Below are 57671 nucleotides of genomic sequence, written 5' to 3'. Positions count from 1 at the left end.
ACCATAAAAAAGTACGCCCCTCAAATTGAAGAGGTGATTAATGTTGCTTAATTAGTTTTATAAAAATATAAAGTACAATTCCCTTAGTCTTGAAAATGACTACGGGAATTTTTAATAGGATATAACCATGGCCGATATAAAAATAAAAATCACAGACCGAGAAGGAGTTACGCATGAGGTAGATGCGCCAACAGATATGAATATGAATGTTATGGAATTGGTTCGTGCATATGAATTAGCTCCAGAAGGTACTATTGGTGTGTGTGGTGGTATGGCAATGTGTGCTTCTTGTCAATGTTACGTTTTAAATGATGTAGCATTGCCTGAAAAGTCTGATGATGAGGATGCTATGTTAGCAGAAGCATTTTATGTAAAAGATAACAGCCGTTTAGGATGTCAAATACACCTTTCTGAAGATTTAGAAGGGCTAGAATTAGAATTGGCTCCTGAGAGTTAAGCGCTAACAAAAAAATTTAAAAGGCTAGTTTAAGATGATCTTATCGTTTTAAACTAGCCTTTTTTATGCCCTTATATCCTAGCTTGGTAGGTAAATAAATTGTAGTAACGCCCTTCTTTAGCAATTAAGTCATCATGCGTCCCTTGCTCGGCAATTCGGCCATTTTCAATGACTAATATTTGATTTGCTTTTCGGATGGTACTTAACCTGTGGGCAATTACAAAAGTGGTTCTTCCTTCGGTTAAACTAGCCAAACTTTTTTGAATTAAAGCCTCACTTTCTGTATCTAGATTAGAAGTAGCTTCATCTAAAATTAAAATTTTAGGATTAGCTAAAACAGCTCTTGCAATGGCGATTCTTTGGCGCTGACCCCCAGATAATTTTACACCACGTTCGCCTATTAAGGTGTCTAATCCTTTTTCGAATCGCTCTGTGAATTCATTTACATAGGCAGCTTCAACAGCAGCTTGCAATTCTTCCTCAGAAGCATTTGGTCTAGGGAATAAGATATTCTCACGAATGGTGCCTTCAAACAAGAATTCGTCTTGTAAAACAACACCAAGATTCTGTCGGTAGCTATTTAAATTTACTTTAGAAACATCATGGCCATCAATGGTAATTTTACCTGATGCCGGATTTAGAAAGGTAGCAGCTAAGCCTGCAATCGTAGATTTTCCAGAGCCAGAACTACCCACTAAGGCAACAACATTTCCAGACTTGACTTCAAAATTTATATTATGCAATACATCTTTGTCTTCTTCATAAGCAAAAGATACATCATCAAATATAATATCTCCGTCTATATTTTCTAAAACGATAGTTCTATTCTCTTCATCAGATTCTGGTGTCATATTCATTAACTCTTCCGTACGGTCTAGCCCAGCTAAAGCTTCGGTTAGTTGACTCCCAACATTACTCATCTGTACAATCGGAGCTACCATCAATCCTAATAAAAAAGTAAAAGTTAAAAATTCACCAATGGTGAGTTGGTCCATCATAATTTTATAGCCGCCAATACCCATAATTCCAGTAGTGGCAATACCTAATAAGAAGGTGCTGGAACTAGTCATGAATGCGGTAGCTGTTAAACTCTTTTTTACATTTTGAAATAATTTATCTACCCCTTCTTCAAAAACCTTGCTCTCTTGTTCTTCAGCATTGAACCCTTTAATGACGCGTACACCGCCTAAGGTTTCTGTTAATCTGCCTTTTACTTCGGCATTGATCTTTCCTCTATTTCTAAATATAGGTCTGATCACTTTAAAAGCTTTTAAGGCTATTATTGCAAATATGGCTAAGGGTACTAATGTAAATAAGGTCATGGAAACACTAGTTTTTAACAATAAAATTAAGGCAACTATCGCGGTTATAGATCCGCCTACCAATTGTACTAAACCTGTGCCTATTAGATTTCGTACCCCCTCAACATCAGACATAATTCTAGAAACTAATGCACCAGATTTTGCATTATCAAAAAAGCGAATGGGTAAGGAAAGCACCTTTTTTTGTACTTGAGCTCTTAATTCTGAGATTAAATATTGCGCTTGTACACTTAATATTTTTGTTAATAGAAAAGAAGTTATGGCTTGTACTAGTATAGCTAGCGCTACAACGCCAACTAATATTTTTAATAGGTGAATATCCTTATTAGGAATAATATCATCCATTAAATACTTAAGAGACATAGGGGCAACAAAACTTGCAGCTTTGCTAATTACAATTAATAAAAGTCCTATAAATACAAGATTTCTTCTAGGCCAAATAATTGTTTTGAATGCGGTAAGAATGCTAACTTTTTTTTCTGCCATGCTTGAGAATTATGATAAATAAATGAAATGCAAAGTTACTTTAAATTGATTGGAAATAGGCTTAGAAGAAGCTGCTAGGTTTTTTTTAGTTGAAAATTAGTATTTAATCACCAAGACCTTTATTTTCATTTCATCAACCTTAAACCTTTTCCAATGAAAAATTGTCTTTTGCTAATTTTTGTAATGACTTTGCTAAGTTGTTCTTCCGAATCAAAAAATAATGCTGTAGCAGATCAATATAAAAACTATGTTACCCATGTAGAAATTATTAGAGATGATTTTGGAGTGCCTCATATTTATGGGAAAACGGATGCCGATGCGGTATTCGGACTTTTGTACGCACAATGTGAAGATGATTTTAATAGGGTGGAACAAAATTATATCTGGGCCACAGGTAGGTTGGCAGAAGTAGAAGGAGAAGATGCTTTGTATAGTGATTTGCGGGCTAAACTATTCATGACAGAAGACGAGGCGAAAGCAAATTATGAGAATAGCCCAGAATGGTTAAAGAAATTATGTGATGCATTTGCTGATGGTATTAATTATTATTTAGAAACACACCCAGAAGTAAAACCAAAATTGCTTACCCATTTTGAACCTTGGATGCCAATGTATTTTAGTGAAGGCTCTATTGGTGGCGATATTGAACGGATATCTAGTAGTAAGATAAAGGCTTTTTATGAAAGCGGAATGGAATTTCCAAAACTTAAACAACTAGAACTAAAAAAGGTTGAAGAAATGGCAGAACCACAAGGCTCTAACGGAATCGCCATTTCAGGTAAACTAACCCAATCAGGAAATCCGTTGTTGTTAATCAACCCACATACCTCATTTTTCTTTAGAGGCGAAGTGCATGTGGTAAGTGAAGAAGGCTTAAATGCCTATGGAGCGGTAACTTGGGGTCAGTTTTTTGTGTATCAAGGCTTTAACGAAAAAACTGGATGGATGCATACTTCCACGTATACTGATGTGATGGATGAGTTTAAAGAAACTATTCTAGAGGTTGACGATCAATTGGTGTATCAATACGGTGAAGAATTACGACCAGTAACGGTTGGAGAAGTCATTCTCAAATATAAAGTAGGAGATAGTATTAAAGAAAAGAACGTGCCAACCTATAGAACACACCACGGGCCAATTACGCATATGGTAGATGGCCAGTGGACGGCTTCTGCAATGATGTGGGAACCTGTAAAAGCTTTAGAGCAATCTTATATCCGTACAAAACAGACGGGTTATAAAGGTTTTAGAGAAATGATGGATATAAGAACCAACTCCTCTAATAATACCGTCTATGCAGATGCGGAAGGGAATATTGCGTATTTCCATGGAAATTTTGTCCCGAAACGCGATACAATATATGATTATACGCAGCCTGTTGATGGGAGTAACCCTAAAACAGATTGGCAAGGTTTGCATACTGTTGATGAAAATATTCTGATTTTAAATCCTGAGAACGGATGGTTTCAGAATTGTAATTCCACTCCTTTTACAGCAGCCTTAGAATTTAGCCCTAAAAAGGAAGAGTATCCAAAATATATGTCTAGAGATCAAGAGAATTTCAGAGGGGTTCATGCCATTAATTTACTGACTGATAGAAGTGGGTATACCATAGATAGTTTAATACAATTAGCACACGATCCCTATTTGCCCGCATTTGAAAAATTAATTCCAGGCTTGGTAGAGGCATATGATAAGGCAGATAAAACCAAAGAATTAGGAGCTCCAATAGAAGTACTTAGATCTTGGAATTTAAAAACGGCTAAAGAATCTGTAGCCATGACTTTAGCACATTATTATGGCACTATGTATGGCAAAATAGCAATAGCACCCAAGGGTTTTAGTGATATGGAGCGCTTAAATTATTTTGGTACAGATACACCATTTGAAGAGCGATTAAGGGTTTTCAAAGCAGTACTAGAAAAATTAGAGGAAGATTTTGGCACCTGGAATACGCCTTGGGGAGAAGTAAACAGGTATCAACGCTTAAACGGAGATATTCGTCAGGCTTTTAACGATAGTTTGCCAAGTATTCCTATAGGGTTTGCTTCGGGTAGGTGGGGTGCATTGGCAGCATATGGAGTAAGTTATACCAATGATACTAAAAAAATCTACGGGACTAGAGGTAATAGTTTTGTGGCTGTTGTAGAGTTTGGAGCTAAGGTAAAAGCAAAAAGTATGCTGGCAGGCGGTCAAAGTGGAGATCCAAAATCGCCCCATTTTGATGATCAAATAGCACGCTATGCTGCGATGCAATTTAAAGACGTCGCTTTTTATAAAGATGATGTGTTGAAAAGAGCAAAGGAAACCTATAAGCCGGGAGAGCGAAAGTAATTTTAAATACTAAAAAGAATTGAACATTTCAAACAGTGTAGCCTCAAAGCTGGGAGACTTTGCCGATCGGGGAAATAACTGATCAAAATATTATCCAATTGGTAAACGGAAATTTTAATAAAATTTTTAAGTAAATGTTATCTCTAAAAAAAAACAATTAAAAATATTTCACCAGATTTTTATATTAATAAAAATTTCATTTTTTATAAAGTTGATTACATTATAAAAATTATAACTTCCTCAACTTTAGAAGACACAAAATTTGAGATCTCGAATAAGTTTGTTTTATCTGTAATCAATGGATATAATATAATTTGGAACATTGAATTTGCAATCGTGTACAACGATTTATTTCAAGAAAAGATTAAAATATTATTTAATAAAAATTATTTACGGCAAATTGTTGATTTTATTTTGGATGTTGGAATTCTTATTAAAGAGATTAGAGGCGAAACTGAATATCTTTATTTATACAAAGCACTAACTAACAAAGTTGTCTTTGAAAATTACAATCATGATTTGGCAAAGTTACTTTCAAATGGTTCTTTATTATTATTAAAAGGCACAACTTTTACCTGTATTTCATTATCATCACAACAAGTTCTATGGGAAACTAACATAGCTGAATATTCTTTTAAGGAAATTACATCTATTAATAAACTCCTCATAGGTGTGAATTATCTCTACATATATGCAAATGATAAAAACTGGAACAGCTATGGCTTTCGAGTGGTGGATATAAATTCAGGAGAATGTGTTTTTGCAACGAACGCCTTTGGTCCAAATATTTTCGATCACGAAAGCAAGATATATTCGGTTGGCCGTGCCAGTCAAATAGTACAGGTTATGAATAAAGATTCTTTTGAAATAGAACGTATAGATTTATCTGATGAATTAGGCGATTTTGTTTTTGAAACTCAATGCACTCCATATTTTCATAAAAATGAATTATATGTGGCCTTAGTTAAAAAGGGAGAGGATATATATAGCTCTTGGGGTATTATTGATTTAGAAACAAATAAACTAAAATTCAAAACAGAAATGTTGCGAGATTTTAACAAGAAACCAACTAAGACTAATAAGGATTTTGTTTCACAAATAAAAGCGAATGATACTATGGTAGGAGTTAAAGTACCTGGAAATATACTTCATATTTATGAAAAACAATAGTCCCCAATGAACCATACTATACACATAAAAATAATAAATAGTTTACCTTTTTACAAAGCTATAAATGATCGAGACCAATGGTTTCCAAGGATAACAGCTGAAAAAGTGAACATTCAAGAAGAAATTAAATATCCAGATGGCGGTTCCTGGCCAATAATCCAAATACAATGTATTAATGATAATAGTGTTTTAGAATTAGATACCGTACATACAAGAAAGGACACCCAAAAAAAAAGGCTTGTCAATTACGACATAGATAATACATATCTATCCGAATTTAAGGAAATATTTAATCTAACAATAAGATTTAAAGAAACTTTCGCATTAGGCATTACCTTAAATAAAAATTCTGAATCAGCAACCTGCGATGTTAGTTTCAAAAATTGTATAAAATGCAATGCAACTTATATGGCGATGTATGCAAAACGAAGTGAATCAGGAAGAGATGATGACAACGTGCTATATATTCATGGCATATGGCAAGTAAAATTATCAGAAGAATTTGAGGAACATTTAGGCTTAAAATAAATATCCCCGCTAGCGCGAAAATTGCACTCGCACCGCAAATTTTCTGACCTAGCGGGAGGTTGTAAGTAAACCAAAGGTAAATTCTCGCTTGTGAGCAAACCTGGAGTCTCAATTGTAATGAATTTGAAATTTAAAAACAGACAGTAGTAAATATACTTATTGATAGCAATAGTTGGTGTTCATCGAAAATAAATACTAAATGGGGTTGGTTTGCGTTCGCTTAGAAGCAACCAAACCCAATAAACCTTTAGTATGATAGTATTCGGACATAATAATTTTAAAATAAAAAGTTTTTCACCAAGAGAACTAGGGATTCCAGAAAACCCAGGAGATCAAAAAATAACCTTAGAAGTACGTCAGCGTTATTTTCATTTATTTTGGATTCCTTTCTTTCCTATAGGTAAAGCCTATGTTGTTAGAAAAGAAGGTGATAGTAATATGTACGAAATGCCACTTGAATTGCAGCATGTACTATCACAAAGAGATGATATAAAAACGCCTTGGTATTCATTTGCTCTTATCTTTTTGGCGCTATTTATTGGAGTGTCTTTTTTCGGAAATGAAAAGATGAAAGATATCAAATGGGAAAATAGATTCTATGCAGAGCAGGCAAATCAGAAAATGCGCGTTAAATACCCAACGACTGGAGATTATTATAAATTTAAAGCCTTTGAATGCTCAGACACCAATAGCCGTCCTGCAGAAATCATAGTGAAAGTTATAGCTTATGACGAGGATAGTATTGAGTTCTCAAGTGCGTATATGAATATTTTAGATAGTAATCAATATTCCTATTCAATTCAGTCAGAAATAAATAAAAATCTTGATTACCGCTATAATTCTTTTGAACTGAAGAAAGAAGACATTATGAATTCATTTCATAAAGAATACCGTGATTATGGTGATGATGTCGTCTTAAAGGATATGAATTGGTGCTATGTATTTAAAGGAATGGATAGAGAAAAACTTGATGTAGCGCAGAATTAAAATTTCAGGTATTTACTGGATAATAAGAAAGGACTAAATCTTATAAGATTTAGTCCTTTTTTTATGACTGTGTTTTTTAGTAATTGAGAACCTTGAAGTGTTTTTTGCATGCCGCTATTATAGCCTTTTTAATGTTGGTTCTGTAATCTTCATTAATTTTCTGAGATGGACTTTCATTCATGAAACCACCTTCGCGGTATTTAATTTGATCGCTGTTTGTTGCAGTAACATCAAACTTTAAAATAGGGTAATTCTTTTCAATGTCTATGGCAGTAATGGATGCAAAAAATAATCCAGAAGAGAAATTATCAGAATCATCTAATTTTGGATCCATGACACTATACCCTTCTATTACAAAGGCCAGGCTAATGTCTTTAAATTGCTCTAGTTCTTCTTCATTTAAGCTGGTACAGGTTATATCTAATGGGGTGTTGGTGCAGGAATATAAATCATCTAAGACGTCATTGATGTTTTGCTTTGCAAATTCATTATTCTCTTTAGCAATGAAAACTGCAGATTTAGAAGGTTCGGTGCTTTTTTGCTTTGCTTTAAATTCAAAACTAGAATAGTTTACGCTTTTGCTTTTATCGGTGACAATATAGTTTGGAAAATTTATAAAATTAATTGCAGAGCTTCTGTAAAAAATGGTAGAATCAGTAGAGGCTTCCTTAAACGTATTCGTAGAATCTGCTAATTTATGAAGGCTGTTTATTTTGGCGATAATAGCAGCGCTATTTTCCTTGAAATACAAACCTTTGCTCTTGGAAAGTGTTTCTTTTTTTTGTTCGTATTCTTTTTGTGCCGTTAAATATTTCTTTTCATCCACTTCTGGATTTTTATCGACACAAGAAAATAATAAACTACTTAATAATACGGTTGTTAATAGACTCTTCATTTGGCGGTTTTTGTTGGTGGTTGTCTCTTAGAAACGGCTCAAACTAAATATTATTTTAGAAATAAAGGGCTATTGTAGTTTTTTGTAAATTAATTTTTAGATGTCTAATTGGCAAAGTAAATGAATGTCTACCCTTTGCAATAGGTTCATTTGTTGCAATGTACAGTGCTTATGAAACGGAATGAAACTAATAAGTTCATTTTTAGTTAAGAGGAATAGTGCTCTTAATAAGGGGAAAAGTGTAATAGTATTAACCTGCTTCGCAAAAGTATTCCAATTTAATGGAGCAAGGAAAATGAGCTGTGTTATAAAAGAATAATACAAAATTCATTTTATCTAGGAGATTGGGTTTTATTTAGATAGGGTATCCTCTCAAGTTCAGATTTGAAAATAGTATCGTAGGTACCATCTTTTTGCCTCAGATTTAACCATTGATTTATGTAAGCTTGGAATACAACATCTCTTGGTAATAAGTAAGCCATTTCAAAAAAATTGAATGGACTATCTGGGTTAATTGCTTTTAGTTCTGGGTGAATTCGTTCCTGTACAAGAGTTTCTATAGCGTCAGTAACCATTACATCTACTTCGCCATTAGCAATTTTTTGAAAAATACTCAAATTGTCTTCATTCAAAATAAGTTGAGCTTTAGGGAAATTGTCTCTGGCAAAAGTTTCGTTTGTGCCTCCTGGATTAAAAATCACACGTACTTCTGGAGTATTAATAGCATCAATGGTAGTGTATTTTTCTTGGTCTTCAGTTCTTGCTATAGCTGCCTTGCCACTAGAGCGCATAGGGTTGCTGAAAAAAGCCTGTTGTTGTCGCTTTAAATTTATGGTAATACCGCTCATGCCAATATCATATGACCCATTTTCTAAATCAGCAAGTAATGTTGGCCAACTAGTTTTAACAATCAGAAGATTTACATTTAGTGATTTTGCTAGGTCTTTGGCAAGTTCGATATCTATGCCTTGGTAATTAGAAGTTTCAGGATTGGTATAAGTGAAAGGTAAAAAATCGGTCGTTGTCCCTACCTTGAGGGTATCTCTTTCTATTATTTTATCTAATAAAGAAGATTCTTTTGTTATTTCCTGTAATGGAGCAATTTTAGGAGCACAGCCATAGCTACATAAAATTATACACCAAATAATAATTAGCTTAAAATTTAAATTAATCGACTTCATTAATCATGCCTATAGTTTATTCTAATAAAAATAAGAATAATTCCATGGATAAGAGCATTTTCTAATTGAGGCAACCAATTAAGATTACGAATTTAAATTAACGCAAGAAATAAAGAAAAAGGGAAGCCATGCGTTATTTTGGGTTTTCAATAAGGTATAAGCGATTATTATTTTGGTATTTGCTGGCTCAAACAATGTAACGTGCCAAAACCCCAAATAAAATCAATACAACTAATCCCGATCACTTTTCGGTCTGGAAAACAGTCTGCTAAAATAGTAAGTGCAATGTGGTCTTTTGCGTCGTTAAAAGTTGGAACTAAAACCGTTTTATTTATAATTAAGAAGTTAGCATAACTTGCAGGTAATTGCAAACCATCAAATATAATGGGACTTGGCATGGGCAATTCAACCACATTCAATTTTGAACCATCCTCAAGTTTTGCGTGGTGCAAACGTTTTAAATTCTCTTGGAGTGGGTGATAGTTTTTGTCTTTTGGTTTGTCTTCTACGACGGTTACAACTGTATTTTTAGATACAAAGCGGCATAGATCATCAATATGACCATGTGTGTCATCACCAATAATACCATCTTTTAACCAAATGGTATTAGTCACGCCAAAATATTCTAGAAAAATAGCTTCGTAATCTTCTTTAGTAAAGCCAGCATTCCTAACTTGAATTTCCGGATCTAATAAACACTCTTCGGAAGTTATAAGGGTGCCAGAACCGTTTACCTCTAAAGCTCCGCCTTCTAAAACTACATTTTTTCCTTTATAAGTAACATTGTTCACTGGAATTTTTAAATGTGCCGCTACCGTATCCGGAACATGTTTGTCTAATTGCCAGTTTTTATATTTTGCCCAACCGTTAAAATTGAAATTAAGAGCTTCTCTTTTGCCGTTGTTTTCAACAATAATAGGTCCAGAGTCACGCATCCAACTGCGATTGGTTTTTTTTATAATAAATGAAATATTTTTAAGGTTTACCGTTGCCATTTCTAGCATTTCAGTCACCTTTATTTTTAAATCATCGGTAGCAACCACCAAAAAAACAGTTTCTTGTTCAGCTATTTTTTTAATATATTCTACAAAAGCCCACTGAATGGCAGCATATTTTCCTGGCCAGTCATTTCCGTTATGTGGAAAACATAATAAAATACCTTCTTGTTTCTCCCATTCTGCGGGAAATCTTCTTGCAGCCATAGTATTAATCTAAAGCGCGTTTAGTAATATCTCCAAAAGCATCAATACGTCTGTCACGGAAAAATGGCCAATTTTGGCGAACATTCTCTTGTAGCTCTAAATCTACTTCAGCTAATAAAATTTCTTCTTTGTCGGAAGATGCTTGTGCTAAAATTTCGCCTTGTGGGCCGCAAATGAAAGAATTACCCCAGAATTGAATACCATCAGTACCTGGTAAATATTGTTCTAAACCAATGCGATTAGCTGCAGCAACGTAAATACCATTTGCTACGGCATGACCTTTCATAACATTCATCCAAGCGCCATATTGGTTTTCACCATACTGTTCTTTTTCTGATGGGTGCCATCCAATTGCTGTTGGATAAAAAATTACATCTGCGCCTTTCAAAGCCGTAAGCCTTGCTGCTTCAGGGTACCACTGATCCCAACAAATTAATGTTCCTATATTTCCTTTTTTAGTAGGGGTTGATTTAAAACCTAAATCACCAGGGGTAAAATAGAATTTCTCATAAAAATGTGGATCGTCTGGAATATGCATTTTACGATACAATCCGGCTTGAGAACCATCTGTATCAATTATGTAAGCACTGTTATGATAGATGCCCGACATTCTTTTTTCGAAAAAAGGGATAATCAAAGCAACTTTAAGTTCCTTAGCCAACTCGCTGAAAGCTGTAAATGAAATAGCACCTAAAGGTTCTGCTAATTCAAAATTACTAACATCTTCACTCTGGCAGAAATAATGACTACTATATAATTCTGGAAGCGAAATAACTTCGGCTCCTTTTTCAGCAGCTTTACGAATCCAATCTAAGCATTTCTTTCTATTCTCTTCTGGAGTGTTGTTCAAATTTAATTGAAGAACAGCGATGGTGTATTTTTTATTAGCCATGAAAATTAGTATCTAATTTGAGACTGTAAATATATTAAATAATGAGATTAAAAATGAGGAGATAAAAGTTAGAAAAACCTAATCCTTAGTAACAATAAAAGTAGCAACGCTACCTGCAGATAAATTCCATTGATTGGCATAAAGTAGTTTGCCCTGATCATCGTAAACATTAATTTGAGCGGTATTTGGGCTGGAAGAACCTTCATTTAGCGCTTTAAATTCTATCCGGTTAAAACCTTGCTTAAGATCTACATTTACTCCTTTAAAAGCTCCTGTTAAAAATAACTTAGGGTCCACAACTTCTCCGTTTACAGAGATACTTACTAAATCGCCATCTACATATTCATGATCACGACAAACAATACCTATAAATTTTCCATTGTTTTTGATATCGCCTAAATACATATTAGGGAAATGCTTACCCTGACTTTGACCAGAGTTTTCTCCAAATTTCGGATTTAATTTTAAATCCTTACCCGCCTGTACCAAATCTTTAGTTGGAAGCATGGAAATTTTTGGCTCTAAAGAATCCTTAGTGTTGGAGTCTTCTTGCTTTCCTAATAGGTCTGGCATGTTCAGAGACAAGTTTGTTTTTTGCTCCGGAATCAATTTTAAATCAGTAGGGTTTTTACTTTCAATTTTTATAGGCTGTGCCTTGATAACTCCTTCTTGGGAGAACCCTGCTTGAAAAAGTAAACTACAACATGCAAAAAAGAATAACCGCTTCATAAATTAAAAATAGATGTTAGCTAATAGTAAATTTAGCAAATACCCTGCCAATGAATTTAAAATTGATGTTAAATTAGACCATCGGTACCTCTTAGTGCTCTTCTAACTCCGTAATTTTCTTTTCATAAAGCTTTTTGCTTTCTACGACAGCAACGTTTAGCTCTTGCATGATACCGTCAACACGACCCTCAATACTTTTCATTTGATCATTGATATTATCAAAAGAATTTAAAGCAGCAGCAACTTCTAATGCCTTTACGACCTCAACGGCATCACCATGCAATAAGCGCAACTTCTCAATAGCTTTAGAAGTGTTCGCAAGTGTACCGTTGTATTTTGTTCTAGCCCTATTGATAGCTTTTAATAAAGTTTTCTTGCTAGTTTCATCACTTAAACTATTGGTTTGAGTATCCATGGCGGTGAAAAGATTAGATGCTTTGGTTTTCAAATCTTCGTATTCTTTATTCAATTTCTCTACACGCTTGTTTACTTTTTCCCAATCCCCGTATACTTTGGCAAATTCTTTATCTTCATTTTTAGTGTCTTCTAAGGCGCTCTTTAAAGCGTTAAGAGATTCTAATCCAGAATTGACAATCTTATTTGCATTTTCTTTCTTGTTTTCAAAAGAGGATACCTGCGATTTGAATTTTTCTTTCAATCGTATTAAATCTTCCGGACTTTTATCTTTTCAACAAGAGCTTAATGAGAAACAGATAACGATAAGGGTAAGGGATTTCTTGAACATGGTTATGTTTTTAAATAGACTGCTAAATTAGTCAAAATCAGCTCCTATTTAAAACTTAAATGCATTTGTCTAAAAATCAAAGCCAAATTTAAACTGAACCATGTTGCCCTCAACAGAGTTAAAATAGCCCACATTTATAGTTAAAAAATTATAAGCACTTGCCCATACACCTAAACCTTGTGAGGTATGCCAAACGTTAGAACTTTCATTGCTATTCCAAACTCTACCGTAATCAAAACCACCATATGCACCAAGATTTATAGGAGCAACCGCCGTCATATACTTTTTAATTCTAACTCTTAAATCTGTTGTTTCGTAGAAGTAAGTTTTACCAGTGAAACGTTCGTCTCTAAATCCTCTAAGTCCATTATTACCGCCTATGCTTGGCATGTTATAGAAAAAGTAGGTATCTCCGAAAGTTGTATTTACTTCTGCTTTTGTGTTGAACACTAAATCACCAGAGGATATTAGTTTATGAGAAATACCAGCTTTAAATTTCAAGTATCCAAATTGATTATCATTTATTTGCAAGTTAGCTTTATATCCGGCATTTAGTCCAAACATAATAGATCTTGTAGGGAAATCTTTGGCATCATCATTATCATAATAAGCTTCTGTTTCTAGTCCTAAATATCTTTGGTTATCAAATAATTCTGGCGTAAAATTATTGGAATTAAAGAAGCGGTTGTTTTGCTCAATGACTTCAAAAGATTCATAAACACCTTTAATCTTTAACGTATGATATGCGATACCTGCATCAATTCTTGTTTTTTCGATCCTAGCTCTGTTAAAATCTTTACCCAAGTCATTATCTAAATTAGTAGTTTCATTTCCTACTCCAAAAAAGTTATTTGAAAACCGATCTGTGGAATGGTAGGCACTAATTTCTAGATTCCACTTAGGAAATATATTAGCAAATACTCCATAATAGCCTAATTCAATTGCTCTAAAACCAAAATAATAATTAGCAATAACCGTATGTTTCTGTCTAAAATCACCACGATTAAAGCCCTTGTTGGTATAGATGTTTGTAGCACCTAAATAAAGTCCGTCATCTGTTCTAAATCCCAAATTAGGAACAAGCATATTGGTATTTTCTTCAAAATAGCGCCAATGGTACATATTCGTATCATAAATGCGCGTCATTTGTTTCTTAGGGTTCTCACCTTCGAAAATGCTAGTTTCATGTTTCCAATCATAGACTTTTAAATGCTTTTTATTTTTGATTTTAAAGGTGTCATCTCCATAGCCCCCTATAAATCTTATAAAAATAGATTTGTTATCCTCTCCATTAACTTCAAAAACATCATCATCACCTAGGCCATATATCCAGAGTTCTTTGGTATCTTTTTTGTTAAACGTTCGCTCAAATATTACAGGATTTTCTTCATCAGAAAGTATTCTTTTAATAACAACCTTTGTTTCACCGTTTGGCAACCTTGTAATTTCAAATTTATCATCTTTTTCAGTACCGTGTAAGGAAACCATTTTGTCTAAATACTTACTATAAGCTTTAGCATCTTGCTTTAGGGTCATTAGACGCAATTTTAGGTTGTCTCTAATTTCTATAGCCGTAGAATCTTTAACTTCTTCCGGTAATTTGTTAAATGCTGCATCAATCGTAGACGCTGTTAAGTTGTCTTGAATAAATTGGGCTTCTTCTTCCCATATCTTAGCGTCATATTTAGTTAATATGGCTCTATCTAGACTGTTTCCATTGTTGTTTAACCATTTTATATCTTGAATGTCAGCATCATAGGATTGCCACATGCGGCTCTGAGGAGCAAAGAGCTTTACGACCTTCAAAGCTTTGCCGTCAAATTTAGGAAATGCATTATCTCTATCTCTAGGGACAGGTTGAAACTCTTTGTTGCCATCGGTAGTTTCGTATTCTACCCATCTCCATTGGTCCTGGTGGCGGTCCCAATCACCAATCAACATATCAAAAATACGAGCTCTTATATAAGATTTTTGGTCTACCGTGTATGATTCATCCTCTTTAATTTTTTCAAGCATATCTGTCGTACTCTCAAAATCTTTTATCGCTCCAGATTCATTAATTTCTCTTCGGTAGCCCTTATAATTCAATTGTTCGTCAGAAGGTCTTTCTTCTATAAAGTAAAGTTCATCTCCAAACTCATTATTTAAATCTCCTAAAGTTTCTTGTTTCGGAATGTAAAACAATTCAGGACTTGAGTGGTTTACTGCAATAGCTTTTGCTAAAGGGTTAATCACTAATTGCATATAGGGATGAGCCGTGGTAAAGAAATCTGAAATAGTTTCTTCGGTCAAGGTATTTTTATAATCTTCTTCATTATATGCAACGCCTTTGATCTTAAATTTCAAATATTTTAAGGCATTTTTCCGTAAGGAACGCATATTATATTCTTTGCCATTGCTATCTGCAAGCCTTAAGGAGAATGATTGATGTCCGCCCCCCTCTTTAAGTACTTTTAATCCGCCGTAAAGGGTATCTAGACGTGCAATTTTTGCGGTAACTGGCGTGGTAAAATAAGAACGATACCGTTGTCCCCATAAGAAAGTATAAAACGCTGTTTTATCATCGGCGTCCGGATTTTCTAGAATAGTAGTTTTTATAGTCTTTGCATTGTCTTCATGAAAGGCTAAGGAAATAGTATCCTTTTGTATTTTAGGTAATAGTGCCACATTTTTTTCTTCGTCATCTTCAGTGATGAACGTAACATCAGACGAGCCATCATCATAGTATACAAGTTTGGCAAATCCTCTTTTACCATATGTAAATTTACCCTCAAAATCTAAAGTGCCTCCAATAGAGCTTAAATTATCTTCACCTCGTTTTGTAGCAGATTTTTGACTCAATGATCCGCTAATTATTTGATGAATTCCACCTCCTGTTAGGTATTGTAGACTCTCTTCATGGCCAGAAACAACAGTTATTCTATCCGATGCTTTAGCTAATGAGCTAACCAGTATCCTTAAAAACTCATAAGGTCTTGAATTTAAACGATCTGATGAAAAAGCACCCAAATCTAAGACCGTATTTACTACGGTACCCACGATAGGAGCGGGAGTCATATGGGATTTAAATGATTTTTTACCCGCAAACTCCCCATTGCTAAAAATAGGCTGATGCATGGCAATCACAATATTTTTACCTTGTCCATCATTAATATAACCCTCTAATTCTTCTGCAAAACGCATACGCGTATTGATGTCAGTACATTTTTTATTTATATTTTCTAATCTAGACCAATTGCCAGTAAACCATTTAGAGTCAATTAAAATTAAATCTAAGTCATCGTTAATAACTACTTGCTCAATAGGGCAAGCATTTTTAGGAAAGAATTTTAAAGCATCAGAATCTATCGCATCTAAGTATTTTTCAACCTTTTCAACATCGCGTGTGTTGTAGCTTTTCCATTCATTTACACCAGGCATAAAAATAGTTTTGCCTTTAAAATTTTCCGTTAATGCAATTTGTTCTTCTACCAATTCTTGATCGGTATTCCAATTGTTTTTAGTGGCTGATATGTTATCGCCGGTAAAAAGAAGGGTGGTGTTTTCATCAGCAGTACTCAATTGTTTTTTTAATAGTATAGCCGCGGTTTTGTTTTCAGTAATGGTGTAGTCTCCATAACCACCTGCAAGATAAAAGGTGTGTACTGGTTTTTTATGGGTAGTAACATCAACTTTATTGTCATTGCTTTCTTGCATTTTAAAGGTAGCGCAACCATTTAAAAGCACTATAAAAATTACAAAAACCACTAACTGATACGGGTTAAAATAATAGGAGGTACTTTTTCTATTTGATACTGGCATAACTCGGCTGTTGGTTTTCTTTTATGTAATATGTTTTACTAGAAATAAATTAAACGTAGCATACTTTTTAATTTATTTCTAATACGAAGATATAGGACTAAAATGTATTTTTTTTACTGCTAGTGCTTTTGAGCTAGTAATCGTTTTTATAAAGTTAACTATTGAGGGTGCTAATAGGTTTCTTCGCAGCTTAGAATTTAAAAAAGAAAGCCATGAGAAGCTGTTTATTATTTTTGACTTTATTTGTTTCGGTAACGTATATGAGTTGTCAATATCAGGATGATGCTGTGCCAAAAGCGGTAAAAGAGAATTTTAAAGCAAAATATCCAAAAGAGAATGATCCTGATTGGGTCACTGATAAAAATGATAATTTTGAGGCTAGCTTTAAAAAGGATGGTGTTCATTATAGAGCAGATTTTAGCCCTAATGGAGATTGGATCGAAACCGAAAACAATATAGATAAGAAAGATTTACCAAAGGTTATTCAGGATATCATAGATACAAAATACGAAGCCTATAAGATTGTAGAGATAGAGGAGGTAACTCACTATCAAAAAGGATTCTTCTATGATGTTGAAATAACTAAAGACGGTGAGAAACAAGATGTAGAGTTTCTAAAAAATGGTACAATAATTAATTAGACTTTAGTTTTTATAATCACTTAATCTCTGAGGGCCTTCGAGCAAAACACGTACAACTCTTAAGGTGCCATCTTCGGTCGTAGAGATATGCCATTTTATTAAGGAAATACTTCCGTTTTCAATTTCTAAACCTGTTATGCTACGTGGGTGAACACAACTACCATCATTAAAAAACGGAATGTCTTTTGGTTCTGGAAAGCGTGGTCTGTGTGTATGTCCTACTATAGTAATAAGTAGCTTGTTTTTTACAATCCAACGTTTAATACGACGTTCAATTTTAATTAATTCCGTATAGTTTTTTGCGGGACTGGTAGGATCTGCAATACCCCAAACTTGTAAAGGTTTCCAGAGTACACGCACTAGAAATCTTCCACAACGCCAAAAGGTATAGTTCCACCAATCTGCTTGATGACCATGCGTTAAAAATACCTCCTGATTGGTTGTTTTATGTTTTAAAACAATAGCTTCATTGTAACTTATATCTTGAAAAAGTTCTTTTTCACAGCCTTCAATGGGTTCAAAGTAGCTATTTAAATTCTGCTTTACATAGGCATCACTCTTATACACCATATCATGATTACCCCATATCATATGCAATCTGCCTCGAATATGGAATTCTCTAAGTAATTTAAATACATTTTTATGGGCGTTAAAGATTGATTCAAAGTTTGAGTTCTCCCATAATTCATCTCCATCACCTAATTCAAAATACTCAAATCCCTCTTTGAAATAGTATTGTAGCGCATGGAAATAAATGTTTCTATTATTGGCAAAATCATCAGCAAAACTATTGTCTCCGCGATGACAATCACTAAATAATATAAATTTTGAATCATCATCAAAAGGCACCGTTTTGGCATTTTTATACGCTCGTGAAAGTCTGGTACTTGAAGACATAATAGTGTGTTTATATAAAGTTCTAAAAAACTAAGGTATCTAAACAAATCTAAATACTAAAGTTGTGGATTTTCTTTTGTAATTTTACAGGCTCGACAACGACCAATGAAGATATGATAGATAAGTTGCAATCACCACTTAGTCAGATGATTAGTTTTAATAAGATATTAGAACAATATGACCTTATGGCTAAAAGTGACGATAGTTATCTAGCTAATAAAGCTAATTATATATTAGCGGCCCAAGCACCCTATCCCGAGCTTCGTGCCGGTTTTACCGATGTTACTTTACTACAAAAGCATAAAGACGTTATAAAAATTATTCTTCAAGACACATTTTCAGAGGTGCTTACCAGCAATGAAATCAAGGCGGCATCATTGCCTTTTGATAATATTGTGTTCAATTCATCTGAACGATTTAAGCAAATTCTTGAAGATGCTGGTGGAAAAGAATTTTTACCACACATGCGCGATTTACCGGAGCACCATTTATATGTGTTGACGTGTACGGTAATATTAAGCACGTATTATGGGCAAACCATAGATTTTAAAAGGCCTTTTTTTTACGATATTCCAGATAAAAACGGGGTAATGCGTCATTATCGCATTTTGTATAATGCCGATTTCATGGAAATTCTTCCGACGGAATTATCAAAAGAATTAACTAGTGAAGATATTGATGAGCTTTTAGAGAACTTTGATAACCTTGCTTTATGGCAAGAAAAGATTCCGCCACAAAGCTTTATCGGTAAAGGTTTTGTGATTTCTTCTATGTTTGATGTAACTAATGAGCATGCCATCTCTGAAATAAAATCGAGCTTAATTGCTAATGATAAGAGAGGTAGTGAGAGCTTCATGTTTAATTTGCAAGAGACATTTAAGTCTTTCTTTAGTATTTCTGATATACGTGCAGGTTTTGTTACCTATAACCCAAAGAAAGATCAATTTGAAAAAGTATTTGGAGTAGGAATGGAAAGCTTTATACTTCAAGAAAAAGAAGTAGAGCCTTGCACAGAAGCACTATGCCAATCTTCTTATAATAAGCTTTTAAATGAAAACGGGTATTTCACAATTTCAGATGTAGATAAATATTTTGATATTTCTGGAGGAATAATGCCTTATAAGAGTTTAAAAGAACAAGGGATTAAGAGTGTGATTTTTGCACCGATTGCCTCAAAAGGAAACTTATTGGGGGTATTAGAATTGGTTTCTACACAGCGAAACGGGCTTAATAGTGTAAATGCTAATAAGCTAGAAGATATTATGCCTTTTATTGTAACGGGTGTTTTGCGTTCTATGTCTGAAGAAGAAAATAGGATAGATGCTATCATACAAAATGAATGTACTTCTGTACACTCTTCTGTCTATTGGAAATTTAAAGAAGAAGCTAAACGTTTTATTACCGACGGTTTAGAAGGTAGACAGCCTTCTTTTAAAGAAATTGTTTTTAAAGATGTTTACCCCTTATATGGTCAAATAGATATTAAAGATTCTTCAATAGCTAGAAATACAGCTATTCAGCGCGATATTATGATACAATTGTCAGATATCAATAAAGTGTTGGATGCTGCTTGGCAAAATGATAAGCTGCCTGTTTATGAGGAGTTAATGTTTAGAATTGACAACTATATAGATGAGGTTAAGGAAGTTTTAAATACAAATATTGAACAGGCTGTTTTTAATTTTGTTCAGAACGAAATTGCGCCAGTTTTTGAGCATTTAAAAAATAAAGATACAGCTTTACTCGGTATGATTACTTCGTATGAAGCAAGCATAGATATGGGTACAAAATCATATTACGATCACCGTAGAAACTACGATGAAAGTGTTATGATGATCAATAAAAAATTATCTTCTGTTATTGATAAAAAGCAGAAAGATGCTCAGGCTATGTTTCCGCATTATTTTGAGCGCTACAAGACTGACGGTGTAGAACACAATATGTATATAGGTGCTTCTATTGTAGATGACCAAAAATTTGATTCACTTTACTTAAGTAACTTAAGATTGTGGCAATTGCAGGTTATGTGCGAAATGGAAAATAAGCACTATAATTTAAAGCCAGAACTTTCTGTGCCCTTAGATGTAGCATCATTAATGTTAGTTTATAATACGTCTTTGGCTATTCGTTTTAGAATGGATGAAAAACGTTTTGATGTGGATGGTACCTATAATGCCCGATACGAAATTATTAAAAAGCGTATTGATAAATCCTACATAAAAGGAACAACGAAGCGGATAACAGAACCGGGTAAAATGGTTATTGTTTATGCTCAGAAAAGTGATGAGCTAGAATACTTACGTTATATAAAATTCTTAAAATCTAAAGGCTATTTTAGTGGTAAATTAGAAATTGTAGAATTAGAAGGATTGCAAGGTGTGGCAGGATTAAAGGCTATACGGGCAGATATCATGTATTCTGTAAAAGATGGTGTAGATGCACATCAAGATAAGATGTACACCTACGAAGATCTTATAGATGAGCTCAAAATATAAGCAGCTTAGGTAACTTTAAATTTGAGTAGACTATCATATATTTTAGTTTTTAAAGCATAAGATAATTTCATGTGCTCTAAATATGATACTCTATTTTTTTCATGATTATTCAAATAATATGCATCGCACTGCATGTTATCACATTCTTTCATTTTAGACATATTGCTTTCACAGCGATACAAAATGCCTAATTTTAGAGTGTTTCCTCTTTTTAAAGTTTGAATCAATTGATTAATAGTGTTGTCCTTGAGTATTTTGTGTTCAATCTCTGTAAAATACTCTAATTCAGTATTGATAAACTCTAGCTGTTCTATCCAGTTTTCAATCTCTGCCTTATCTTTTTTTAAGAAAATTAAATGGTCTGACTCTGTAGGGTTAAATGTCCTCATTATTTTTTTATAATAAAACATTAATATCAATTTGACTATTTTTCTGCTCTACCCTAGATACTGTTAATTGTTGTTCGCCAGTAGGAAATTCCCATAGAATGGTATCACCCTCTGCGTAACCAATGACAGCGGCTCCCATAGGGGTAAGAATAGAAACCTTATTGTTTTTTAGGTCGCTATCTTTTGGCGTAACCAATTGAAATTCTTTTGTCCACCCATTATTTGCTGTAATAGTTACCACAGAATTAAAGCGAATAACGTCTACCGGCATCTCTTCATGGTCACAAATCTTAGCAAAACTCAATTCTTCTGATAGTTTTTTGATTGATTTTTTAAACGTAATATCTCTATGGTAACCAGATAAGTGCAAGAACCGTTTTAGCATCACGTATTCTTTCTTTTCAATTGTTATAGTTCCGTATTTCATCTCAATGCATTTAAATTGTAAGTACCGTGCTATTAAGGGAAAATTCCTCGTTGCACGTACGCAAGTTCTAATCGTTCAATGGCAATTATAAAAGCTGCAGTTCTCATATCAACATCTTTCTTTCTTGATGTTTCGATCACCTTTCTAAACGATTCTTCAAGCTTTTTTTCTAGTTTTTCAAGAACTTCATTTAGTTGCCATATTTCTCCATTTCTATTCTGCAACCATTCAAAATAGCTACAAATTACCCCGCCAGAATTACACAAAATATCAGGAATAATATCAGTACCCTTTTTTAATAATATTTTTTCAGCGTTTACATCGGTAGGCCCATTGGCACCTTCCGCTATTAAATATGCTTTGATAAGTGGTGCGTTTTCTTCTGTAATTTGATTGCCTAACGCTGCAGGAATACAGATGTCACAATCAATACTAAAGAAATCTTTGCTAGCTATGGGTGTTGTATTTGTAAATCCAAGAATGCTGCCGTTGTTTGCTTTCGTATAGTCAAAAAGTTGCTCTACGGCTATTCCGTTTTCATTACTAATACACCCGAACTGGTCTTGAACAGCGACTAATTTAGCGCCTTCTTTTTCAAGAAAATGGGCGGTCCAGTATCCTACATTTCCAAAACCTTGAACAATAAATCGTTTGTCTTTTAATGTTATTTTTTTATCTGACGCCCAAAATTTTATGTTCAAAAATACCCCGTACCCTGTGGCGCGATCTCTTCCTTCAGAACCACCGGCACCTAACGGTTTGCCGGTTACCACGTGCATATTTTTTGAGCGTTCTGCAGGTGCCTTTGTAGACATATAAGTGTCAAGAATCCAAGCCATGGTTTGAGGGTTGGTATTTACATCTGGAGCAGGAATGTCTAATTCAGGTCCTATATTGTCTCCTAATGCATATGTAAACCGTCTTGTAATACGCTCCAATTCTGAGGAAGAGTACTTAGATGGGTCTAATTGAATGCCTCCTTTAGCGCCACCATAAGGTAGGCCTGCTAATGATGTTTTCCAGGTCATCCACATAGCAAGCGCTCTCGCAGCATCAATATCTACCGTAGGATGATAGCGTAAACCACCTTTATATGGGCCTAGCGCATTATTATGCTGCACGCGATATCCTGTGAAAACTTTTACTTCGCCGTTATCCATTTTTACAGGAAAATGTACCACTAATTCATTATTGGTAATTTCTAGTATTTTTCTAATGTTAGAGTTTAAATCTATAATATCAGCGGCATTATTAAATTGTCGCATTACATTATCTAACATGCCTTGCTTTGTAGCTTTTACAACTTTTTCTTTTGCAATCATTGTTTCTTTTTTAGACTAATACCTCGGTGTTTGAATACCCATAGTTAGGTATTCATTAAAATTTAAACGTTCCGTAAAATGTTCATACTCGCCGCAAGAACTAATATGTTCTTGATTAGAAGTAAGTACACAATATTTTTGATGTGTACAGGTAGAACAGATGCTATTGCTATATTTTTTCATAAGCGTTCACTAATTATAAGTTTTAATAATCTACCTGACTTTCACTAGACCGAAGCCTAGTATCCGAAAGCCAAGTAGATATCATCAATCAACCACGATTATGATGGTGGTTTCAAACAAAAATTTGAAACCTGAAATTCATAGTCTTACTGTTAGCAACATTTTCAAATATGAATACTATAGCAGTAGGCAAGTTGCGTGCCATGGAATGTTGGATATAGCGAAGTAATTGGCATTGATTTGATAATCAACACCTTATTTGTATTTTTAAAGAAATCCCTAACACTGTTATTGAGAAAAAAATACCCATTTGGGTATATTAGTATCAGTCCTTATTTTATTTTTTCACGAAGTGTTTTGCGATCTATTTGAAGAATTTCTGCCGCTTTTGTCTTATTGTTATTTGTAGAAAGGAGTACCTTTTTTATGTATTCCTTTTCTATTTCTGCAAGAGGTTTAAGAGTGCTTTTAGGGAATTTTATTTTAAATTTTAAATTTTCAGGAAGGTTTTCAACATCAATAATACCATCGCTCATAATTACAGCATTTTGGATAACATTCTCAAGTTCTCTGATGTTTCCTGGCCATGAATATCGTTCAAGAATAGTGAGTGCTTCTTGTGATATATTTAAAATCCTGTCTTTATATTCAATACCATATTTTCGAATAAACTTATCGGTAAGTAATCTAATATCATCTTTTCGGTCTCGGAGTGGCGGCACTATAATTTGCACAACCGTAAGGCGGTAATACAGATCTTCTCGGAATAATTTCTGTGCAATCATTGCTTGTAAATTTTCGTTCGTTGCGGCAATAATTCTGACATCAATTTTTTCTACTTTTTGAGCACCTACTTTTGTAATTTCTTTTTCTTGTAGTGCTCTCAAGAGTTTCGCTTGCACGGCTAGAGAAGCATTTCCTATTTCATCTAAAAATAAAGTACCATTATTTGCGGCTTGAAAAAATCCGTTTCTATTTTCATTGGCGCCAGTAAATGCTCCTTTAGTATAACCAAAGAGCTCCGCTTCTAATAAGTTTTCTGGTATTGCAGCACAATTTACGGCAATGAAAGGTTCTCTAGCGAATTTCCCTGAATAGTGAATAGCTCTAGATACTAGTTCTTTTCCTGTACCACTTTCACCTTGAACCAATACCGTGGCTTTATTATCTTTAACTCGGTTAATTGTATTTGTAATTTTTTTGAACGCGGGAGAGTTACCAATCATGTCAGAATTTAGATTTTCTACACTTCTGGTGTTCCTCAAAGGAGGTTTAACGGTTTTGTTTTCGATACTTTTTTTTACAGCGAGTTTTAGTTCTTCTTTGGTAAAAGGTTTGGTCAGGTAATCTGTAGCTCCAGATTTAATAACGTTTAATGCGCCATCTACAGAAGGGTACCCAGTAATTACCAATTTTGGAATTTTCGGATAGTGTTCAGATGCATATTTAATAAGTTCTAAACCATCTACTTCTGGCATTTGAATATCCGTTATTAGTAAATCTATTGCTGTATCTTTTAATATATATAATGCTTGCTTTACAGAGACCGCTTTATAAATATGGTAGTCGAGCAATTGTAAATGGCGTTGTAATAATTCAAGGATATTGATGTCGTCATCAACTATTAAAATATTTTCTTTAAGTAATTCCATGCCTATAATTTTGGAAAATTAACAACAAAAGTGGCGCCTTTTGGCTTGTTTTGAGAATAGGTAATTTGGCCCTTGTGGCTTTTAACGATTCCGTGTACTACGCTCAAACCTAATCCAGAACCTTCTCCAACGGGTTTAGTGGTAAAGAATGGTTGAAATATTTTTTCTTCGTTGACTTTAGATATTCCAGGACCTTCATCAGAAATACTAATTCTTACCTCATGAGCAAGTTCTTTAACTTTAATGGTGATGGTAGTGTTAGGAGGGGAAAAATAAATGGCATTCATGATTAAATTGAATAGTACTTGCGTTAATTGAATGCTATCTGCCTTCAATTGAATATTTTCTTTATTAAACGAAAGAGCATAGTTAACTTTACTTTTTTTAAACGTGAGATCTAGCAGGTTTAAAACATCTGAGATTATTGGATTAACCGTAAGTTCACCCATTTGTTGCGGCATTTCGCAAGTAAAAAACATTAATTTTTTTACTACTTCTCTTGAGAATATAGCGCTATCTACAATTTTATCTAAATCTCGAATTGCATTTTCATCCGTAAGGTTATTTCTTAAAAGTTCTGCAAAACCTAAAATATTAGCCAGTGGCGTGTTTAACTCATGTGCTATTCCAGCGGTTATTTCGCCTAGTATATTGAGTCTGTCAGAACGTTCAACTTGTCTTTTGATGGCAATTTCATTTTCTCGTATTTGTTTTTTTTCTAGAAGATTGCCTATAGCTAAGCTTACATTATTTAGTAAAGTAAGTTCCTCTTTTAAAAAGTCTTCCGATGTAAAATTGGTGGTAGGGTATCCTACGGTTATATGCCCATCAATTTTATTAAATACCTTTATAGAAGATTTCAAGGATACTAATTCTGGTATTATTGATGCAGACGTTACATGGTACTGGTCACAGGACAATGAAACATAAGCAGCCTCATCATAACGCATTGCTTTTTTTAAGCAATCAACAATGGCTTCTAATGAAGTTTCTAATTGGTTATAATCACAATTAACTATAATAGAAGTTACCTCATAGAGACAAGTAAGTTCTTTGATGCGTTCTTTAAGTTTTTCACCTGTGGTTGCCATTGAAAATTTTATTTAATTCAACTAAAAACAGCACAGAATTATCTTAATGGAAGATAGTCTGCAAATTAAAATGGTGGTTGATAGGGAAAGGTTTTTTTAGATAGAATGCTACTAGGTAGGCAATTCTATAATTCGTTCAGGACCGTAGAATTTAAGAGCTACGAAAAAAGCAATTACAGAGAGCACCATACCAATCATAAAAATGGTATAAGTCCAACGTAAAAGCTTGTATTTTTTGTCTAGAACTAAGCCTAAGAAATATAAATCTTTAGTTAATGAGGAGTATACATATTCTTGGTCCTTGATCAATTCCTGAATAGCCCACTCATAATCTTCTAATTTCATTTTATGGAAATTTCCAAAGAATAAAAGGTTTACCTTTTTATTTTCTACATCCTCTTTATTAAACTCTCCGCTGGTAACATTGGGGCGGGTAGCTAAAACAGACATAATCATAGATGTAACACTGAAAATAACAAATATAGCAGCGGGTATCACTAAATAATCATTGCTTGGGTTGTCTAGTTTTGGAATCAAATTTGCTAAAATTAAAGAGATAATAATAGCATTTACCGATAGTAAAATATTTGCTTTCGTATCCGCAATATCACTCAGTTTTAAGTGGTTGCGCATAGTTACTCTGAACATGGTTTGAATACCACGTTCTGGACTTTTATTTTTTAAGCTAACCTTAAGCTTCTCTTTTTTAACAAGCTTATTGTTTTTTTTCTTTTTCTTTAATAAACCTTGAAGGTTTTCGTCCTTAATTGGTTGCCAATTTTCTTTGGCATATGTAGTGTAATAGTGGTGTTGGGTTCTAAATAATTCAATATTCTTATCGCGCCATTCCTTGCGTGTAAAAGAGGCTATTTCTAGAAGTGTAAGCTCTTCTCTAAGAAGTTCAGAAGTCTCCAGATAGCTATGCTGTCCAAAATGAGAGCAATCTGCGTCTTTTATTATTTCTTCACAAAGATTCTTTGGGCTATGCCCCATTTTTGTAGCTAAAATCAAACCACATACAGTATGTACTAAATTGGCATCGCAGTTTAAACCTTCTAAGAAAGTTTTAGCAAGTTTAGCTCCGTGCTCTTCATGGTCTGAAGAACTTACCGTATATCCAATGTCATGAAGCCATGCAGCAATAGTGATTGCGTTAATTTCTTCGTCCTTTAGGTTATAGAAGTTTAGTAATTCTTTAGTACTTTTAACGACTCTTTGAGTGTGTCTAAGATTATGATATAAAAATTTACTATCTAATTTTTTAGTTAGTAAATCCGTAGCATACTCTTCGGTTTTGGATAATATGTCGTTCATATGAATCATGATTAAAAGTCCAAATTACAAATTTTATAACTCTTTACTTGCTGCTATGCGTAAACATTTTACTCTTATCGTAATTCTTTTGTTTTTTTCAGGATGTGCTACTTACCATGCTAAGTATAAAAATATTGAAGATCGTCAAGATACACTAACAGCTAAAGAGGTATCTCATACCTTTTATTTGATTGGAGATGCAGGTTTGTCACCTTTAGGAGGAATGAATCCTGCGTTAAAGGCATTTAAAGAGCGATTGAATGTAGCTGATAAAAACAGTACGGCTATTTTTCTAGGTGATAATATTTATCCTGCAGGTTTGCCAGATCCTGTAGATTCTACTCTGGCATACCGAACAGCCGCAAGCCACTTAAATGCTCAAATAGCAACGTTAGCTAATTTTAAAGGAAATAAGTTTTTTATTCCAGGGAACCATGATTGGTATACCGAAGGATTAGTAGGGTTAAAGAGAGAACAAGAATATATTCAAGAGAAATTAAATAGCGATGATGTTTTTTTTCCAGAAAATGGATGTCCTATAAAAACCATAGAAATTAATGAGGATGTAGTGGTCGTGGTGATCGATACAGAATGGTATCTTACCAATTGGGATAAACGCCCAGATATTAATGATAAATGTGATATTAAGAGTAGAGATAAATTTTTGTTAGAAGTAGAAGATGTAATCAAAGACAATCGCGAGCGTACTACCATAATTGCGATGCATCATCCTATGTTTACCTATGGTTCTCATGGTGGTCAAACTACGTTAAGGCAGCAATTGTATCCCTCCAATAAAAATGTTCCTTTACCTATACTTGGTTCTGTGGCTAACGTCCTTAGAAAAACAGCGGGACCTTCTATTGAGGATAATAACAATAAGATGTACCGAGAGCTGCGTGATAGAATTACTACATTAGCCCAGTTTTCTGATAAAGTAATTTTTGCCTCTGGTCATGAACATACTTTGCAATATATCGTTGAAAAAAATACTCCACAGATTGTAAGCGGCTCGGGATCAAAGAAGGGACATACAAAATTGCTAAATGGTAGCGAGTTTTCAACTGGGCAAATGGGCTATGCTATCCTCGAGGTGTATAAAGATGGTTCCTCTAAGGTACGTTTCTATGGCTTGAATGATGATTTATCTGAAGATTTTCTTTTTGGGACGGAAGTATTAAAAAAAGATAGGTTTTTAGCTGATACGGTATATAGTGAAAATTTTCCCGCTACCGTAACCTCTACTATTTATACTGCGGAAGAAGTAGATAAATCTAAATTTTACGAAAAAATTTGGGGAACAAAATATCGAAAGTATTATGGAGCTAAGATAACTGCTCCTACGGTAAGGTTAGATACCTTGTTCGGTGGTCTTGTACCAGTAAAAAAAGGAGGTGGTCATCAATCTAAATCCTTGAGATTAAGAGATGAAAGTGGTAAAGAATATGTTATGCGTGCTATTCGTAAAAGTGCAGAACTCTACCTTCAATCTATGGCATTTCAGGATCAATACGTTGTAGATGATTTGAGAGATACCTATACGGAGAAATTATTGGAAGACTTTTATACGGGAGCGCATCCTTTTGCTCCTTTTGCAGTGGCAACGTTGTCTGATGCTGTAGATTTGTACCATACCAATCCTGTTCTCTATTATGTACCTAAGCAAACAGCCTTAAAAGAGTATAATGATACCTTTGGTGATGAGCTTTATATGATTGAAGAGCATGCAGGGGATGGTCATGGAGATTTAAAGAGTTTTGGGTATAGCGATGAATTAAAAAGTACCGATTCTATGCTCGAGGATTTGCGTGACGATGAAAAATATAGCGTAGACACTAAACTTTATATTAGAGCGCGTTTATTTGACATGGCCATTGGCGATTGGGATAGGCACACAGATCAATGGCGTTGGGCAGAATTTAAAGATAAAGACACCAAAAAAGTAGTATACAAGCCGGTGCCAAGAGATCGGGACCAAGTATTCTCACAAATGGGAGATGGGTTATTAATGAATGTTGCGACTAGAATTATCCCCGGATTGCGTTTAATGGAAGGTTTTAATGATGAAATTAGAAGTGTGAGAGGATTTAATTCCTCGCCTAAAACCTATGTGCTGGATATGGCTTTATTGCCAGAAACTACAGAAAGTGAATGGATAGAACAAGCGAATTATCTAAAAGCACATATTACTCCAGCCATTATAGAGGAAGCCTTATTAGCTTTCCCAGAAGAGGTGAGAGATAAGAAAGTAGCAGAAATAAAACATACCTTATTAGCACGTCTGGCAGGGATAACAGAAACTGCAGAAACCTACTTTTCTATCTTGAATAAATTTGCGGTAGTTACCGGTACTGATAAAGATGATTGGTTTGAGATTAACAGAATTAATGAAAATGAAACTGAAATTAAAGCGTACAGAAATATAGGCGATAAAAAGAAAAAACTGTTTTTTGAAAAAATTTTTAATAAAAAAACAACTAAAGAAATTTGGGTATATGGCTTGGATGATGATGATTTGTTTGAGGTGAAAGGAGTTAAAAACAACGCTATTAAAGTACGATTAATAGGAGGGCAGAATAATGACATTTATGATATAGAGACTTCTAGAAATATCAGTATTTACGATTATAAAAGTAAAAAGAATACCTTTAAAAATGTAAAAGGTACAAAAGTAAAGTTGATGGATGATTATACCGTGAACACATATCAGCCATTAAAAATAAGAAATAGCACAAACCAAATTATACCTACAATTGGTTTTAATCCAGATGATGGTATTAAAATTGGTTTTCAAAATACCTATACCTATAATGGGTTTAGACAAAACCCGTTTACAGAAAAGCATGATATTATGGCATCGTATTATTTTGCTACCAGTGGTTATGATGTTGCTTATAAAGGAGAATTTGCGCACATTTTTGAAAATTGGAATCTAGAAATTGCTGCGCGATTTACCAGCCCTAATTTTGCGATCAATTTTTTTGGTTTCGGGAATGATACAGAAAATTTCGATGATGATTTTGATCTAGACTATAATAGAGTACGTATTGAAACCATAAAGTTTGCACCTTCATTGGTGTGGAGAGGAAGATTAGGAGCAAAGTTCAAAGCCGGACTTATGATAGAATCCATAGAAGTAGAAGAAACAGCTGATAGATTTGTGAATGAATTTTACCAAGAAAATGGGGAAGAGACCACAAATCGTTTCATTGGTAGCGAAGCGGAGTATACCTATGAAAATAAGGATAACCAAGCTTTTCCAACCTTAGGAATGGCTACGGCGCTAAAAGCTGGTTATAAGACCGATTTAAATGATACGGATAATGGATTTGCTTACCTTATTCCTAGCCTGTCCTTTGATTATAAGTTAATACCTAGCGGAAGACTTGTTCTTGCTACAAAATGGAAAGGACATTTTATTGTAGGAAACGATTTTGAATTTTACCAAGGGGCAAGTATAGGGGGAGTAGATGGACTTAGAGGGTTTAGAAATCAACGATTTACAGGAAAATCTTCTTACTATCAAAATACAGACCTTCGTTTTAGCTTAAAGAAAATGAGAACTAGTATTTTACCCACCGCAATGGGACTCTTTGCAGGGTTTGATTATGGTAAGGTATGGATGCCTACTGTAGATTCTAATACGTGGCATACCTCTTATGGAGGTGGTTTTTTCTTGAATGCTGCAGACCTGCTATCCATTAACTTAGCTGTTTTCAATAGCAAAGACGGACCAAGGTTTAGTTTTGGTTTAGGCTTTGGATTCTAGATAGTATAACCTTTTTTATTTCAACGAATAGGAATATAGATTTTGACCCGTTTTAGCGCGCTCTTCATCAGAGATTAAAAGCGTATTGTCATCTTTAAAACATACAGATTCTATTTGTGTAGTGGCTCCTAAATCTATGGTTTTTAACGTGCCATTAATAAAGTCGTCGCCTTTAAAATCAGAATAAATCCATAAAAAACCATATCCTAATATCACTAATTTTTTCCCATCAGGAGAAATTGTAGCTGAGGTAACTTGGCAAACTCGAGCAGTTTCACAGGGAGTAAATTCGCCGACTAACTCTGCAGCGTATTTTCCTGGAGTATCTGGAATTTTATAAATAAAAGTTTTTCCAGTAAATGGGCGTGATCTATTCTTTATAATGATATAAAGTGCATTGTTAAAATGAAACAAGGCTTCGGCATCATAAATTAAATGATCTTTTTTAGGAGGAAACTCTTTTTGATCTGGATAATAAAATTCAATTTTTTGAGCGTCTATCTTATCACCAGGTTCTATCTCAGGATTTGGGACTTTATAGACCACTAGATCCTTTCGTTCATTTGTATTGTTTCCAATATCTGCAATATAAAGATTCCCTTTCTTGTCTTGAGTAAGATCTTCCCAATCTTGATTTCCACCATTTTTTACTTGAAGCTCTTTTAAAATCTTCCCATTGAAATCTATTTGGTATAAGATATCATCATTTCCATGGTCTTCTACAAACCAAGCTTTCTCATTCCCATAATAAGCAATACCAGAATTTTCTTTTACAGCTTTAGGAAGTTTGGTCACAAAGGTTAACTGTCCGTAGTTAGAACAACCCGTTAAAAACATGGCAATAGATACAAACGATAAAAGTTTCATTTTTTATGATTTAAAAAATTATTCCATTAGATTTTACAAAGCAACGAAATAGCTTTTTTAAAATGGTGAAATTCCTGTTAAATTGAATTTTTGATTAAAGAAAACGTTGTAGTTGTATGAATATCATAAATGATTCTACTATACCAATAATTATAGGCGTGTAAATTAAATTATGTGTAATTATTCTAATATATTTATAAATTATAATCAAACTAAATAAAAAATGTTAGGAATTATTTCATTTGTAGGGTTTACGGCACTTGTGGCTATTATATCTTACTTTGCTACGCGGAAGACAGATGAATCTTCATCTGATGGTTATTTTTTGGGAGGAAGGAGTTTAACGGCAGGAGTAATTGCAGGTTCTTTATTACTAACTAATTTATCTACAGAACAGATTGTAGGTTTAAATGGTAGTGCTTATAAAGATGGATTGTCAGTTATGGCTTGGGAAACTTTAGCTGCTATAGCCATTGTGGTAACCGCAATCTTTTTATTACCTAGATATTTGAAAGGCGGGATAACTACTGTGCCACAATTTTTGGCAGACCGTTTTGATACCACTACTAAAACGATAACATCAGGTTTATTTTTAACGGGATATGTGGTCGTGTTACTACCAGTAATACTTTATTCTGGCTCTGTAGCTATTAGTGGAATGTTTGATATTCCTACGCTCTTAGGTGTTTCTGATAAAACAGCCCTTGTACTGTGCATTTGGGGAATAGGGATTATTGGATCAATATATGCAGTCTTTGGAGGATTAAAAGCAGTTGTGGTGTCCGACTCTATAAATGCTGTAGGTTTATTGATAGGAGGTATGTTAATCCCTGTTTTTGGATTGATGGCTATAGGTGATGGTAGTGTCTTAAATGGTTTAGATGTGTTGATGACAGCCAACCCTGAACGTTTTGATTCTACTGGAAATCCTGGACAAGAAGTGCCTTTCGCAACCATATTTACAGGTATGATGTTGGTGCAGTTGTTCTATTGGGGAACCAATCAACAAATTATACAACGCGCATTAGGGGCTAAAAATTTGGCTGAAGGTCAGAAAGGATTATTATTGGCTTCATTTTTAAAAATATTAGGTCCTTTAATATTGGTATTACCGGGTATGATTGCCTATCATTATTTCGAAGGCGGTTTAGCATCTAGTGATATGGCGTATCCAGAACTTGTACGTGCCGTATTACCAAAACCACTTGTAGGTTTCTTTGCCGCAGTGCTCTTTGGGGCTATTTTGAGCTCATTTAATAGTGTGTTAAATAGTTCCGTAACTCTTTTTGGGATTGATATTTACAAGCAACACATTAATCCAGAGGCCCCTGAGAAATTGGTGGTTAAGTATGGTAAAATATTTGGGATTTGTTTGGCACTAGCAGCAATGTTTATAGCGCCATTAATTGCAAATGCAAGTAGTTTATTTTATTATTTACAAGAGATAAATGGAATCTATAGTATTCCGATTTTTTCAATAATTATCGTGGGGTATTTGACCAAAAATGTACCTGCAATTGCAGCTAAAATTGGTATTATTTCAGGATCTGTTTTATACATCATTAGTCAGTTTATATTAAAACCATATGTGTTTGGTGCAGATGATTACCCACATTTCTTGCATGTAAATGCTATCTTGTTTGTGTTAAATGTACTTATTATGCTTGCTATTGGTAAGCTATATCCTAGAAAAGAGCCATTTGTATTAGAATATACCAATCAGGTTTCTATTACACCATATAAATATGTAAATCAGGTAGGATTGGCAATATGTGTTATTGTAATTGCTATTTATGTCTACTTTGCGAAGTAGTACACGAACAAGGCTTTAAAAGCATTTTTGGAATATATTTTATTTTTCAATACCTTCTTTTCTTCATGTTAAGAAGGTATTGAAGTAATTAGGACTTAGTAGAAATAACAAACTGTTAATTAATTGAAATACTTTCCCACGTCTATAATTTTAGTTTGTTATATTGCATAACGTGTTAATTAAACACTTCGAATTCAATTAGTTGTTTTTTATCAATCTATTAAAAAATAGCCTTTCAGTTAAATTAAGATTTTGAACCATATACCCTTATGAAATTTAAAAAATTAAGAAGTGCACTAATTCTTCTCAGTAGTTTTGCTTTTTTGACTTCTTGCATCCAAAAGGAAAAAGAGGAGCTAAAGGATGTTGAGGACTTAGATACATTGTTTACAATGTTAACTCCTAATGAAACAGGAATAGATTTTATCAATAAAGTAGAAAATCAAAAAAATTTCAACATATTTAAATACCGTAATTTTTACAATGGCGGTGGCGTTGCAATCGGTGATATAAATAATGACGGACTTCCAGATATTTACTTAACTGCGAATATGGAGAAAAATAAACTTTATATTAATAAAGGAGATTTTAAGTTTGAGGATGTTTCAGAATCAGCAGGGGTAGAAGGAAATAAACCTTGGTCTACAGGCGTCGTAATGGCTGATATAAATAACGATGGTCTATTAGATATTTATGTGAGTAATGCGGGCAACATGGAAGGGAATAACCATGACAATGATCTTTATATTAATAATGGTGATTTAACATTCACAGAACAAGCATCCAATTATAATTTAGCTAAAACGGGATTTTCAACTCATGCATCTTTTTTTGATTACGATAAAGATGGGGATTTAGATGCTTACATTTTAAATAATAGCAATATACCAGTAAGTAGTTTAGGCTATGCAGAGCAAAGAGATGTAAGAGCACAAAATTGGGATGGTGTACCTGATATCTTTAGAGGTGTGGGGGATATGCTATTGAGAAATGACGGTGGTAAATTTGTTGATGTTAGTGAGGAAGCTGGTATTTATGGAAGTTTAATTGGTTTTGGTCTGGGAGTTATGGTAAGTGATGTTAATAATGACCTATATCCGGATATATACGTTTCGAATGATTTTTACGAAAGAGACTACTTATACATTAACAATCAAGATGGCACTTTTACAGAAGATATTAAGAGCTGGACTTCCCACCTATGTCTATCAGCTATGGGTGTTGATATGGCTGATATAAATAACGATGGCTTGAACGACATTTTTATTACTGACATGCTCCCAGAAGGAGATGAGCGAGTAAAATCAGTAATGGAGTTTGAAGGATATAATATATTTAAATTGAAACAAAGTAAGGATTTTTATCAACAATATATCCAAAATACGTTACAACTAAACAATGGAAATGGTTCATTTTCCGAGGTAGCATTTCATAGTGGAGTCGCTAAAACAGACTGGAGTTGGGCAGGGCTTTTATTTGATATGGATAATGACGGTTTAAGAGACATCTATATTACCAATGGTGTAAATCATGATTTAACGGACTTGGATTTTGTTGATTTTTTGGCAAATGAGATTATTCAAAAAATGGCATTAACAGGTAAGAAAGAATCTATTGATTCTATAATAAGTAAAATGCCAATAAAGCCACAAAGTAATTATGCTTATAAAAATAATGGTGATATAACCTTCAAAAACGCATCAAAAGATTGGGGATTAGAAATTCCAAGTCTTTCCAATGGAGCTGCATACGGAGATCTAGATAATGATGGAGATTTAGATCTTGTTGTAAATAATGTAAACATGCAAGCATTTATTTATAAAAATAAATCTAATGAACTTGCCGATAATAATTACATCAGAATTCAGCTTATAGGGGCAGATAAAAATAAATTTGCTATTGGCGCTCGTGTTAAATTGTTTTATAAAGGAAATATAATTTTACAAGATGAAATGCCTTCAAGAGGTTTTCAATCTTCTATGGATTATACAATGGCGATTGGCTTGGGAGCGACTAAAGTTATAGATTCATTAGAAATACTTTGGCCAGATGATAAAATTGAGAAGCTTACGAACATAGCATCAAATCAAACTATAACGCTGAGTCATGCAGATGCATTAGAAACTTATAAAATTCCAGAGAAGAAATCAAAAAGCACACTACTGCAGGAGTTGAGTGAAAAGAAATTAATTGCTCACAAAGAAAATAATTATCAAGATTTCGATAATGAAGGGCTTATATCTAAAATGTTATCGCAGGAAGGTCCTGCACTGGCGGTGGCTGATGTTAATGGGGACGGCAATGAAGATATATTTGTTGGGGGAGCAAAAGGCGCTCCTGCCATTTTGTACTTTCATTTGGGGGACGGAGAATTAATAAAATCTAGTCAGAATGATATTGAAGCAGATTTTAGGTTAGAAGATACCGCTGCTGCATTCTTTGATGTTGATAATGATGGAGATGTAGATTTGATGGTAGGTAATGGGGGTAATCAAGTTTCTGAAGAGAACTCCTATAAACCTCGAGTATATTTAAATAATGGTAAGGGAGAATTCACCAAATCCATTGAAAATATTCCTTCAAGCTTTAAGAATATTTCTGTTATAGCACCTTATGATTTTGATAATGATGGTGATGTGGATGTTTTTGTAGGATCAAGAAGTGTTGTTGGGGTATATGGAGTTAGCCCTAATCACCTGTTCTTGGAAAATACAGGAAAAGGAAAGTTTGTAAACTCTACAGAGAAATTGGCATACGACCTCAAGAATTCGGGAATGATTACAGATGCTATTTGGGTAGATATAGATGGGGACTTAAAGAAAGATTTAGTTACAGTCTCAGAATGGGGGGCACCAAATATTTATAAGAATTCAGGAAGACGATTATCAAAACTTGCATCAAATTTAGATAATCTTAAGGGGTGGTGGGGCACGGTTGCTTCTGCAGATTTAGACAATGATGGAGATTTAGATCTTATTTTAGGAAATCAAGGCAGCAACGTTCCTTATAAGGCATCAGGACTAGCACCGATGAAACTTTGGATTAATGATTTTGATAATAATGGGAGTATAGAACAAATTATGTCTCAAAGCTTTAATGGAAAAGATTATCCACTTCATCAGAAAAGAGAATTAACGGCGCAAATCGTATCTTTAAAAAAGCAAAATTTAAAAGCATCTGATTATGCCAAAAGAACAATTGAAGAAATTTTCCCTAAAGATGTATTTGACAATACTATTGTGAAAACAGCAAATACAATGGAATCGTTGATTGCTGTAAATGAAGGAGGAGGTGAATTTACAATCAAAGTTTTACCTAGCAGAGTTCAATTATCATGCATTTGCGGAATTAGTTGTATTGATGTAAATAATGATGGCAATCTTGATCTTGTTATGGGAGGTAATAATTTTGAATTTAAACCTCAGTATTCTAGATTAGATGCTAGTTATGGTAATGTATTGCTAGGAGATGGTAAACTCAATTTTTCTTGGCAGGACTACGAAACTTCTGGTTTCTTCATAAAAGATGAGATTAAGCATTTGCAAAAATTTAAAAGTAACGCAGGTAAATACTATTTAATAGCGGCTATAAATAATAATAAACCCAAGATTTATAAATTAAATGAATAATTATCTTGTACTATTAATTTGTTTTTTTTTCCTAATCAGTTGTGGTCGTGAAGGTAACGAATTATTTGAAAATCCTACAGCTGAGGAAACTGGTGTTTTATTTAAAAATAGACTTGAAGAAAAGAATGATCAAAATATTTTAGACTATTTATATTTCTACAATGGAGGCGGAGTTGCTGTTGGTGATATTAATAATGATGGGTTACCGGATATATTTTTCTCAGGAAATCAAGTTAAGAATCAACTTTACTTGAATAAGGGAGATCTGAAATTTGAAAATATTACAGATCAAGCGGGAGTTTCGGGAAATAGTACTTGGAATACTGGCGCAGTTATGGGAGACGTAAATGGAGATGGTCTACTCGATATTTATGTGTGTGCTGTAGTAGGGATAAATGGTTTCAATGGTCATAATGAGTTGTATATAAATAACGGAGATGAAACATTTACAGAGCGCGCAGCAAAATATGGATTGGATTATGACTCCTATAGTTCTACTGCGGCTTTTCTTGATTATGATCTAGACGGAGATTTGGATGTGTACTTATTAAACCACGCTATTCATACACAAGAATCATATGGGAAAGCAAATTTAAGAAATAAGAGAAATTATCAAACCGGAGATAAATTACTTAGAAATGATAATGGTAAATTTATAGATGTAAGTGAAGAGGCTGGTATTTTTGGTGGTCCTAATGGCTACGGTCTTGGGATTTCTATAGCAGACTTCAATCAAGATGGGTATCCAGACATTTATATAGGTAATGACTTTCATGAAGATGATTACTATTATTTAAATAACGGTAATGGCACATTTAGTGAAAGTTTAAAAAAGTATTTCGGACATACCTCTAGGTTTTCTATGGGTAATGATGTTTCAGATATTAACCATGACGGTTGGCCAGATTTAATTTCTTTGGATATGCTTCCCGAAGATGAAAAAGTTTTAAAATCATCATTGGGAGATGATAATATTCAATCTCAAAATCTCCGTATTGAGCATTTAGGGTATCATTATCAATTTACTCGCAATATGCTTCAAGTAAATCAAAAAAATGGAGTGTTTGCAGAAACAGCATTAATGAATGGTATCGCTGCAACAGACTGGAGCTGGAGTGCTCTTTTTGCAGATTACGATCAAGATGGTGAACAGGACCTGTTTATTTCAAATGGGATACCTAAGAGACCAAATGATTTAGATTATATAAATTTTGTTTCTGATGAGCAGATCAGAAAAAAAATTAGTGATACAAAGCTAGTAGATCAGCAAGCACTTGATATGATGCCTTCTGGGGCCGTTCATAATTATATTTTTAAAGGCTCTAAAGAAAATGATTTTATTGATAAATCTGGAAAATGGATAGTGAATGATACCTTAAAGTCAGGTGCCTCTGCTTTTGGAGATTTTGACAATGATGGTGATCTAGATATTGTTACAAATAATATTAACGATAGGGCAATGTTATACATCAATAAAACGAATGATAACGCCAGCTATATTAAAATAAAATTCCAATACGAATCTAAGAATCATTTTGGTATTGGAACCAAAGTTTTTGTCTATACCAATGGCAATTTACAATATAAAGAATTGTATACTGTTAGAGGTTTTCAAGCATCTTCTGAGCCAATCATACACTTTGGATTCGGTAATAGTAAGGTGGTAGATTCACTTAAAATTGTATGGCCAAATAGAACTTTTCAGGTATTAAAAAATATAGCAACGAACCAAACTTTGCTTATTAAGCCAGAAAATAACATGCCTTTTGACTATAAGAGTCTTCAACCTAAAGCAGAAAAAATATTTAAACTAACTCAAAACAATCTTGGAATAGACTTTAATCATATAGAAGATAATTATATTGATTTTAACAGGCAAAAATTAATTCCATATCAGATTTCTGACCGTGGTCCTGCAGTTGCGTTAGGAGATTTAAATAAGGATGGAAAGGAAGATATTTTATTCGGCGGATCAAAATATTTTCCTCCTAAATTTTATATTCAAAATGATAGTAGCTATACAGAAATAAAAATACCTTCTTTAGCTAAAGATTCTATAAAAGAAGACATTGCTGCGGTTATTGCAGATTTTAATAATGATAGTCAGAACGATGTTGTTGTTGGTTCAGGAGGGGCTGATTTTTATAATCAAATGAAACCATTACTAGATAGTTATTATATCAAATTTGACACATTTTTTAAGCCAATACCTTTTCCAGAATATTTTGAAAACGCCTCAGTCATACGAGAAAATGATTTTGATAACGATGGAGACATTGACCTTTTTGTAGGCAATAATGCAACTTCTAATGATTTTGGAAAGATTCCTCCATCTTATCTCTTAGAAAATGAGAACGGTATATTTAAAATTGTTCAAGATGATACGTTTGATGATGTTGGAATGGTAACCGATGCAATTTGGGAAGATTTTGACAATGATGGTTTAAAAGATCTTATAGTAGTAGGTGAATGGATGTCTCCAAAATTTTTTAAAAATTTTAATGGTACGTTTAAGCAAGATATGGTTGCTGTAGAAAATTTGATAGGATTGTGGCAGTGTATTATTCCTTTTGATATAGATCAAGACGGAGATACAGATTACCTTTTAGGTAATTGGGGTACTAATACCAAATTCAAAGCATCAAATGAATTTCCATTAAGGATGTATTATTCTGATTTTGACACTAATGGGAGTACGGAAACAATTATAGCGGTTGAAAAGAGAGGAAAATACTATCCTATTGATGATTTATCACAACTTTCTGGACAAATGGTTTCGTTGCGCAAGGAATTCACAGATTATAATTCATTTGCAGGTAAAACAATTGAAGAAATTATTGATGTGAAAACTTTAAATAAAGCAAAATTATTTGAATTAAACGAATTACATTCAGGTTACTTAAAAAATAATAAAGGTTCCTATGAGTTTGTTTCATTCCCCAAAACCTTACAGGTTGCTCCATTGAAGTCTTTCTTATGTTTTGATTTTGATAGCGATGGGAAAGATGAGGTATTGGTAGGAGGTAATTATTTTGGAGTAAAACCATTTCATGGAAGATTCGATTCATTTTCTGGAGCTTTAATAAAAAATGAAGATACTATTTTGTTGGGTGATGTTTTGGGACTTCAGTTTGCTTTAAAATCTGTAAGACATTTAAATATTATAAAATTAAAGAGTAAAGTTTATCTATTGGTTACAATGAATAACGATAAGGCACAAGTTTACGAACTGGCTAAGAAATAAAGAGTCTATTATGAAAGCAAAATTTATAAGTATTTTATTAGTTGCGGTTGTTTTAACTTCTTGCGCAAAGGAAGAAATGATTGTAGTTAGTCCAAATGAATTGCATGAATCGGTTGATAAAGTTACTGAAATTATGATTCATGATATTTTTTCACCTCCAGTGGCAAGTAGGATTTTTGCTTACCCTAATATTGCTGCCTATGAAATTATTGCACTAAATAATGAGAAATATAATTCATTATCTGGCGAAATAAATGAGTTGAAAGAAATTCCTAAACCGGAAAATGGAACTACTATTAATTATCAAATGGCTGCTCTTATAGCTCACATCGATCTAAGTAGAAGACTTGTGTTTTCCGAGGATAAAATAATTAGTTTTAGGGACAGTCTTTATATGAATTGGGAAGATAAGAACAAAGCTTTGTTTACGAGTTCTAAGAATTATGGACTATTAGTTGCTGAACATATAGCAGCGTGGATGGATAGCGATAATTACAAGCAAACGAGAACGATGCCTAAATTCACTGTAGATACTGACGATGCTACTCGTTGGCAGCCTACTCCTCCAGCCTATATGGACGGTATTGAGCCTCATTGGAGTAAAATTAGAGCTTTTACTCTTGTAAGACCGGACCAATTTAAACCTGTTCCTCCTCCTGCTTTTTCTTTAGACGAAAATTCTATTTTTTATAAGGAGGTCAAAGAAGTGTATGACATTTCTTTAGATATGGTAAAAAAAGGAGATGCCTCAGATGAAGTTCAAATCGCTCAATTTTGGGATTGTAATCCGTATGTTTCGGTTACCAAAGGGCATTTAATGTTTGCAACAAAAAAAATAACGCCTGGTGCACATTGGATAGGTATTACTAAAATTGCAGCAAGAAAGATGAGTTATGATTTTGATGATACCGTTTATGCTTATACCAAAACTTCAGTAGCAATTGCAGATGCCTTTATTAGTTGTTGGGATGAAAAATATAGAAGTAACCTTATTCGCCCAGAAACAGTTATTAATCAATATATAGATGAGAACTGGAAGCCTGTACTTCAAACACCGCCTTTTCCAGAATATACTAGTGGTCATTCTGTGGTTTCTGGGGCAGCTTCAACAGTTCTAACAGATATTTTTGGGGATAATTTCTCTTTTGATGATGATACGGAGACTACGTATGGATTGCCAATAAGGACATTCTCATCTTTTAATAGTGCCGCAGACGAGGCTGCAATTAGTAGAATGTATGGTGGTATTCACTACCGAGCGGCAGTTGAAGTAGGTGTAAAACAGGGAAGAGATCTCGGAGCTTTTGTAGTATCTAAATTAAAAATGAAGAATTCAGTACATTCTAAACCATTAAAATGAAAAAAATTTTATTTATCCTTTTAGTAGTTGGTTTGTGTTCTTTCTGTTGGTATTTATTTTTGAAACCTTATGATTATTTAGCTAGCTTTAAAGTAAAAACATATCCAGGAGTAGTCAATCAATCAATTAAAAAGTGGTCTAGTGCTATTGGTAATTCAAAAATTCTAGAAAGTAAGGATGTCAATAGTATTATTCAAGAAATAGAAATTAAAAGTATCCGTTATAGATATGATTGGGACATTCAACCTATAACAGATTCTACATCTTCCGTAAAAGTATATGTTACCGACCTTAATAATAGTATTGAAAATAGATTACAAATCTTATTTTCAGATTCGGTTTTCGAAGATGAAGTTAGAAATAGGCTTTTACATTTTAATGATAATTTAAAAGATCATTTAGCTAATTTTAAAGTGGTAGTTATAGGTCAGGAAAAATTGGAATCTAGTTATGTAGTTTATTTGCCTGTAAAAACAACACAATTAAAAAAAGCGAAAGGGATGATGGGAGTTTATCCTTATTTAGATAATTTAATGGCTAGTAGTGGTATTAAGAGTAATGGTTTCCCTTTTATAGAAGTCACCTATTGGAATCAAACAAATGATAGTATCCATTATAATTTCTGTTATCCCATCATAAAAAATGAAAACCTTCCAATTAATAAAGATGTGAAGTATAAGAAATTTGAAGGAGGGAATGTGATTAAGGCTAGTTACAACGGAAATTACATTACTTCTGATAGGGCATGGTATAAACTTCTGGACTACTCAGCTAAAGAGCATATTGAAGTTGTTAGTAAACCTGTTGAGATATTTTATAGTAACCCTAATTTTGGTGGGGAAGCGTTGGAGTGGAAAGCGGAAGTTTTTCTGCCCTTAAGGTAATGGTCAATTAGTTTTATTATACTTTATACGAATGCCTGAGTGGCAAAGATAATTTTCCATAAGTTTTATCTAATTTGTTATTCGAAATTTGTTGATTACAATTAGTAAATAAAAAGCCTCTGATTTGATAATTTCAAATCAGAGGCTTTAGGTATATAATTAGTATACTTGATAAGTTACTTAATATCCAGGGTTCTGTACTAGGTTAGGATTAGAAAGTAATGCGGTTTGCGGTATAGGGTATAAATTCACATTAGGATCTCCAGAAACTTCTTTTAGTTGCCATGGAGCTGTAAATTTATCAAATCTAACTAGATCATTTCTTCTCCAATATTCAATATATAATTCACGTCCTCTTTCTGCAAGAATATCATCCATGGATACAGAGGCCAATACCGAAGTATTTGCTCTATTTGTTCTCAATTCATTCACTAAGGTCGTAGCATCTCCGCCCATTCTCATCATAGCTTCTGCTTTCATTAAATGTGCATCAGCATATCTGAATAAGATTTGATGACGTCTAAATGAATTAACAAGAGGTGATTTTTCATCTTCAGTATCAGTAGGATCGTAAGGATGGTATTTGATTAAACGCATACCTTCTACCTCTGTATTACCTACTAATGCAGGTATCTCTTTTGTAAAACTTAAAGGCTGGCCTTGTCTATTTTTTAGGGCTGTGCCATCTTCATTATATTGTTGTCCAATAAGGAAACCATATCCAATACCTAAGTTCTGGCTATTGGCTGTTGTTGCATCTGGTACAAACCCTCTGCGCTCTTCTTGGTTATCCCCAACATAATTCGAGTTTTCAGCACCTTCAAAAGAATCATAAAATTCTGAAAGAGTTGAAAATCCATTCCATCCACCTCCATCATTATCAGGAGAATTTTGGTTGTAATGCAGAGTGTTCCAAATTCTAGGCGCTACTTCACTACTTAAGTGTAAAATAGTTTCAGTATCATCTGATGGTTCAAATATTTGGAAATAACCGTTTTGATCAATACTAAAACCACTAGCTGCTATGGCATCAACATTATCTATAACTTTTTGCATCGTTGCATTATCTGCTGTTCCAGTACCATCATAGATGAACGAATTCAAGTATAATTTTGCTAAAAGAAAGTTTGCTGTTGCTTTTGTAGCTTTGCCTGTATTTGCAGTTCCAGTACTTCCTTCTGGTAAGTCAGCTAAAGCTTCTATTAAATCTGTTTCAATAAAGTTATATGCTTCTAGACGTGTTAACACCTTAGGGTTTACATCTGGGCCTTCTGTCACCTCTCTAAAAGGTACAACGCCAAACAAATCCATTACAAAAAACATATTAAATGCTCTAAGAAATTTCGCTTCTGCAACGACTTGTGTACTAGGATCACTTTCTAATATTTCGGTAGCCCTAAAAATACTTTGATTCAAATTGTTCCATGCATTTCTTATGAATAAGTGATCTGCTCTCCAAGTATGTGTGTGCATTTGTCTCCAAACACCATTATCACCCCAATCGGTACCCCTTGTAGGAATTAAAAGTTCATCAGAAGCTACTTCTGACATGGCATACATGGTTTCTTGACTTTGAAAATCTCCTCCTACCTTATTGTATAAATCACTAAGAGATGATGACGGGTCTGACAAGGGGGTAAATTCACTAGAGCCGCTATCTGCGGTAATGATTGAATCAGTTTCCTCGATTTCTAAGTCCGTACATGATAAAAACGTGGCTACTACTAAAGATGATAGTAGAAAACCTTTCAATATTATTTTAGTTTTCATATTTTTTTTTTAAAAGGTTACGTTAAAGCCAAATGTATAAGTTCTTGGCCTTGGAAATGATGTGTAATCTATTCCAGCTATTGGAAGGCCATTCAAAAGATCTCCACCACCTGGTATTACACTAACTTCAGGATCTAAGCCCGAATAGCCGGTAATCACAAATAAATTTTGTCCAGTAAGACTTAGACGCATTGATTTGAAAAAGCCATCAGTAAGAGGAACATTATAGCCGATTGATGCGGTTTGCAATCTTACAAAATCACCTTTCTCTAAAAAACGATCAGATACTGAAGCTTCTGCAAAACGGCCTTCAATACCAGCTAAATTAGCTACATCTTGTGTTACATTGTTGCCACTACCTATAGCACCTCCTGTGAAAAATGCATTGGCTGTATTATTGTATATGTAATTTCCGAATTGGCCATTAAAATATAAAGACGCTGACCAATTTTTGTAATTAGCGCTCGTAGAAAGTCCTCCTGTAAAATCAGGTAAAGCACTTTTGTCTACGAACTGTTGATTATCTATGCCTCCTTCAAATATAGGGTTGCCATTGCCGTCAAAACCTTCAAATTTTCTTAAATAGAATGAGTATAAAGGCTGACCGCTTTCAAGACGTTGAGCAAATGCGTTACTCAATCCCGCTCCGCGAATTGTTCCAGCTGTAATAGCTCCTTCAAAGTCTTGTATTTCATTATTGTTATATGCAATATTGAAACCTACATTCCAGTTAAAATTGTCTCCCTGTAAAAGATCGTAATTAATTGAAAATTCAGCTCCTTGGTTTAACACTACTGCATCTAAGTTTTGAAAGAAAAAAGGCTGTGGAGAGGGTTGTGCAGATTCTACACTTAACAATAAATCTCTAGTTTCCTTTCTGTAAATATCAAAACTACCTGTAAATCTATCATCTGAAAAACCAAAATCTATACCCGCATTATATTGTGTTGTTTCTTCCCACTTTAGATCTGGGTTAGCAAAATCAACGGTATTAACTCCGGGAACGTTAATTGCACCTCCATCGGCAACTGAACCACCAGAATAACGCTCTCTCCTAATAAATCTTCCATACCCTAACCCATCTTGATTACCGGTAATACCGTAACTCAACCTAAGCTTTAAAGTAGAAACAGATTCCCCTATAAAATCTTCTTCGTTAATTTTCCATGCGAAGGCAGCAGAAGGGAAGATTCCATATTGATTATTTGAACCAAAACGAGAAGAACCATCGGCTCTTACTGTTGCGGTGAATAAATATTTATTAGATAAGCTATAGTTAATTCTCCCAAAGAATGATTGGATTTCATCTGTATTGTCAAATGTATCTGCAAATACCGCCCTAACCGGTAGTCCTTCAACATCACCCAAATAGTCCGTTGAAATTGTTGGTAGAAGTCTATTTACAAACAAGCCATTAGGGTTGTTTGATACATCAAAAGAATAACCATACTGCTGGTATGCTCCAGTAACTAAGGATTCTAAGGTACTCGCTGAGCTAGATAAATCTCTAGCCATTTGATTTAAATCTGTTGTATTATAACCCCAGCCTTCTACATTTCTACCTCTAGAATTAAAATCTTGATAAGAAAAACCTCCTAGAATATCCAAATTAGAATTCTCAAATTCCTTCTTGTAATTCAACGTGAATTCAAAAAGACGGTTTTCATTAGTTAAATCATTTAAGCCTCCTCGTCCGTTTCCGCCAGCGCCTCTTCCTACGTTTAGGGATTGAGAACTTAAAGAAGCTTCTTTTGTTGACTCTGATTTATCGTAACCAAAAGTTACTTTAGCATTTAAGTCATCAGTAACTACATAATCTGCAGACAAATTAGCTAAGAAACGATTTGTGTCAGTTAAGCTTTGCCAGCTGTTTAATAAATTAATTGGGTTGATACGATCTCCTGGGTTAAATGTTGGGTCAGATGGCCACGTTGGATTAGCGGAATATGCCGCTCCTAATAAATCTCCGGTTGATCCAGCACTACCACTAAGTGGAGGAGCTTCGTCGTTTACTTTTGAAAGAGTACCTTGAAGGTCAACTTTTAATTTATCATCGAAAAAACGTTGAGATACATTGATTCTTGCCGTAGCTCTCTCTTGAGATGATTTTTCAATTATACCAAATTGTTTACCGTAATTTAGAGTAGCTCTAACATTCCCAGAACCATAATTTCTAGAATATGCAAAATTATTATTAGTCGAAGATGAGTTTCTGGTTACAAAAGATTGCCAATCTGTATCATTACCTAAATCAGTTGCCGTTCCTCCAAAAGCATCTACTGCATTTAAAAATTGGCTCCTATTAAGTAGATCATATTCATTTGCAGGAGAGGAGAAACTTACATCTGATGAAAATTCAAAAACTCCTTTTTTGCTGCCAGATTTTCCGCTTTTAGTTGTAATTATTACTACTCCGTTTGCACCCCTAGATCCGTAAATTGCAGTTGCAGAAGCATCTTTTAGAATACTCATGCTTTCAATATCAGAAGGATTTAAAAAGCTTAATGGATTTTTAGCAGCACTGGTACCAATACCTACATTTGCTCCTTCTGCTGAAGAATCACCAGAAGGTAATGGAACACCGTCAACAACAAATAATGGGTTGTTGTTGGAACGAACGGAAGAAGTACCACGTATTCTAATGGCTACTCCAGCTCCTGGCTCTCCACTTCCTTGTGAAATTTGAACACCCGCTGTCTTTCCTTGAATTAATTGTTCTGGGGATGAAATCACCCCTCCGTTAAAATCTTCTGATTTTACGGCGGTTACTGATCCTGTAGCATCTTTTACAGTTGTACTACCGTAACCCACAATTACAACTTCATCCAATGCTTCTGCATCTTCAGTAAGTGTAATATTTATAGTTGATTTCCCATTTACAGCAATCTCTGTTGTCTTAAACCCTATATAGCTAAACACTAAAGTGGCGTCAGAGGCTACATTGCTTAATGAGAAATTTCCGTCAAAATCGGTTTGAGTACCGTTGGTCGTACCTTTTACTAGAACACTCGCTCCAGGTAAAGGCCCGCTAGCATCAGAAACAGTTCCTGATACCTCCTGTGCTTGTATCATGCCAAAACATAAAAATGCCCCAGCAATAAGCAAGCTTTTAAATAGCTTAATCTTCATAGATAATTAATTTAAGTTGAGTTAATTTAAATTCAAAAGTTAAAAATATGCAAAATACTTGTTAAAGTTATTGAGTGTCATCATTATAAGTTTACGAAAACGGTTTCGTGTTGATAACTTTACTTAATTGCAATAATTTTAAATAAAACACCTCTAGATTGGATATTTCTTAAAATTTCCTGATTATTGTGCGAATTTCAAAATTTAAAACAAAGATACACATTTATTTTTTTCTTAAATTTTGTGAGATAAAGAGGGCAATTGTTAAAAAACTAATATTTGCTACGGGGTGCGAATTTATATGTTAATTTAACCTATTAATTGAATTAACTACTCAAAAATCAAACATGTTAAAGCGAAAAATAACACTAAAACACATTGCTAGAGAATTGGAAGTTTCGATTTCTACAGTTTCTAAAGCACTTAAAAATAGTGAAGAAATTAGCAGGGATACTAAGGAGAAAATTCAGGCCTTCGCGAAACTTTACAACTACAAACCAAATAATATTGCTATTAGTTTAAAGAATAAAAGCACTAAAAATATCGCCGTAATTATACCAGATATTGTTCATCATTTCTTTACTACTGTTTTTCATGGAATAGAAAAGATTGCTAATGAGAAAGGATATAATGTAATTCTGTGTGTATCTGATGAATCTTTTGATAAAGAAGTGATAAACATGGAAATTCTGGCCAATGGAAGTGTGGATGGTTTTATCATGTCTTTATCTTCTGAAACTCAGCTTAAGAATGATTATAACCATTTAAAGGAGCTTACGGAACAGGGAATTCCTTTGGTTTTGTTTGATCGGGTTACGGATCAAGTAGCTTGTGATAAGGTGTTAATCAATGATAAAGATGGTGCGTATAGGTCTGTTAAGAAGTTAATTGAAAATGGTAAAAAGAGAATAGCATTAGTCGCTACAGAAGATTATTTGAGTGTGAGTAAAGAAAGGGCTGATGGTTACTTTCAGGCACTAAAGGAGTTTGATATAGCCGTGGAAGATAATTTAATACTAAAACTACCTTCTATGAGTAGTGTTGAGGGAGATGCTATGGAGTTATTTTTAAAAAATGAAAAGGTAGATGCTGTGTTGTGTGTAAATGAAATTTATGCGATTCACGGAATGCGAATTGCTCAAAAGCTTGGATTTAAAATTCCGCAGGATATAGAATTTATTGGATTTACAGATGGTATTTTGTCTAAATTCTCAAATCCTACATTGACGGCAGTAGCACAACATGGAGAGAAAATGGGAGAAATTTCGGCAGAAATGTTGATTGAGAAGATAGAAAGTGAAAATGATGTTGAAACCTATCGTACAGAAATTTTAGAGCCAACAATTATAGAACGAGAATCAACGCTTAATGTTTAAAAATTAGAGAATATTTATAATGGATAACAATAGTACAGGTTTCATATTTGATTTAGATGGTGTCATTGTTGATACGGCAAAATATCATTATTTGGCTTGGAGGAAACTGGCCAATGAATTAGGTTTTGAGTTTACTCATGAGCAAAATGAACTATTTAAAGGAGTCAGTAGAAAAAGATGTTTAGAAATTTTATTGAACATTGGCGGTGTTACAGCTACGCAGCAACAATTTGATACGTGGATGGTGGAGAAAAATATAGACTACTTGGCGTATATAGAGAATATGGATGCTTCAGAAATATTACCTGATGTTCCTAAAGTATTGGAGTATTTAAAACAAAAAAAGATTCCTATTGCTTTGGGGTCTGCGAGTAAAAACGCGCAACCAATTTTAGAAAAAGTAAATTTATTGCCATATTTCGATACTATTGTAGATGGTAATAATGTTACAAAGGCTAAGCCAGATCCGGAAGTTTTTTTGATTGCTGCAGATCAATTAGGAGTCAAGCCAAACAACTGTATTGTTTTTGAAGATGCCGTAGCGGGAATAGAAGCAGCTAATGCTGCAGGAATGATAAGTATTGGTATCGGTGATGCCGAAATACTAAATCAGGCAAAATATAATTTTAATGATTTTACAGAAATAGAGTTATCATTTTTAGACACACTCATTTCTCAATAGTACTAATTATGGTCTTGGCGTAATTGCATTATTTTCCAAGAAGTCAACATATTTAATTTAAAAGAATGAATCAAGATTATATAAAGCCAAATGATTGGTCAATTATAGAAGAAGGTTTTGATAAAGAACGTGTAAAATCTTCAGAAAGTTTATTTAGCATAGGAAACGGTGCCATGGGGCAACGTGCTAATTTTGAAGAAAAATATACGGGTCATACCTTTCAAGGAAGCTATATAGCAGGTGTTTATTATCCAGATAAAACACGTGTAGGGTGGTGGAAAAATGGGTATCCAGAATATTTTGCGAAAGTATTAAATGCGCCAAATTGGATTGGCATTGATGTTCTCGTAAACGGAGTGTCTCTAGATTTAAATACTTGTAAAGCTGTTGCTGGCTACAATAGAGAGCTTAATATGAAAGAGGGTTGGTATCAACGCTCTTTTGAGGCAACATTGCCCAATGATATTGTGGTTAAGGTTAAAGCAACTCGCTTTTTAAGTTTAGATATCAATGAAATAGGAGCTATTCAGTATGAACTCACTTCAGTTGGGTCAGATGCTGAGATTGTTTTTGAACCTTATTTAGATAGTGGTATCACCAATGAAGATAGTAATTGGGATGATAAGTTTTGGAATACTACGGCTATTTCTTCAGAAATGAATCAGGCTTTTATTGAAGCACATACCATGAAAACTAATTTTGCGACCTGCACATTTATGCAATCTCAGTTGCTGTATAAGGGTGAGGTTAGTGCTCAAAAACCTGCAGAGACAAGAACAGAATTTTTAATAAAACATTCTTATTCTCAAAAAGTAAAAAAGGGAGAAACAGTAACGCTTCAAAAATTTGGAGGGTATACCGTAGATCAAAACCATAAAGCATCAGCCTTGGTTGCGGCAGCAAAAACAGCTTTGAAAAAAGCATCAAGCTTAGGCTTCGATTCGCTTTTAGAAAAACAAAAATTAGCATGGGCTAAGATTTGGGAAATGAGTGATATTACCATTGCAGGTGATGTAAAAGCACAACAAGGCATTAGATTCAATATTTTTCAATTGAATCAAACATATTTAGGAACAGATTCTCGTTTAAATATTGGTCCAAAAGGATTTACAGGAGAGAAGTATGGAGGAAGCACCTATTGGGATACAGAAGCGTATTGTATTCCGTTTTACATGGCTACTAAGGAGCAAAAAGTTGCGCGTAATCTTTTAGAATACCGATACAATCATTTAGAAAAAGCAATTGAAAATGCACAGAAATTAGGTTTTTCTAATGGTGCAGCATTATATCCTATGGTAACCATGAATGGCGAAGAGTGTCATAACGAATGGGAAATTACCTTTGAGGAAATTCATAGAAATGGGGCCATAGCTTTTGCTATATATAATTATTACCGTTATACTGGAGATTATACATATATACCAGAAATGGGGCTAGAGGTCCTTATCGGAATTGCGCGTTTCTGGCACCAGAGAGCAACTTTTTCTACCCAAAAAGAAAGTTATGTAATCTTAGGAGTTACTGGTCCTAATGAGTATGAGAACAATGTTAATAATAACTGGTATACAAACTATTTAGCAAAATGGTGTATCAGCTACGCTTTAGAGCAACTTGAAAAGGTTAAAGATGGGTATTCAGAAGATTATCACAGGATTATAGGGGTCACTAAACTTTCTGAAAATGAGACAGAAAAATGGGGAGAAGTAGCTAATAACATGTACTTTCCTTTTTCAAAAGAGCATGATATATTTCTACAACAAGACGGGTTCTTAGATAAGGAATTAATAACGGTAGCTAATTTACCAAAATCTCAACGCCCTATAAATCAGAAATGGAGTTGGGATCGCATTTTGCGTTCTCCCTATATAAAACAAGCAGATACCTTGCAAGGATTTTATCTTTTTGAAGATCAATTTTCGCTGGAGTCATTAGAGAAGCATTTTGATTTTTATGAGCCATTTACGGTACATGAATCATCTTTGTCTCCTTGTGTACATAGTATTCAAGCCTCTAAATTAAATAGAATGGAACAAGCGTATACGTTTTATTTGCGCACTTCTAGATTAGATTTAGATGATTATAATAAGGAGGTAGAAGAAGGATTGCATATTACCTCAATGGCAGGTACTTGGATGAGTATTGTAGAAGGTTTTGGAGGTATGCGTGTCGTTGAAGATAAATTATCTTTTATTCCTCGAATTCCAGAGCAGTGGGAGACTTATTCCTTTAAAATTAATTTTAGAAAGCGCATCTTAAAAGTAACTGTTTCGCAAAAAGAAACGAAGTTTCAGCTAGAAGGTACAGAAGAGACCTCTATACGGGTACATGGAAAGCGTGTGGTGATTACTCCTAATAAAGAAACGGTAGTTTCTAATTAAAGTGTATCGATGAGAAAATGGTATGCTTTACTTGTTTTAATCATAATTTTTGCCTGTAAGAATGATAAAAAAGAAGAAAAAATCATGAAACCTACAAGTTCAATTAAAAAGAAGGAAGTGGTGTACCAAGTGTTTACACGTCTTTTTGGAAATACAAATACGACCAATAAACCTTGGGGGACTATTGAAGAAAACGGAGTGGGAAAATTTTCTGATTTCACAGAAAAAGCGTTGACCGAAATTAAAGATTTAGGTGTAACACATATTTGGTATACCGGTATTCCCCATCATGATGTTATTAGAGATTATACGTCAATTGGCATTTCTAATGATGATCCGGATATTGTAAAAGGTAGAGCTGGTTCTCCATATGCGGTAAAAGATTATTACAATGTAAATCCAGATTTAGCAGATGATCCTAAAAATAGATTAAAAGAGTTTCAAGCATTAATTAAGCGTACGCACAAAGTAGGTTTAAAACTTATTATTGATATTGTTCCTAATCATGTGGCGCGCAATTATGAAGGTAAAACAACCCCTAAAGGTCAAGAGCCATTTGGAGCTTCTGATGATACCTCAGTAGAATACCATCGGGATAATAATTTTTATTACATCCCAAATGCGGAGTTTAAAGTTCCGCAATGGCAAGATGGATATCAGCCTCTAGGAGGAGAAAAGATTAGTTTGGCAGATGGAAAATATACTGAGATTCCTGCGAGATGGACGGGTAATGGTTCTAGATTAGCACAACCAGATAGGAATGATTGGTATGAAACTGTAAAAGTTAATTATGGAGTACGGCCAGATGGTTCTTATGATTTTGAGGTGCTTCCTGATAATTTTGATGCCAAAGATTATAAAAGCCATTTTGAGTTTTGGGAAGGTAAAAATGTACCAGATTCATGGATGAAATTTAAAGACATCGCATTGTATTGGTTGGCAATGGGAGTAGATGGTTTTCGTTTTGATATGGCAGAAATGGTGCCAGTGGAGTTTTGGAGCTATATGAATTCAAACATCAAAATGCAAAATTCAACCGCTTTTCTATTGGCGGAAGTATATAATCCTGATTTGTATCGGACTTATATTCATAAAGGGAAAATGGATTATCTGTATGATAAGGTAGAACTCTATGATAGTCTTAAACATATCATGGCGGGTCATGGGTGGACAGATCATATAGAAACGGTAGAACGTGGTATGAAAGATATCGAGCACCATATGCTTCGCTTTTTAGAAAATCATGATGAGCAGCGTATCGCGAGTCCTGAATTTGCAGGAGATCCTAAAATTGCAAAGCCTGCAATGGTGGTATCTGCTGCTTTGAGTACGGCGCCTACCATGATTTACTTTGGGCAAGAAGTAGGAGAGCCGGGAGCAGAGAACGCAGGTTTTGGGAGCCCAAGCAGAACATCAATATTTGATTATATTGGAGTGCCAACATTTCAACGTTGGGTGAATAATAAAAAATTTGACGGAGGACAGTCTACTGAAGACGAGAAAAATTTACGAGATTTTTATAAACGTCTTTTAAATTTCACCATTGGGAGTAGTGCTTTGATGGGGCAATATCAAGAAATTCATTATTATAATAAGGACCACACAGAGGGTTATGATCATCGTGTATTTTCATTTTGTAGATGGTCTGATGATGAAAAATTAATTATAGTTACAAATTTTGATAAAGAAAAGACGTACGATCTTACATTAAAAGTCCCGGAGTTTATGATTGAAAAATGGAAGCTGTCATCAGGAACATTTCCAATGGAAGATCAATTATACCATGATTCAAATCCTGAATTAAAAGTGACGGATACTAAAAGAGGTGAGTTCTCAATTCAAATAAAGCCTTTAGAATCATTTATCTTTAAATTAAAATAATAGATATGAAGAGCATAACAATGCTTCTTTTTCTACTTGTTTCCAGTTCGTGTATGAAAAATAAATCGCTATTAGTTATTGGACATCGTGGAGCAATGGGTCACGAGACCGAAAATACAATTCCTTCTATAAAAAAAGCTTTAGAATTAGACGTGGATATGATAGAGATTGACGTCTTCAAAATTGCAAGTGGAGAAATAGTTGTTTTTCATGATGATACTATTGACCGGTTAACAGATGGGATAGGGAATATAGAAGAATATACATGGAGCCAATTGCAAAAAGTTACTGTAAAAGGAAATCATAAGATACCTTTACTAACGGAAGTGATAAATGTAATTGATAGAAGGGTTCCTTTAAATATAGAATTGAAAGGCGCAGGAACTGCTAAAGATGTTAATGGCATTATATCAGCATACTTCAAAGAGGGATGGGTGTCAGATGATTTTTTAATTTCAAGTTTTAATTGGGAGGAACTTAAAGTGATGCGTATGGAAAATGCGGGGATTAAAATTGCTGTATTGATAGAAAATGACGATCCGCGAGAAGCCTTACCTTTAGCAAAAGATTTAAAGGCAGTGGCTATTAATCCAGATTTTGAAAAACTTACTTTGGCAATAGCAGATGAAATAAAAGCAGCAGGCTTTAAAATTTATCCATGGACTGTCAATGAGCCGGATGCCATTGATGAAATGATACAAATTGGTGTAGATGGTGTATTTACCAACTTTCCAGAAAGAATAAAATAAATAATGTTTGATGTTATAATAGTAGGTGGCGGAGCAGCTGGTTTTTATGCTGCAATCCATATCGCAGAAGCAAATCCTGCTTTTAAAATAGCCATACTAGAACGTGGTAAAGAAGTACTAACAAAAGTTAAAGTTTCTGGTGGAGGGCGCTGCAATGTAACACATGCAGAATTTGATCCTAATGAATTGGTTAAAAATTACCCAAGAGGAGAAAAAGAATTACGCGGACCTTTTCATACTTATTGCAGTGGAGATACTATTGCTTTTTTCGATAAAAGAGGAATTACACTTAAGATAGAAGAAGATGGAAGAATGTTTCCGGAAAGTAATACCTCGCAAACCATAGTAGATTGTTTTACCAGTGAAGCAGAGCGCTTGGGTATAAAATTACTTAGAAATAGTTCTGTAGTAGCTATTGAGACTGTTCAGAAATCTGAGGAATCTCCTCTGGAAGGTTGGATGATAGCTTCTATTCAGAAAAAATATTACGCTAAAAAAATACTAGTTACTACAGGGAGTAATCCTAAAATATGGAAACTTTTAGAGAAATTAGGGCATACGATAGTACCACCAGTTCCATCATTATTTACCTTCAATATTAAAGATGATCGTATAGATGGTATTCCTGGAGTAAGTACGTATGCTTCGGTAGAAGTGTTGGAAAAAACCTTGCCAAGTAAAGTAACTATCAATTTAAAAAGTAAAGTAGCCTCTAAAGCACTATTAGTATCAGAGGGGCCTTTGTTAATTACACATTGGGGTATGAGCGGACCAGCGATTTTAAAGCTTTCTGCTTGGGGTGCTAGAATGTTGAATGATTGGAATTACCGTTTTAAAATTAAGGTAAATTGGCTTCCTGAGTATGAAGAGGAAGGAATGTTGCAATTACTATTACAGATAAAAGGTGTAGAAGCAAAAAAAACGGTGTTGCGTACAAATGCAGTAGCTATTCCTAAAAGGCTCTGGGTTCATCTCGTAAAGGCTTCAGATATTTCAGAAGAAGTGAAATGGGCAGATGTTACTAAGATTCAATTACAGCAATTAGCAAAAGAATTAACCGCAGGAGAATATCAAGTAGATGGTAAAAGTACGTTCAAAGAAGAATTTGTTACCGCCGGCGGGGTAGATTTAAAAGAAATAAATTTTAAAACCTATGAAAGCAAAATAGTAACCAATTTGTTTTTTGCAGGAGAGGTTATTAATGTGGATGCCATAACAGGTGGTTTTAATTTTCAAAATGCCTGGACTAGCGGATATATCTCTGCTCAGGCAATTGCCGCTAAAAAAATAAGTTTATGACAACCTATATTCTACTTTTACGAGGCATAAATGTTTCTGGTCAGAAAAAGATTAAGATGGTAGATTTAAAGCGCACCCTTGAAAAGTTAGGCTTGAAAAATGTGCAAACTTATATACAAAGTGGTAATGTAGTTTTTGAATCAGATGAATTATCAAAGTCGATTTTGATAGCCACTATTGAAAGTCTAATGTTGAAAACAGTTGATTTTGAGGTTCCTATACTGCTTTTTTATGCAGAAGAGTTTAAATTAATTTTAGAAAATTCGCCATACTTAGCTATTGAAACCTTAGCGGCAAACCATTCTTATTTTGTGCTTCTTATAACACCTCCAATAGATTCTCTGAAGCAAAAATTGCAATCAGAGACATTTTTAAATGAAGAATTTAGCATTGCATCAGCATGCATTTATTTAAAATGTAATGTAGGTTATGGTAAAGCAAAGTGCAACAATAATTTTTTTGAGCGAAAACTAAAAATCCAAGCAACCACGAGAAATTATAAGACGATGTCTAAATTAGTGGCGCTTTCAGAGGTTCTTAATTAAGTTCCCAGATTTTATAGTTTAGTGCAGTGGCGAAGCAAACCCAAAGTAAGTAAGGAATAAGAAGGTACGCGGCCGTAGTATGTACCACCTTAAACCAGCGGATAGTTAGTATAATAAGGATCAATAGTGTCAAAATCACCACCAATGCCCAGAAGGGTTGCTTTAATCCAAAGAAGACAATACTCCACAAGGCATTAAAGAGCAACTGAAATATAAAATGGTACAAAGCGGTTTTTACCCATATATGATGAAATCCTTTTGCCCAAACCAATCCGGCTGAAATACCCATCATCACATACAATACACTCCAAACTGGAGCAAAAACAGCGTTAGGTGGGTTAAAACTAGGTTTGTTAAGTGCAGGATACCAGTCTAAAATAGAGGCCTTTGTGGCAAAGCTAGATAAAAATCCTATAACCAAGCAAATGGCAACAGCGATACTAATATAATATATTTGTTTTTTCAAAATACATGTGGGTGTCTCGCATCTAAAATAGTGATTTAATTTTATTGTTAATAATGGAATTGCACTTAAAAACTATCTTTGTAACAAAATTGAAACTTCATGATTGAAAAAGACTTTATCCCTTCGGCTTATAACCAAACAATTACAGAAGGTAAAGTAAGCTATAAATCACCTAGTAATATTGCTTTGGTTAAGTACTGGGGAAAGAAAGAAAATCAATTACCACAGAATCCGTCTATAAGTTTTACGCTAGATGCTTGTGCTACCACGACTACAGTTTCTTTCAAAAAACTGGATAAATTATCAGATAATTATTCATTTGATTTATGGTTTGAAGGGAAGGTAAAGGAAGATTTTAAGCCAAAGATAGTGACTTTCTTTTCTAGGGTAGCGGTGTACTTACCATTTTTAAAAGCGTATCATTTTACGATAGAAACATCTAATTCTTTTCCGCATAGTAGTGGTATCGCTTCTTCTGCAAGCGGAATGTCTGCTTTAGCTTTATGTATGGTGGCTTTAGAAAAACAACTTAATCCAGAAATGAACGACGATTATTTCGTTCAGAAAGCATCTTTTTTAGCCAGATTAGGGTCGGGGAGTGCATGTAGAAGTATTGAGGGTGATATTGTGCAATGGGGTAAGCATGAAAAAACAAAAGGGAGTTCAGATTTGTTCGGAATAAAATATCCT

Annotated in this window: 42 protein-coding genes (2 of these 42 running past the window's edge); 22 read left to right on the top strand and 20 right to left on the bottom strand. The window is 34.1% G+C overall.

What is annotated here, in order from left to right; all coding sequences use genetic code 11:
* Positions 1–51: the end of a NifU family protein gene (locus BLQ19_RS10580; RefSeq protein WP_024479085.1), read on the top strand. Its footprint begins 189 nt before the window's first position; only the last 51 of its 240 coding nucleotides appear in the window; its start codon lies beyond the left edge, outside the window; it ends in the stop codon at positions 49–51.
* A gap of 76 nt (positions 52–127) precedes the next feature.
* Positions 128–457, top strand: a complete 330-nt coding sequence (locus BLQ19_RS10575) for a 2Fe-2S iron-sulfur cluster-binding protein (protein WP_024479084.1) — start codon at positions 128–130, stop codon at positions 455–457.
* 71 nt (positions 458–528) lie between these two features.
* Here BLQ19_RS10575 and BLQ19_RS10570 read toward each other — a convergent pair whose 3' ends face one another.
* Entirely contained in the window at positions 529–2265 is a 1737-nt protein-coding gene (locus tag BLQ19_RS10570) for an ABC transporter ATP-binding protein (RefSeq protein WP_029445015.1), read from the bottom strand.
* A gap of 153 nt (positions 2266–2418) precedes the next feature.
* On the opposite strand from BLQ19_RS10570, the gene BLQ19_RS10565 reads away from it, so the two are divergent.
* From BLQ19_RS10565 to BLQ19_RS10550, 4 genes are all read left to right on the top strand, one after another.
* Complete coding sequence (locus tag BLQ19_RS10565; protein WP_074538329.1) at positions 2419–4599, top strand: acylase; 2181 nt, start codon at positions 2419–2421, stop codon at positions 4597–4599.
* Positions 4600–4935: 336 nt separating this feature from the next.
* Positions 4936–5769: a hypothetical protein gene (locus tag BLQ19_RS10560; RefSeq protein ID WP_074538328.1), complete on the top strand. Its 834-nt coding sequence runs from the start codon at positions 4936–4938 to the stop codon at positions 5767–5769.
* 6 nt (positions 5770–5775) lie between these two features.
* Positions 5776–6297, top strand: coding sequence for a hypothetical protein (locus tag BLQ19_RS10555; RefSeq protein ID WP_074538327.1), 522 nt, complete (start codon positions 5776–5778; stop codon positions 6295–6297).
* 252 nt (positions 6298–6549) lie between these two features.
* Entirely contained in the window at positions 6550–7284 is a 735-nt protein-coding gene (locus BLQ19_RS10550; protein WP_025613829.1) for a hypothetical protein, read from the top strand.
* Between the two features lie 76 nt (positions 7285–7360).
* Here the strand turns inward: BLQ19_RS10550 and BLQ19_RS10545 are convergent, their stop codons facing one another.
* From BLQ19_RS10545 to BLQ19_RS10515, 7 genes are all read right to left on the bottom strand, one after another.
* Positions 7361–8179, bottom strand: a complete 819-nt coding sequence (locus BLQ19_RS10545) for a hypothetical protein (RefSeq protein ID WP_074538326.1) — start codon at positions 8177–8179, stop codon at positions 7361–7363.
* 332 nt (positions 8180–8511) lie between these two features.
* Positions 8512–9360 (bottom strand): transporter substrate-binding domain-containing protein, encoded by an 849-nt coding sequence (locus tag BLQ19_RS10540; RefSeq protein WP_024479079.1) that lies wholly within the window; start codon positions 9358–9360, stop codon positions 8512–8514.
* A 167-nt stretch (positions 9361–9527) separates the two neighbouring features.
* Positions 9528–10562 (bottom strand): agmatine deiminase family protein, encoded by a 1035-nt coding sequence (locus BLQ19_RS10535; protein WP_024479078.1) that lies wholly within the window; start codon positions 10560–10562, stop codon positions 9528–9530.
* Positions 10563–10566: 4 nt separating this feature from the next.
* The gene (locus tag BLQ19_RS10530; RefSeq protein ID WP_024479077.1) at positions 10567–11454 is read right to left on the bottom strand and encodes a carbon-nitrogen hydrolase; all 888 of its coding nucleotides are present in this window, start codon (positions 11452–11454) and stop codon (positions 10567–10569) included.
* Positions 11455–11532: 78 nt separating this feature from the next.
* Positions 11533–12183, bottom strand: a complete 651-nt coding sequence (locus BLQ19_RS10525; RefSeq protein ID WP_024479076.1) for a carbohydrate-binding protein — start codon at positions 12181–12183, stop codon at positions 11533–11535.
* Positions 12184–12274: 91 nt separating this feature from the next.
* Positions 12275–12841, bottom strand: a complete 567-nt coding sequence (locus BLQ19_RS10520; protein WP_254788336.1) for a guided entry of tail-anchored proteins factor 1 — start codon at positions 12839–12841, stop codon at positions 12275–12277.
* A 156-nt stretch (positions 12842–12997) separates the two neighbouring features.
* Positions 12998–16729, bottom strand: coding sequence for a ShlB/FhaC/HecB family hemolysin secretion/activation protein (locus BLQ19_RS10515; protein WP_074538325.1), 3732 nt, complete (start codon positions 16727–16729; stop codon positions 12998–13000).
* A gap of 212 nt (positions 16730–16941) precedes the next feature.
* Here BLQ19_RS10515 and BLQ19_RS10510 point away from each other — a divergent pair, with 212 nt between their 5' ends.
* The gene (locus tag BLQ19_RS10510; RefSeq protein WP_074538324.1) at positions 16942–17370 is read left to right on the top strand and encodes a PepSY-like domain-containing protein; all 429 of its coding nucleotides are present in this window, start codon (positions 16942–16944) and stop codon (positions 17368–17370) included.
* A 3-nt stretch (positions 17371–17373) separates the two neighbouring features.
* Here the strand turns inward: BLQ19_RS10510 and BLQ19_RS10505 are convergent, their stop codons facing one another.
* Entirely contained in the window at positions 17374–18267 is an 894-nt protein-coding gene (locus tag BLQ19_RS10505) for a metallophosphoesterase (RefSeq protein WP_074538323.1), read from the bottom strand.
* 113 nt (positions 18268–18380) lie between these two features.
* On the opposite strand from BLQ19_RS10505, the gene BLQ19_RS10500 reads away from it, so the two are divergent.
* Positions 18381–20762: a GAF domain-containing protein gene (locus tag BLQ19_RS10500; protein ID WP_074538322.1), complete on the top strand. Its 2382-nt coding sequence runs from the start codon at positions 18381–18383 to the stop codon at positions 20760–20762.
* Positions 20763–20767: 5 nt separating this feature from the next.
* Here the strand turns inward: BLQ19_RS10500 and BLQ19_RS10495 are convergent, their stop codons facing one another.
* The 7 genes from BLQ19_RS10495 to BLQ19_RS10470 form a co-directional block, all read right to left on the bottom strand.
* Positions 20768–21151, bottom strand: coding sequence for a hypothetical protein (locus tag BLQ19_RS10495; protein ID WP_139150237.1), 384 nt, complete (start codon positions 21149–21151; stop codon positions 20768–20770).
* Between the two features lie 7 nt (positions 21152–21158).
* Entirely contained in the window at positions 21159–21578 is a 420-nt protein-coding gene (locus tag BLQ19_RS10490; protein WP_025613820.1) for a GreA/GreB family elongation factor, read from the bottom strand.
* Positions 21579–21610: 32 nt separating this feature from the next.
* Complete coding sequence (locus BLQ19_RS10485) at positions 21611–22900, bottom strand: Glu/Leu/Phe/Val family dehydrogenase (protein ID WP_034668323.1); 1290 nt, start codon at positions 22898–22900, stop codon at positions 21611–21613.
* Positions 22901–22915: 15 nt separating this feature from the next.
* On the bottom strand, positions 22916–23083 hold the full coding sequence (locus BLQ19_RS21300; protein ID WP_175444428.1) for a hypothetical protein: 168 nt from the start codon (positions 23081–23083) through the stop codon (positions 22916–22918).
* A 332-nt stretch (positions 23084–23415) separates the two neighbouring features.
* Complete coding sequence (locus BLQ19_RS10480; RefSeq protein ID WP_024479067.1) at positions 23416–24735, bottom strand: sigma-54-dependent transcriptional regulator; 1320 nt, start codon at positions 24733–24735, stop codon at positions 23416–23418.
* A gap of 2 nt (positions 24736–24737) precedes the next feature.
* Positions 24738–25826 (bottom strand): sensor histidine kinase, encoded by a 1089-nt coding sequence (locus BLQ19_RS10475; RefSeq protein ID WP_025613818.1) that lies wholly within the window; start codon positions 25824–25826, stop codon positions 24738–24740.
* A gap of 111 nt (positions 25827–25937) precedes the next feature.
* A complete protein-coding gene (locus tag BLQ19_RS10470) occupies positions 25938–27140 on the bottom strand; it encodes a Pycsar system effector family protein (protein ID WP_074538392.1) in 1203 nt (400 codons plus the stop codon).
* Positions 27141–27195: 55 nt separating this feature from the next.
* On the opposite strand from BLQ19_RS10470, the gene BLQ19_RS10465 reads away from it, so the two are divergent.
* Positions 27196–30909 carry a metallophosphoesterase gene (locus BLQ19_RS10465; RefSeq protein WP_074538391.1) on the top strand — a complete coding sequence of 1238 codons (3714 nt, stop codon included), beginning with the start codon at positions 27196–27198 and terminating at the stop codon, positions 30907–30909.
* A gap of 15 nt (positions 30910–30924) precedes the next feature.
* Here BLQ19_RS10465 and BLQ19_RS10460 read toward each other — a convergent pair whose 3' ends face one another.
* The gene (locus BLQ19_RS10460) at positions 30925–31776 is read right to left on the bottom strand and encodes a hypothetical protein (protein WP_074538320.1); all 852 of its coding nucleotides are present in this window, start codon (positions 31774–31776) and stop codon (positions 30925–30927) included.
* A gap of 223 nt (positions 31777–31999) precedes the next feature.
* Between BLQ19_RS10460 and BLQ19_RS10455 the strand changes: the two genes are divergently transcribed.
* The 5 genes from BLQ19_RS10455 (at position 32000) to BLQ19_RS10435 (ending at position 42706) form a co-directional block, all read left to right on the top strand.
* Positions 32000–33589: a solute:sodium symporter family transporter gene (locus BLQ19_RS10455; RefSeq protein ID WP_074538319.1), complete on the top strand. Its 1590-nt coding sequence runs from the start codon at positions 32000–32002 to the stop codon at positions 33587–33589.
* Between the two features lie 269 nt (positions 33590–33858).
* On the top strand, positions 33859–37218 hold the full coding sequence (locus BLQ19_RS10450; protein WP_074538318.1) for a VCBS repeat-containing protein: 3360 nt from the start codon (positions 33859–33861) through the stop codon (positions 37216–37218).
* A complete protein-coding gene (locus BLQ19_RS10445; protein ID WP_074538317.1) occupies positions 37211–40462 on the top strand; it encodes a VCBS repeat-containing protein in 3252 nt (1083 codons plus the stop codon). Before BLQ19_RS10450 ends, BLQ19_RS10445 begins: the two co-directional genes overlap by 8 nt.
* Positions 40463–40472: 10 nt before the next feature.
* Positions 40473–41822 carry a vanadium-dependent haloperoxidase gene (locus BLQ19_RS10440; RefSeq protein WP_074538316.1) on the top strand — a complete coding sequence of 450 codons (1350 nt, stop codon included), beginning with the start codon at positions 40473–40475 and terminating at the stop codon, positions 41820–41822.
* Positions 41819–42706 (top strand): GyrI-like domain-containing protein, encoded by an 888-nt coding sequence (locus BLQ19_RS10435; RefSeq protein ID WP_074538315.1) that lies wholly within the window; start codon positions 41819–41821, stop codon positions 42704–42706. Before BLQ19_RS10440 ends, BLQ19_RS10435 begins: the two co-directional genes overlap by 4 nt.
* A 180-nt stretch (positions 42707–42886) precedes the next feature.
* On the opposite strand, the gene BLQ19_RS10430 is transcribed toward BLQ19_RS10435, so the two are convergent.
* Both BLQ19_RS10430 and BLQ19_RS10425 read right to left on the bottom strand, forming a co-directional pair.
* The gene (locus BLQ19_RS10430; RefSeq protein ID WP_029444996.1) at positions 42887–44476 is read right to left on the bottom strand and encodes a RagB/SusD family nutrient uptake outer membrane protein; all 1590 of its coding nucleotides are present in this window, start codon (positions 44474–44476) and stop codon (positions 42887–42889) included.
* Positions 44477–44485: 9 nt separating this feature from the next.
* Positions 44486–47605, bottom strand: coding sequence for a SusC/RagA family TonB-linked outer membrane protein (locus tag BLQ19_RS10425; protein WP_074538314.1), 3120 nt, complete (start codon positions 47603–47605; stop codon positions 44486–44488).
* 347 nt (positions 47606–47952) lie between these two features.
* Between BLQ19_RS10425 and BLQ19_RS10420 the strand changes: the two genes are divergently transcribed.
* From BLQ19_RS10420 to BLQ19_RS10390, 7 genes are all read left to right on the top strand, one after another.
* Positions 47953–48981, top strand: coding sequence for a LacI family DNA-binding transcriptional regulator (locus BLQ19_RS10420; RefSeq protein WP_024479054.1), 1029 nt, complete (start codon positions 47953–47955; stop codon positions 48979–48981).
* 19 nt (positions 48982–49000) lie between these two features.
* Positions 49001–49663 (top strand): beta-phosphoglucomutase, encoded by a 663-nt coding sequence (pgmB, locus tag BLQ19_RS10415; RefSeq protein WP_034667766.1) that lies wholly within the window; start codon positions 49001–49003, stop codon positions 49661–49663.
* Positions 49664–49728: 65 nt separating this feature from the next.
* Positions 49729–52041, top strand: coding sequence for a glycoside hydrolase family 65 protein (locus tag BLQ19_RS10410; protein ID WP_074538313.1), 2313 nt, complete (start codon positions 49729–49731; stop codon positions 52039–52041).
* A gap of 9 nt (positions 52042–52050) precedes the next feature.
* Entirely contained in the window at positions 52051–53922 is a 1872-nt protein-coding gene (locus BLQ19_RS10405; RefSeq protein ID WP_074538312.1) for an alpha-amylase family glycosyl hydrolase, read from the top strand.
* Between the two features lie 5 nt (positions 53923–53927).
* Positions 53928–54671 carry a glycerophosphodiester phosphodiesterase gene (locus tag BLQ19_RS10400; protein WP_074538311.1) on the top strand — a complete coding sequence of 248 codons (744 nt, stop codon included), beginning with the start codon at positions 53928–53930 and terminating at the stop codon, positions 54669–54671.
* Between the two features lie 3 nt (positions 54672–54674).
* Complete coding sequence (locus tag BLQ19_RS10395; RefSeq protein WP_074538310.1) at positions 54675–55970, top strand: BaiN/RdsA family NAD(P)/FAD-dependent oxidoreductase; 1296 nt, start codon at positions 54675–54677, stop codon at positions 55968–55970.
* Positions 55967–56515: a DUF1697 domain-containing protein gene (locus BLQ19_RS10390; RefSeq protein ID WP_074538309.1), complete on the top strand. Its 549-nt coding sequence runs from the start codon at positions 55967–55969 to the stop codon at positions 56513–56515. Before BLQ19_RS10395 ends, BLQ19_RS10390 begins: the two co-directional genes overlap by 4 nt.
* Here the strand turns inward: BLQ19_RS10390 and BLQ19_RS10385 are convergent.
* Positions 56508–56981 carry a TspO/MBR family protein gene (locus BLQ19_RS10385; protein ID WP_025613801.1) on the bottom strand — a complete coding sequence of 158 codons (474 nt, stop codon included), beginning with the start codon at positions 56979–56981 and terminating at the stop codon, positions 56508–56510. The genes BLQ19_RS10390 and BLQ19_RS10385 overlap by 8 nt on opposite strands.
* A 99-nt stretch (positions 56982–57080) precedes the next feature.
* Between BLQ19_RS10385 and BLQ19_RS10380 the strand changes: the two genes are divergently transcribed.
* Positions 57081–57671: the 5' portion of a diphosphomevalonate decarboxylase gene (locus BLQ19_RS10380; RefSeq protein WP_074538308.1), read on the top strand. 504 nt of this gene lie beyond the right edge of the window; the window shows 591 of its 1095 coding nt (coding positions 1–591); it begins with the start codon at positions 57081–57083; its stop codon lies off the right edge, out of view.

Origin of the sequence: Cellulophaga baltica (assembly GCF_900102165.1) — a bacterium.
In the GTDB taxonomy this organism is placed as follows: Bacteria; Bacteroidota; Bacteroidia; order Flavobacteriales; family Flavobacteriaceae; genus Cellulophaga; species Cellulophaga baltica.
Note: the sequence above shows the minus strand (reverse complement) of the source record. Positions and strands in the feature narration are given on the sequence as shown.

What these genes read in the sequence shown, in the direction of transcription:
- BLQ19_RS10575 (WP_024479084.1), top strand. Translation starts at nt 128, where the DNA reads ATGGCCGATATAAAAATAAAAATCACAGACCGAGAAGGAGTTACGCAT.
- BLQ19_RS10570 (WP_029445015.1), bottom strand. Translation starts at nt 2,265, where the DNA reads ATGGCAGAAAAAAAAGTTAGCATTCTTACCGCATTCAAAACAATTATT.
- BLQ19_RS10565 (WP_074538329.1), top strand. Translation starts at nt 2,419, where the DNA reads ATGAAAAATTGTCTTTTGCTAATTTTTGTAATGACTTTGCTAAGTTGT.
- BLQ19_RS10555 (WP_074538327.1), top strand. Translation starts at nt 5,776, where the DNA reads ATGAACCATACTATACACATAAAAATAATAAATAGTTTACCTTTTTAC.
- BLQ19_RS10550 (WP_025613829.1), top strand. Translation starts at nt 6,550, where the DNA reads ATGATAGTATTCGGACATAATAATTTTAAAATAAAAAGTTTTTCACCA.
- BLQ19_RS10545 (WP_074538326.1), bottom strand. Translation starts at nt 8,179, where the DNA reads ATGAAGAGTCTATTAACAACCGTATTATTAAGTAGTTTATTATTTTCT.
- BLQ19_RS10540 (WP_024479079.1), bottom strand. Translation starts at nt 9,360, where the DNA reads ATGAAGTCGATTAATTTAAATTTTAAGCTAATTATTATTTGGTGTATA.
- BLQ19_RS10535 (WP_024479078.1), bottom strand. Translation starts at nt 10,562, where the DNA reads ATGGCTGCAAGAAGATTTCCCGCAGAATGGGAGAAACAAGAAGGTATT.
- BLQ19_RS10530 (WP_024479077.1), bottom strand. Translation starts at nt 11,454, where the DNA reads ATGGCTAATAAAAAATACACCATCGCTGTTCTTCAATTAAATTTGAAC.
- BLQ19_RS10525 (WP_024479076.1), bottom strand. Translation starts at nt 12,183, where the DNA reads ATGAAGCGGTTATTCTTTTTTGCATGTTGTAGTTTACTTTTTCAAGCA.
- BLQ19_RS10515 (WP_074538325.1), bottom strand. Translation starts at nt 16,729, where the DNA reads ATGCCAGTATCAAATAGAAAAAGTACCTCCTATTATTTTAACCCGTAT.
- BLQ19_RS10510 (WP_074538324.1), top strand. Translation starts at nt 16,942, where the DNA reads ATGAGAAGCTGTTTATTATTTTTGACTTTATTTGTTTCGGTAACGTAT.
- BLQ19_RS10505 (WP_074538323.1), bottom strand. Translation starts at nt 18,267, where the DNA reads ATGTCTTCAAGTACCAGACTTTCACGAGCGTATAAAAATGCCAAAACG.
- BLQ19_RS10500 (WP_074538322.1), top strand. Translation starts at nt 18,381, where the DNA reads ATGATAGATAAGTTGCAATCACCACTTAGTCAGATGATTAGTTTTAAT.
- BLQ19_RS10495 (WP_139150237.1), bottom strand. Translation starts at nt 21,151, where the DNA reads ATGAGGACATTTAACCCTACAGAGTCAGACCATTTAATTTTCTTAAAA.
- BLQ19_RS10490 (WP_025613820.1), bottom strand. Translation starts at nt 21,578, where the DNA reads ATGAAATACGGAACTATAACAATTGAAAAGAAAGAATACGTGATGCTA.
- BLQ19_RS10485 (WP_034668323.1), bottom strand. Translation starts at nt 22,900, where the DNA reads ATGATTGCAAAAGAAAAAGTTGTAAAAGCTACAAAGCAAGGCATGTTA.
- BLQ19_RS21300 (WP_175444428.1), bottom strand. Translation starts at nt 23,083, where the DNA reads ATGAAAAAATATAGCAATAGCATCTGTTCTACCTGTACACATCAAAAA.
- BLQ19_RS10480 (WP_024479067.1), bottom strand. Translation starts at nt 24,735, where the DNA reads ATGGAATTACTTAAAGAAAATATTTTAATAGTTGATGACGACATCAAT.
- BLQ19_RS10475 (WP_025613818.1), bottom strand. Translation starts at nt 25,826, where the DNA reads ATGGCAACCACAGGTGAAAAACTTAAAGAACGCATCAAAGAACTTACT.
- BLQ19_RS10470 (WP_074538392.1), bottom strand. Translation starts at nt 27,140, where the DNA reads ATGAACGACATATTATCCAAAACCGAAGAGTATGCTACGGATTTACTA.
- BLQ19_RS10465 (WP_074538391.1), top strand. Translation starts at nt 27,196, where the DNA reads ATGCGTAAACATTTTACTCTTATCGTAATTCTTTTGTTTTTTTCAGGA.
- BLQ19_RS10460 (WP_074538320.1), bottom strand. Translation starts at nt 31,776, where the DNA reads ATGAAACTTTTATCGTTTGTATCTATTGCCATGTTTTTAACGGGTTGT.
- BLQ19_RS10455 (WP_074538319.1), top strand. Translation starts at nt 32,000, where the DNA reads ATGTTAGGAATTATTTCATTTGTAGGGTTTACGGCACTTGTGGCTATT.
- BLQ19_RS10450 (WP_074538318.1), top strand. Translation starts at nt 33,859, where the DNA reads ATGAAATTTAAAAAATTAAGAAGTGCACTAATTCTTCTCAGTAGTTTT.
- BLQ19_RS10445 (WP_074538317.1), top strand. Translation starts at nt 37,211, where the DNA reads ATGAATAATTATCTTGTACTATTAATTTGTTTTTTTTTCCTAATCAGT.
- BLQ19_RS10440 (WP_074538316.1), top strand. Translation starts at nt 40,473, where the DNA reads ATGAAAGCAAAATTTATAAGTATTTTATTAGTTGCGGTTGTTTTAACT.
- BLQ19_RS10435 (WP_074538315.1), top strand. Translation starts at nt 41,819, where the DNA reads ATGAAAAAAATTTTATTTATCCTTTTAGTAGTTGGTTTGTGTTCTTTC.
- BLQ19_RS10430 (WP_029444996.1), bottom strand. Translation starts at nt 44,476, where the DNA reads ATGAAAACTAAAATAATATTGAAAGGTTTTCTACTATCATCTTTAGTA.
- BLQ19_RS10425 (WP_074538314.1), bottom strand. Translation starts at nt 47,605, where the DNA reads ATGAAGATTAAGCTATTTAAAAGCTTGCTTATTGCTGGGGCATTTTTA.
- BLQ19_RS10420 (WP_024479054.1), top strand. Translation starts at nt 47,953, where the DNA reads ATGTTAAAGCGAAAAATAACACTAAAACACATTGCTAGAGAATTGGAA.
- pgmB (WP_034667766.1), top strand. Translation starts at nt 49,001, where the DNA reads ATGGATAACAATAGTACAGGTTTCATATTTGATTTAGATGGTGTCATT.
- BLQ19_RS10410 (WP_074538313.1), top strand. Translation starts at nt 49,729, where the DNA reads ATGAATCAAGATTATATAAAGCCAAATGATTGGTCAATTATAGAAGAA.
- BLQ19_RS10405 (WP_074538312.1), top strand. Translation starts at nt 52,051, where the DNA reads ATGAGAAAATGGTATGCTTTACTTGTTTTAATCATAATTTTTGCCTGT.
- BLQ19_RS10400 (WP_074538311.1), top strand. Translation starts at nt 53,928, where the DNA reads ATGAAGAGCATAACAATGCTTCTTTTTCTACTTGTTTCCAGTTCGTGT.
- BLQ19_RS10395 (WP_074538310.1), top strand. Translation starts at nt 54,675, where the DNA reads ATGTTTGATGTTATAATAGTAGGTGGCGGAGCAGCTGGTTTTTATGCT.
- BLQ19_RS10390 (WP_074538309.1), top strand. Translation starts at nt 55,967, where the DNA reads ATGACAACCTATATTCTACTTTTACGAGGCATAAATGTTTCTGGTCAG.